This window comes from Clostridium sp. ATCC 25772, assembly GCF_001573875.1.
GTDB classification, from domain to species: Bacteria; Bacillota; Clostridia; order Clostridiales; family Clostridiaceae; genus Clostridium_J; species Clostridium_J senegalense.
In genome coordinates this window covers 1-49,532 of record NZ_LFRG01000028.1, presented here as the reverse complement: position 1 = coordinate 49,532, position 49,532 = coordinate 1, and the positions used below count along the sequence as shown (strand labels likewise).

General features: G+C 27.8%; 39 protein-coding genes, 1 tRNA gene and 1 riboswitch. Of the genes, 38 read left to right on the top strand and 2 right to left on the bottom strand.

The features are described from left to right. Window positions 1-332: 332 nt before the first annotated feature. Entirely contained in the window at window positions 333-1,376 is a 1,044-nt protein-coding gene (locus AZI32_RS11260; RefSeq protein WP_061995931.1) for a M42 family metallopeptidase, read from the bottom strand. 214 nt (window positions 1,377-1,590) lie between these two features. On the opposite strand from AZI32_RS11260, the gene AZI32_RS11255 reads away from it, so the two are divergent. From AZI32_RS11255 to AZI32_RS11080, 34 genes are all read left to right on the top strand, one after another. Then, window positions 1,591-2,961, top strand: a complete 1,371-nt coding sequence (locus AZI32_RS11255; RefSeq protein ID WP_061995930.1) for a VanW family protein — start codon at window positions 1,591-1,593, stop codon at window positions 2,959-2,961. 135 nt (window positions 2,962-3,096) lie between these two features. Then, a complete protein-coding gene (locus AZI32_RS11250; RefSeq protein ID WP_061995929.1) occupies window positions 3,097-3,603 on the top strand; it encodes a hypothetical protein in 507 nt (168 codons plus the stop codon). A gap of 115 nt (window positions 3,604-3,718) precedes the next feature. After that, the gene (locus AZI32_RS11245) at window positions 3,719-4,666 is read left to right on the top strand and encodes a MoxR family ATPase (RefSeq protein ID WP_061995928.1); all 948 of its coding nucleotides are present in this window, start codon (window positions 3,719-3,721) and stop codon (window positions 4,664-4,666) included. Next, complete coding sequence (locus tag AZI32_RS11240) at window positions 4,659-5,843, top strand: DUF58 domain-containing protein (RefSeq protein WP_061995927.1); 1,185 nt, start codon at window positions 4,659-4,661, stop codon at window positions 5,841-5,843. Before AZI32_RS11245 ends, AZI32_RS11240 begins: the two co-directional genes overlap by 8 nt. 35 nt (window positions 5,844-5,878) lie before the next feature. Beyond that, a complete protein-coding gene (locus AZI32_RS11235) occupies window positions 5,879-8,194 on the top strand; it encodes a transglutaminase-like domain-containing protein (protein WP_061995926.1) in 2,316 nt (771 codons plus the stop codon). Between the two features lie 104 nt (window positions 8,195-8,298). Continuing rightward, entirely contained in the window at window positions 8,299-9,126 is an 828-nt protein-coding gene (locus AZI32_RS11230; RefSeq protein WP_061995925.1) for a Cof-type HAD-IIB family hydrolase, read from the top strand. 598 nt (window positions 9,127-9,724) lie between these two features. Beyond that, window positions 9,725-10,192 carry a tRNA (cytidine(34)-2'-O)-methyltransferase gene (locus AZI32_RS11225; RefSeq protein ID WP_061995924.1) on the top strand — a complete coding sequence of 156 codons (468 nt, stop codon included), beginning with the start codon at window positions 9,725-9,727 and terminating at the stop codon, window positions 10,190-10,192. Between the two features lie 13 nt (window positions 10,193-10,205). Then, window positions 10,206-11,057, top strand: a complete 852-nt coding sequence (locus tag AZI32_RS11220) for a DegV family protein (RefSeq protein WP_061995933.1) — start codon at window positions 10,206-10,208, stop codon at window positions 11,055-11,057. Between the two features lie 653 nt (window positions 11,058-11,710). Continuing rightward, window positions 11,711-11,835, top strand: a riboswitch (glycine riboswitch). A 115-nt stretch (window positions 11,836-11,950) separates the two neighbouring features. Further along, window positions 11,951-12,328 (top strand): GrdX family protein, encoded by a 378-nt coding sequence (locus AZI32_RS11215; RefSeq protein WP_157450897.1) that lies wholly within the window; start codon window positions 11,951-11,953, stop codon window positions 12,326-12,328. A gap of 12 nt (window positions 12,329-12,340) precedes the next feature. Next, entirely contained in the window at window positions 12,341-13,267 is a 927-nt protein-coding gene (gene trxB / locus AZI32_RS11210) for a thioredoxin-disulfide reductase (RefSeq protein ID WP_061995923.1), read from the top strand. A gap of 81 nt (window positions 13,268-13,348) precedes the next feature. Then, complete coding sequence (locus AZI32_RS11205) at window positions 13,349-13,690, top strand: thioredoxin family protein (RefSeq protein WP_061995922.1); 342 nt, start codon at window positions 13,349-13,351, stop codon at window positions 13,688-13,690. A gap of 107 nt (window positions 13,691-13,797) precedes the next feature. Beyond that, on the top strand, window positions 13,798-15,084 hold the full coding sequence (locus tag AZI32_RS11200; protein ID WP_061995921.1) for a glycine/sarcosine/betaine reductase component B subunit: 1,287 nt from the start codon (window positions 13,798-13,800) through the stop codon (window positions 15,082-15,084). Window positions 15,085-15,153: 69 nt separating this feature from the next. Then, on the top strand, window positions 15,154-15,621 hold the full coding sequence (grdA, locus tag AZI32_RS11190) for a glycine/sarcosine/betaine reductase complex selenoprotein A (RefSeq protein WP_082761222.1): 468 nt from the start codon (window positions 15,154-15,156) through the stop codon (window positions 15,619-15,621). Between the two features lie 126 nt (window positions 15,622-15,747). Further along, window positions 15,748-17,058, top strand: coding sequence for a glycine reductase complex selenoprotein B (gene grdB / locus AZI32_RS11185; RefSeq protein WP_242865297.1), 1,311 nt, complete (start codon window positions 15,748-15,750; stop codon window positions 17,056-17,058). Window positions 17,059-17,322: 264 nt separating this feature from the next. Beyond that, a complete protein-coding gene (grdC, locus tag AZI32_RS11175) occupies window positions 17,323-18,861 on the top strand; it encodes a glycine/sarcosine/betaine reductase complex component C subunit beta (protein WP_061995917.1) in 1,539 nt (512 codons plus the stop codon). Window positions 18,862-18,920: 59 nt separating this feature from the next. Then, window positions 18,921-20,087 carry a glycine/sarcosine/betaine reductase complex component C subunit alpha gene (gene grdD, locus AZI32_RS11170; RefSeq protein WP_061995916.1) on the top strand — a complete coding sequence of 389 codons (1,167 nt, stop codon included), beginning with the start codon at window positions 18,921-18,923 and terminating at the stop codon, window positions 20,085-20,087. A 622-nt stretch (window positions 20,088-20,709) separates the two neighbouring features. Beyond that, on the top strand, window positions 20,710-21,810 hold the full coding sequence (locus AZI32_RS11165) for a BMP family ABC transporter substrate-binding protein (RefSeq protein ID WP_061995915.1): 1,101 nt from the start codon (window positions 20,710-20,712) through the stop codon (window positions 21,808-21,810). 191 nt (window positions 21,811-22,001) lie between these two features. Further along, window positions 22,002-23,537, top strand: coding sequence for an ABC transporter ATP-binding protein (locus AZI32_RS11160; protein ID WP_061995914.1), 1,536 nt, complete (start codon window positions 22,002-22,004; stop codon window positions 23,535-23,537). Beyond that, a complete protein-coding gene (locus AZI32_RS11155; RefSeq protein ID WP_061995913.1) occupies window positions 23,537-24,613 on the top strand; it encodes an ABC transporter permease in 1,077 nt (358 codons plus the stop codon). Before AZI32_RS11160 ends, AZI32_RS11155 begins: the two co-directional genes overlap by 1 nt. After that, on the top strand, window positions 24,606-25,535 hold the full coding sequence (locus AZI32_RS11150; protein WP_061995912.1) for an ABC transporter permease: 930 nt from the start codon (window positions 24,606-24,608) through the stop codon (window positions 25,533-25,535). The genes AZI32_RS11155 and AZI32_RS11150 overlap by 8 nt, the downstream gene beginning before the upstream one ends. 479 nt (window positions 25,536-26,014) lie before the next feature. Then, window positions 26,015-26,578 (top strand): hypothetical protein, encoded by a 564-nt coding sequence (locus AZI32_RS11145; RefSeq protein WP_061995911.1) that lies wholly within the window; start codon window positions 26,015-26,017, stop codon window positions 26,576-26,578. Between the two features lie 128 nt (window positions 26,579-26,706). Continuing rightward, window positions 26,707-27,114 carry a GNAT family N-acetyltransferase gene (locus AZI32_RS11140; RefSeq protein WP_061995910.1) on the top strand — a complete coding sequence of 136 codons (408 nt, stop codon included), beginning with the start codon at window positions 26,707-26,709 and terminating at the stop codon, window positions 27,112-27,114. Window positions 27,115-27,945: 831 nt separating this feature from the next. Continuing rightward, window positions 27,946-29,301: an RNA polymerase factor sigma-54 gene (gene rpoN / locus AZI32_RS11135; RefSeq protein ID WP_061995909.1), complete on the top strand. Its 1,356-nt coding sequence runs from the start codon at window positions 27,946-27,948 to the stop codon at window positions 29,299-29,301. 126 nt (window positions 29,302-29,427) lie between these two features. Then, window positions 29,428-30,459: a sugar-binding domain-containing protein gene (locus AZI32_RS11130; protein WP_061995908.1), complete on the top strand. Its 1,032-nt coding sequence runs from the start codon at window positions 29,428-29,430 to the stop codon at window positions 30,457-30,459. A 44-nt stretch (window positions 30,460-30,503) separates the two neighbouring features. Beyond that, window positions 30,504-31,511 (top strand): type I glyceraldehyde-3-phosphate dehydrogenase, encoded by a 1,008-nt coding sequence (gap, locus tag AZI32_RS11125; RefSeq protein ID WP_061995907.1) that lies wholly within the window; start codon window positions 30,504-30,506, stop codon window positions 31,509-31,511. A gap of 340 nt (window positions 31,512-31,851) precedes the next feature. Continuing rightward, complete coding sequence (locus tag AZI32_RS11120) at window positions 31,852-33,051, top strand: phosphoglycerate kinase (protein ID WP_061995906.1); 1,200 nt, start codon at window positions 31,852-31,854, stop codon at window positions 33,049-33,051. Window positions 33,052-33,111: 60 nt separating this feature from the next. After that, complete coding sequence (gene tpiA / locus AZI32_RS11115; protein ID WP_061995905.1) at window positions 33,112-33,858, top strand: triose-phosphate isomerase; 747 nt, start codon at window positions 33,112-33,114, stop codon at window positions 33,856-33,858. Between the two features lie 21 nt (window positions 33,859-33,879). Beyond that, complete coding sequence (gene gpmI, locus AZI32_RS11110; RefSeq protein ID WP_061995904.1) at window positions 33,880-35,415, top strand: 2,3-bisphosphoglycerate-independent phosphoglycerate mutase; 1,536 nt, start codon at window positions 33,880-33,882, stop codon at window positions 35,413-35,415. Between the two features lie 70 nt (window positions 35,416-35,485). Then, entirely contained in the window at window positions 35,486-36,781 is a 1,296-nt protein-coding gene (gene eno / locus AZI32_RS11105) for a phosphopyruvate hydratase (RefSeq protein WP_010294244.1), read from the top strand. Window positions 36,782-36,989: 208 nt separating this feature from the next. After that, window positions 36,990-37,217 carry a preprotein translocase subunit SecG gene (gene secG, locus AZI32_RS11100; protein WP_010294243.1) on the top strand — a complete coding sequence of 76 codons (228 nt, stop codon included), beginning with the start codon at window positions 36,990-36,992 and terminating at the stop codon, window positions 37,215-37,217. Window positions 37,218-37,721: 504 nt separating this feature from the next. Further along, window positions 37,722-38,027, top strand: coding sequence for a YerC/YecD family TrpR-related protein (locus AZI32_RS11095; protein ID WP_010294242.1), 306 nt, complete (start codon window positions 37,722-37,724; stop codon window positions 38,025-38,027). A 363-nt stretch (window positions 38,028-38,390) separates the two neighbouring features. Further along, a complete protein-coding gene (gene pcrA, locus AZI32_RS11090) occupies window positions 38,391-40,634 on the top strand; it encodes a DNA helicase PcrA (RefSeq protein ID WP_061995903.1) in 2,244 nt (747 codons plus the stop codon). Between the two features lie 512 nt (window positions 40,635-41,146). Further along, window positions 41,147-43,135, top strand: a complete 1,989-nt coding sequence (ligA, locus tag AZI32_RS11085) for an NAD-dependent DNA ligase LigA (RefSeq protein WP_061995902.1) — start codon at window positions 41,147-41,149, stop codon at window positions 43,133-43,135. Window positions 43,136-43,488: 353 nt separating this feature from the next. Continuing rightward, on the top strand, window positions 43,489-45,042 hold the full coding sequence (locus AZI32_RS11080; RefSeq protein ID WP_061995901.1) for an ABC transporter substrate-binding protein: 1,554 nt from the start codon (window positions 43,489-43,491) through the stop codon (window positions 45,040-45,042). 14 nt (window positions 45,043-45,056) lie between these two features. Here AZI32_RS11080 and AZI32_RS11075 read toward each other — a convergent pair whose 3' ends face one another. After that, window positions 45,057-46,454: a hypothetical protein gene (locus AZI32_RS11075; protein ID WP_061995900.1), complete on the bottom strand. Its 1,398-nt coding sequence runs from the start codon at window positions 46,452-46,454 to the stop codon at window positions 45,057-45,059. Between the two features lie 383 nt (window positions 46,455-46,837). Here AZI32_RS11075 and AZI32_RS11070 point away from each other — a divergent pair, with 383 nt between their 5' ends. From AZI32_RS11070 to AZI32_RS11055, 4 genes are all read left to right on the top strand, one after another. After that, complete coding sequence (locus tag AZI32_RS11070) at window positions 46,838-47,815, top strand: AIR synthase family protein (protein WP_061995899.1); 978 nt, start codon at window positions 46,838-46,840, stop codon at window positions 47,813-47,815. A 79-nt stretch (window positions 47,816-47,894) separates the two neighbouring features. Next, window positions 47,895-48,494, top strand: coding sequence for an RdgB/HAM1 family non-canonical purine NTP pyrophosphatase (rdgB, locus tag AZI32_RS11065; protein WP_061995898.1), 600 nt, complete (start codon window positions 47,895-47,897; stop codon window positions 48,492-48,494). Window positions 48,495-48,622: 128 nt separating this feature from the next. After that, complete coding sequence (locus AZI32_RS11060; protein ID WP_061995897.1) at window positions 48,623-49,093, top strand: metallophosphoesterase; 471 nt, start codon at window positions 48,623-48,625, stop codon at window positions 49,091-49,093. A gap of 358 nt (window positions 49,094-49,451) precedes the next feature. Further along, window positions 49,452-49,527 (top strand) — tRNA-Pro (locus AZI32_RS11055). Window positions 49,528-49,532 lie beyond the last annotated feature (5 nt).

The window sequence follows — 49,532 nt, the reverse complement described above, 5'->3', positions numbered from 1 at the left end:
CCTATTATGTTTGATTAACAACTTCATAATACAAGGAGGTGCATTTTTTTGCAAACTCCGTTTTAAATAATAAACAGGAATGTTCTTAACTAAATATATTTGCACTTATTTTTCTCAACTGATAACAAAAATTTGATGAATAAATTTAAATTCGAGCTTGTTTCCCTAAAAATATCGTATATGTAATTATTTTAAATGCATTATCAATATTAACATAACATAAAGAAAATATAAATAAAATAATTTTACTGTTTAGTATTTTAATAAAAAGGTGTCTTAAAATTACATGTAATTTTAAAACACCTTTTTATTAAAATATATGAATTGTTATTCTATTTAACTTCTTCTTGAACATATTTCAGTATTAGATCTATAGTAGCTAATACTGAATCCATATGAGTTCTTTCATATCCATGAGATGCAAATATTCCAGCCCCAATTAAAGCAGTTTTTATATCATATCCAGCTCTTAATGCAGCAGAGGCATCAGATCCGTAAGATGGATATGTGTCTATTCTGTAGTCTATATTATTATTCTTACAAAGGTCAGTTAATCTTACTCTTAAGTCTAAGTCATATGGACCAGAGGAATCTTTTGCAGCTATACAACATGCAAACTCCGTAGAGTTTTGATCAAGACCAGGGCAACCCATATCAACAGCTACAAATTCTTTTGTATTAGTTGGTATTCCAGCGCAAGCACCATGTCCAAGTTCTTCATAATTACTTATAAACACATTTATAGTATGAGGAAGTTCTATTTTATTTTCAACAATATATCTTAAAGTATATAGTAAAATTCCAACGCTAGCTTTGTCATCTAAATGTCTTGATTTTATAAACCCACTTTCAGTAAATTTAGTTCTTGTATCAAAACAAATAAAATCTCCAACATTAATGCCTAGTTTTTCAACATCTTTTTTAGAAGAAACTTTTTCATCTATAACAACTTCGTAGTTTTCAGCAACTCTTTTAAGTTCTTTAGCATCTCCACCACTTATATGTACAGATGGTTTTATGGTTTGAATTGTTCCCTCAAAAGTTTTACCATAAACAGTTTCTATTGTACAGTTTTCCCCTTCGATAGAATTCATCATAAATCCGCCAAGTTGAGTTAAGGAAAGTGTACCAGTTCCTTTTATACCGCAAACCATTGCACCTAATGTATCAACGTGAGCAGATAATGTTTTTTGATAGTTGTCATCTTTACCTGTTATAGTAGCAACTAATGCTCCTTTATTTGTAACATTATATTTAATACCTAGTTTATCTAATTCAGTAGCAATATAAGGCATGATTTTTTTTGAATAACCAGTTGGACTAGGAATTGTTAATATATTTTGTAAATATTCTTTAATTACATCTGTGTTATGCATAATATCACCTCTTAAAATTAATATAAATATAAAAAATATTGTTAAGAAATTGTAAACGTATTTTCTATTAATTTCAATATTAACATAAAATAATTTGAAAATCTAGTATTTTAAAAATATTGAGAAAATTTGTCTTTAATCTAAAATAATAAAAAGTATTATATAAATAAATTATTAATATAAATATATTAGTAACAGTAAAAGTGGTGCTGTGATGAATATTGTTAAAAAGGGAGAAAGGTTAATGTGGAGTATGTTCGGGAAAAAATATTTATTAATTGGTATAAGTATAATTATTATTACAATAGTTACAATCAACATATATGTAAAAACATTTGAAAAAGTTGTATACCCCAATGTATATGTGGAAGATATATATATTGGAAAATTAAATGAAGAAGATGCAATAAAGAAAATACATATAAATTTTGAGGATAAGATATTAGATAAAAATATAATTATTCAAGTTGGCCAAGAAGAGTTTAAAATAAGTTTTAAGGAATTAGGAATTGAATATGATATAGAAAAAGCTGTAAAGGAAGCAATGAATTATAGCAAGAATTTAAATGTTTTAAAAAAGTTTATAACTTTAATTAAAGGTGATAAAAATTATATTAATATTGATTTAAAGTATAATGAAAAGGCAGTAGATGGTATTATTTATTCAATAGAAAGTGATGTTAATATAAAACCAATAGAAAGTGAAATAAAAATAGATTCTAATGGTAATATACAAATAACTGAAGATGCTACAGGTATTAAATTAGAAAGTGATATATTAAAAAAAGATATTTTAAAAGAAATAGAATCAAAAAAAATAGAAGAAAAATCATATATAGTTGGAAATTTAATTACCTGGTATCCTAAAAAAACTAAAGAAAAGTTAAAAATTATAAATAGAAGTATAACTGAATTTTCAACTGAGTTTATGAATTCAGGATATAGCAGAAAGAAAAATATTAAATTAGCTACTAAAGCTATAAATGGTAAAGTACTTATGCCGAATGAGACATTTAGTTTTAATGATGTAGTTGGACCTAGAACAGCAGGTAAAGGATATGAAAGGGCTAATGTTATATCAGGTAATAGATATATAGAAGATATAGGTGGGGGAGTATGTCAGGTGTCTACAACATTATATAATGCTGTATTAAAATCTGATTTAGAGGTTTTAGAAAGAAGGAATCATAGTTTGCGAGTTAAATATGTTCCATTAGGGCTGGATGCAATGGTAAGTTATGGAGCTTCGGACCTAAAATTTAAAAATACAACAGATTATCCTATATATATTTATGGTGAAGCAAATGAAAATTATGTTGCATTTAAAATATATTCCAATAATAGTTTGGCAAAAAAACATTTTGAAATTGAAACTAATATAGAAGATATAATTAAGCCTAAAAATTTTATTAAATATAATTCTAATATGGCTAAAGGTGAGAGATATGTACAAAAAACAGGTAAGCCAGGTTACAAAGTTAATAGTTATAAAAAAATATATGTAGATGGAAAATTTATAGAGAAAAAACTTATATCTAAAGATATATATAAGCAAGTTGAAAATATAGTTATTGAAGGGAGATAAAAACTTTATGAACTAAAAGTTAAATTTTTATTAAAAAACAATTTCTAAAAACTTATCTATATGTTATAATTTATCATGTTATTTAAAATATTCAAAATTAAATAAATAATTCAATAAAAAAGGGGATAAGTTTTTATGATTATATTAGCAATAGTTACAGCAATACTAATAGCATTAGTTGGTGTACTTATAGTTTGTAAAGTATCTATTGAATTAGATAAGAAAAAGGGGATACAATTTAAAACAAGAGATTTAGATTATATAGATGGCTTTCAAGAAATTGATAAGAATGTTGAAACTACAATGACATTATACTTTAATAATTTCACGTTGGATTTTAAAGGTTTTGAAGATAAAAAAAGTTCAATCAATATTTTAAATATAAGAGATATAAAAATTTATGATGAAAAAGAGGACTTAATATCTGACATAAAATATCATAAAATTAAAAGTACAAAGAAAATTCAATCTAATATGTTAACAAAGAAAAAACAAATAGTTATTAAAGTTTTTGAAGAAGGGAGAGAAATTCATTTAATATTTAGTTCAAGTTTCCCAGAACTAATAAAAGGAACTTTAGAAAAAGCTATAGAACAGGAAAAGGAAGAGTTAAAATCTAAAAATGCGATAGCGTCTAAGTAGGACCGTTTCCTATTATATATATTTATAAGAAATAAGAAAACATCTTATTTCTTATTTTTTTGGAATAAATATGTTAAAATAAAAATAATTAGAAAATTGAAAAAGAGGTGCTTGCATGGATAGATTGGATATTATAGACAAAATATTAACTAATGTAAATAAGGTTATTATAGGTAAAGATAATGAAGTTTTAGATATAATTAAAGGAGTATTAGCAGATGGACATATTTTAATAGAGGATATCCCAGGGGTAGGAAAAACAACATTAATTAAAGCGTTAACTAAATCCTTAGGAATGTCTTATAGTAGAATTCAATTTACTCCTGATTTATTACCATCAGATATAATAGGAGTATCTATATATAATAATAAGATAAATGATTTTGAGTTTAAAAAAGGATTAGTTTTTTCAAATATAATACTAGGAGATGAGATTAATAGAACTACAGCAAAAACACAGTCAGCTTTATTAGAGGCTATGGAAGAAAAACAAGTATCAGAAGGTAATATAACGTATAAATTGGATGAACCATTTATAGTTATGGCTACAGAAAATCCCATAGAATATGAAGGAACGTTTCCACTTCCAGAGGCACAGTTAGATAGGTTTATGATGAAGGTTAAAATAGGCTATCCTATGGAAGATGATGAAATTAATATATTGCAAACATATAGGACAAGTAATCCTTTAGAAAATATAGAAAAGGTAGTTTCAAAAGAAGAAATACTTAGGCTTCAAGAAGAAGTTAAAAATATAAAAATAAAAAAAGAACTTAGTGAGTATATTGTTAAAATAGTATCAGCAACTAGATATAATAAAAATTTAATTTTAGGGGCTAGTGTAAGAGCATCATTAGCATTACAAAGGATTGCACAAGCAACTGCACTTATGAAGGGAAGAAATTTCGTTATACCAGAAGATATAAAGGAAAATGCTAAACTTGTTTTATGTCATAGAATATCACTTACATCTAGTAGCAGAGCTAATAAAATTACTGAGGAAAAAGTTATTGATGATATATTAAAATCAATTCAAGTTCCAAAGGTGATAAGTAATGATTAAAGTTAAAAAGAAGTATCTAATTTTTTTAATAATATCATTTATATTTGCTAAGGTGTTTGGTGGAAATCTACCCTATGGAATTTTTTATACTATAATAGTGATTGGAATATTAGCATTAATATATATACCAATTTCAATAAAAAATATTGATGTTTTATTCAAAATAGATGATGAGAAAAATAGGGAATGGAATAAAAAGGGGTTATTATGTGTTGGAGATAGATTTATAGCTAATTTAGTTGTAGAAAATAATAATTTTTTATCTATACCATATATAAAGATTAACAACTCCATGTTTTCAAAGATTATAAAAAATTATAATGGTGATTTAATATATTTAAAATCTGGAGAGAGATATTGGTTAAAAAAAGAAATGCTTTTTCAAAAGAGAGGAATATATGATTTTGGAACTACTATAATTAAAGTAAATGATTGGTTTAACATAATAATGATAAAAAAAGAAAAAAAACATGTAGAAAATGTTATCATATATCCTAAAATTTATAATATTTCAAATTTTACTGTAGAGTTTAATAATAGATTAGAAAGTTTAAGTAAAAGGATAATTAATGTTAAAGAGAGAGATATAGTTAGAGATGTAAGAGAGTATCGAGTAGGAGACAATGTAAAGAATATACATTGGAAGCTTAGTGCTAAACAAAACAGGTTATATGTAAAAAATTATGAAAAAATGGCAGGGAAAAAGGTAAATATTATAGTTAATATGGAAAAAATTAGGGATTGTCATACATATAATGAAAAAGATGAGGAATTGATGATAGATATAACATCTTCATTAATAAATGATTTTTTAAAAAAAGAGATCAAAAGCAAAATCAATATTAAAAATTTTCAAAATAAATCTTTAAATATATATAACTATGATGATTTTCAAGGGCTATTAGAGTATTTCCTAAGAAATTATAGTAATAGTGAAGGTGAATTTGGTAGATTTGTAGAAAAGAATATAAAAAATGAAATGAATAAATCTTCAAATATAGTAGTAACAATGTGCATAAGTGAAGAATTGAAAAATGTATTAATTAATATGACAAACTTAGGGTATTCTATAACATTGCTGCATTGTAATAAAAATTTATATGAAAATAAATTTATAAAAGAATTAGAAAATTTTAATATAAAATGTTTTAATTTAAAACATATAATAATAAATTAAATAATTTATTTATGGCGTAAAAGTAGGTGTATCATGTGGAAAAATCTAATAGAGAGAAAAAACATAAAGAATATATATATGATATATTTTTAGTTGTAATAAACTTAATTGTTCCTATTGAGCTTATTAGAACTGGATATAGAATAAAAGACTTTGATTATAAATTTGTATTATTGATAATTATTTTCTCAATAATACTATATATTTTTTATTTTGAATTTTATATAAAGAAATTATATAAAATTTTACCAATTTTAGCAGTATTTTTTTTAGGAACAGTTTTTTGTTTAAAAAATTTTCAGTTAGTTACTCAATTTATAGATAAAAATATAATATCAGCTGCAATTAAAATATGGCCTAAAATAATGAAGAATACGGAAACAAATTTTAAAGACTATAAATATATAATAGTAATAATGTTACCCACAATAGTAGTATTACTAATAAGGTTAACTAAAAGGAAGAAAAAAATTATATTGTTTCTAAACTTTATATTTATTATATTGTTTTGGTTTTTATATCAAAAAGAAACATTAAATGTAGTTAAAGTGTATTTATTTATAACTCTTGTATCTGTATTTATTACAAATTATTTGAATACAAAAGAAGATTCTATAAAGGGAAAAGTAAAGATAAGAGATAGTAAAATATTATATTTAGCTTATGGTTGTATGATATGTATCTGTGTTGTAACCCTGGTAGAGATAATACCTAAAAATTATAAAGGTATAAGTGGGAATAACTACAGTAAAATTTTTAAAAATACTTTTAGTGGAAATTTACCAATAGAAATGTCTTTAATTAATGAATATGGTTTGACAAGTTCAGGTTATGATGAAAGAGATAAAAACTTAGGAGGTCCTCTTACAATTAACAAAACTCATGTGTTTGATGTAAAAGCTGATGAGCCCTATTACTTAAAAGGAAGTATAAAGGAAATATATGATGGGAAAAAGTGGACAAGTAAGTATGAGGCAGATAGTTTTATTGAAATAAAAAAAGATCAACAGTATAATCCTATCAAATTTAAAAAGCAGGATTCACTTAATAATTTAAGTCTAAGGAGTATCCGTATAACCCCTAATAAAAACTTAAAAACTACAAGTTTTTTTATGGTAGAAAAAACTAGAAAAATAAGAGGGGCGTTAGATAAAATATATTGCAACGAAATTCCTGTATTTTTAAGTTCTAAAAAAATAAATAATCCATATAATGTTATATTTTATACTAATCCTTTTGAAAAAGAAATTTTTAAAAGTGTAGAAGGATATAGTAATGAGGAATATGAGAATTACAATATATTACCGAGAAAACAATGGTTAGATAAAAGTAGATTAAATTATGTGGATAACAGTGAAAATTCAGAAAATAACTATATAATAAGTAATAAATATGTTGATTATTTATCTATTCCATTTACAGTTCCAAAAGAGGTTTATGATTTAACAAATGAAATAATAGAAGGAAAATACTCTAATTCAGAAAAAGTTTATGCTATAAAAAATTACTTAAATAAAAATTATCCTTATAGTTTGGAGGTATCGAATATTCCTCAAAATGAAGAATTTGTAGATTATTTTTTATTTAAAGAAAAAAAAGGATATTGCACATACTTTGCAACTACAACTACAATTATGTGTAGAATTGCTGGAATACCAGCAAGATATGTAGAAGGTTTTAAAATAGATGAAAAAAGTAAAAATGATAAAGGTGAATATGAGGTAACTAATGGAGAGGCCCATGCATGGTGTGAAATTTTAAGCAATCCAAAAGACTGTACATGGAAAATTGTAGATTCTACTTCAACTCCAACGGAATGGGAGAGAAGCATAGAAAAAGAAAAAAAAGAAATCCAGGTAGATAGTAAAAATAACAATGAGAAAAATGTTGAGAGAGTAGACAAAAACATGAGTACTATTGAAGAGTTAGAAACTGATTCAAATGAATTTTTAAATTTATATGATGAAAAGATGGTAAAAAATATATTTCCTATAATTTCAATATTATTTTATATCCTTATAAAAATTATTAAAAATATTAAATGGAAAAAACATATGTATTCCTGTGACAGTATTATTCCAGTATATAATTTTTATTTATTTAGACTTAGTTCAATTGGAATAAAAAAAGATGATAGTATGGGAGATTTAGAATTTCTAAAATCTTTAAAGGATGATGAACTAAGAGAAAAGATGAATTTTTTAGTAAATGAAAGTTATAAAGAATTTTACGGTGAATTAAAGTATGAAGAAATAAACAAAATAGAGTATATGAGATTTATAGAAAATTATATAAAAAGCAAAGAAAGAAAAAGCCAATACTGGTTAAAAAGATATTTTTCAAAAATCTAGTAAAATATTATTTGTAAAATAGATGCCACCTTAAGTTTTAGTATTAAGGTGGTGTTTATATAATAGAAAGTTTTTATAGTGTATTTAGTAAGGGAGATGATTATATGAAGTATAAATTACTTTGTACAGATATGGATGGTACACTTTTGGATAATGATAAAATGGTAAGCGAAGGTACACTAGATGCTATAAAAAAAGCTCATAATAAGGGAGCAAAAATTGCTATAACTACAGGTAGAATCTTTACATCAGCAAGATATTATGGCCATTTGTTAGGTATAAAAGCACCAATAATAGCATCTAATGGAGCATATATAAGAGAAGGAGACAATGTTATATATAAATGTGTTCTTGGAATTAATAATTGCATGGAAATTTTAAATATATTTAAAAAATATAATTTAGTGCCGCATTTTTATACAGCTAATGGTATTTTTGCAGGGGATACAAAATATACTTCTAGATTTTATGCTAAGTCAAATCAGGTTGTTCCAGATGAATTCAAAATAAATATAAAAAAAGTAAGTCAATGGAAAGATATATTTGATAATTATGAAGAAGAGATTTTAAAAGCAGTTGCAATAGACGATGATTTTGAAAAGTTAAAAAAGGCAAAAGATGAAATAAGAAGTTTGGGAAAATATGAAGTCGTAAGTTCCTTTTCTAATAATTTTGAAGTTATGAACAAAAATGTATCTAAAGGAAGAGCAGTAGAAATGCTTACAAAACATTTTAATATAAGTAAAGACGAAGTTATAGCAATTGGGGATAGCGAAAATGATTTATCTATGATAAGTTATGCTGGGTTAGGTGTTGCTATGAAGAATGGGGAAGATTTAGTTAAAAATGTTGCAAGTTATATAACTGACACTAATGATAATGAAGGTGTTAAAAAGGTTATAGAAAAATTTATATTAGAAGATGTTAACTAAAATATTATAGAGTTTAAAGGATAAATGAATTTAAATGCTAAGTTGTTTTAATATATGGCTATGAAAATGAGAAATTCATAGCCTTTATTTATTTAATTATATAGATCTGTATAATTAATATTATCTGATAGAGGTTAAAGAATTTTATTCAAATATAAGAAGAAATATATACTATAAAAATCTTTTTAAAAAGCGTATAATTTATAGATGTATAGGTAGAAAGTAGTAATTATCTAAATAGATAGGTTATTAAGTTATTATTAGTATATGTATTGTAGAGTTTGTTAAGTGGTAAACTTTACTATAGAATATATTATTTAATATGTTATAATATATTATTATTTTATTAAATGTAGAAAAAACTAGTATAAATATTTTAAAATAAAAGAATAGTTATGTTTTATTAAAGTATTAAAGTTTATTAACAAATAGAGATTTAGCTTGTTTCACCATACAGGTAAGAGGTATAATTTTAATTATACTGTATTTTAGAAATTATATATTTTATTAGAGTTATTAAAGAACAGAACCTAGTATGGAAGTTTATTTTTAAAATTTTATTTTAGTATTATACTAGGTAAATTAGGGAGGAAAAAGTATGAATTTAAATATAGTATTGTTTCAACCTGAAATTCCTCAAAATACAGGAAACATAGGAAGAACTTGTGTACTTACAGATTGTAAATTACATCTTATAAAACCATTAGGATTTAGTTTAGATGAAAAAAGTTTAAAAAGAGCAGGATTAGATTATTGGCCATTATTAGATATAGAAATTCATGAGTCATATGAGGCTTTGAGAGAAAAGTATAATAATGGCAATTTTTATTTTTGCACTACAAAAGCTACTAAGTTTTATACTGATGTACAATTGAAGCAAGGAGATTTTTTAGTTTTTGGAAGAGAATCTAGTGGATTGCCGGATTATATAAGAAATGAAAATAAAGATAACTTAATTAGGGTTCCAATGGTTGAGACAACTACAAGATCTTTAAATTTGTCTAATACTGTGGCAGTTATTGCATATGAAGGATTAAGACAAATTGGATTTAAAGGAATGAAGTAGGAGGGAGTTAATGATGAAAGAAAAAATAAAAATTATAACTGATTCTACTTGTGATATACCAAAGGAAATAGTAGAAAAATATGATGTAGAGGTAATACCTCAAATAATTAATGTAGATGGACAATCCTATTTAGATGGAGTAGAAATAACATTACCTACATTATTAGAAAAAATGGAAGAAAGTAATGAATTTCCTAAAACAGGCCAAATAAATCCACATAGATTTGTAGAAATATATGAAGGGTATTTAAAAGAAGGATATAAAATAGTAGCTATACACATGTCTTCTAAAATGAGTGGAACGTATCAATCAGCATTAGTTGCTAAGGATTTATTAGAAACAGAAGATGTATTTATCATAGACTCACAAGCTGTTTGTGCAGCTCTTGGAGTATTAGTATTAAAGGCAGCTATTTTAAGAGATAAAGGTTTAACGGCTAAAGAAATTTATGATGAAACTTTAAATACTGTAGACAAGGTTAAAAGTATAACATGCTTTCAATCATTAACTAATTTAATCAAAGGTGGAAGATTGTCAAAAACAGCAGGAGCAATAGGGAGCTTTTTAGGTATAAAACTTTTATTGACTATAAAAGACGGCGAGATGACTGTTATGGAAAAGATAAGAGGAAATAAGAAAGTTCAAAGATCTATACTTGAATACCTTGAAAAGTATGATTTAGATGAAGAATACCCTGTTATTGTTATAGAGTCAGACTTTAAAGAGGAGAATGCGTCTATATATGATAGTTCAAAAGAATTTTTAAATAATAAAAATGCTAAAGTATATGAATGTCCACCAGGATGTTCTGTCGGTGTACATTCAGGAAATAATGTATTTGCAATATTTTTTATAGAAAAGTAATATATAAAATAATAAAGAGTATATAAATAATAGAGATTTAGTAATCTCTATTTTTTTCTTTAGATTTATAAGCAAATTTAAAGAAAATAAGTAGACATCATAATGGTTTTTCATGAAGTGTCAATTGTGCATTGTAATTTTCTTTAAATTGTTGCTGTTTTAATTTGAAGTTAAAATTTATATGTAGGAGTTGATAAACTACATATAAAAATAGAGTCAAGCCTGAAAATTTCAAAATTATAGTGTTGCAAAATAATAATAAAAAAATTAAAAAGAAAGATATTTTGACGAAATAAAATTTGCGAGTTTTAAAAATATTTTCATATACTTATATTAGTATATATAATTTGAATATTAGTAAACTTATAGAACAATCTAATTAAGTTAATAATATAATAGTAGTAAATAGATATATAAGAGTTATGTTATAAAAATAACAAGAACTATAAGGAATTTTAGATAAATATAAAGAATAATGTTAAAGAAATAGTGAAAAAAATAGATAAAACTGTAAATTATTTAAAAATTCTAAATTGTTTATAGGTATTTCAAATACAAAACATTCTAAAAATTATAGAAATTTATGTTGTGATAGTATATACTTAACTTGTAAGTTAAATTTCAAACAAATCTAAAAATTCAATAAATTATGGATGATATTTTCGAGAGATGACTTTATATATTTCAAATAATTTATTATAAAGTAGCCGAAGAAGAAAGAATAAATTTTAGCCAAATTTAATTCGAAACTTTCAGGCAAAGGGATCGAAAATGGACATAACTCTGGAAAGCATGGGCACCGAAGGAGTAAAACTCTCAGGTTAAAAGGACAGGGCATAGGCAAGATTATATTTAATTTTGCATATGTCCTTTTATAGTTAGGAGGTAATTAGGTGATAAAGCCATTATATATAGTTACAAACAATCCATTATCTAAAGAAAAATTTGAAAGTAAATTTAAAATAATATATTTAGAAAGAAAAGCGGCTATGGATGTATTAAAAAAAGTCAGGGATGAAATACATCTAGGGCATGAGCTTTTAACTCATCCGTTGATGAGTAGTGTAAAACCTAATGAAACTCCATATAGAACTGTTTGCTTGTCAATAGAAAAAGGGTGTTTGGATATGCAATCACTAGATATAATTGAAGGAGCAATACACACAACAGAAAAATTTTTAAGAGATTTCAAAACTCCAGATTGGAGTGAAAGAATATTACAAGATTTTCAGGTTATAGATTGCGATTTGATACATCACGCAATTGAATAAGGAGGGTAATTCATGGAAAAAAAGATTTATGATACGATTATTATCGGAGGTGGTCCAGCAGGATTAGCAGCATCATTATATGCAGGAAGAGCTAAGATGAGCGCTATGCTTTTAGAAAGAGCTAAATTTGGTGGCCAAGCAGCTACAACTTCTGAAATAGAAAACTACCCAGGATCAATAAAAGATGAAACAGCTCCGCAAATAGAAAGAATGAGACAACAAGCTGAAAACTTTGGAACAGAAATTGTTAAAGATGAAATTGTTAAGGTAGAGTTAGACGGAGAAATTAAAAAATTAGTAGGAAAATTAGGCGAATATGAAGCAAGAACAATAATAATAGCTACAGGTGCTAATCCAAGACTTGCAGGATTTAAAAACGAAGTGGAGTTAAGGGGAAGAGGGGTTTCCTATTGTGCTACATGTGATGCTGATTTCTTTGAAGAATTAGATGTTGCAGTAGTAGGTGGTGGAGACTCAGCATTAGATGAAGCTATATACTTAACAAAATTTGCTGAAAAGGTTACAGTAATTCATAGAAGAGATGAATTTAGAGGAAATAAGTCAGTTCAACAAAGAGTATTTGCAAATGATAAAATAGAAGTTCTTTGGGATTCTGTTGTTGCAGAAGCAGTAGATGATGATGGAATACTTGGTGGATTAAAAATTAGAAACGTTAAAACAAATGATATAAGTGATTTGAATGTTCAAGGATGCTTTGTATTTGTAGGATATGATTCAAATACAAAAGTATTTGAAGGAACCAATTTAGCGTTAAGTGATAGAGGCGAAATCTTAGCAGATGAAGATATGAAAACTAACATAGAAGGCGTTTATGCAGCTGGAGATGTTAGGAAAAAATCATTAAGACAAGTTATAACAGCAGCAGCAGATGGTGCTATAGCAGCAACTCAAGCAGAACACTATATTGCAAATAAATAATTCAGAAAATAAATTTTTTATATAATATTAAATATATTTTAAAAATTTAAATAATTTAATTGAAAGTAGGAGGAACTAAAAATGTTAGAAATCAATAAGGATAACAAAGAATTATTTGAAACAGAAGTTTTAGGAGAAAGTGAAAAACCAGTATTCGTTGACTTCTGGGGTGACAAATGTGAAGTATGTAAACAATTAATGCCATCAGTTCATGAATTAGAAGAAAAGTATGGTGATAAAATTAAATTTACTAGCTTAAATATAACAGGAGCAAGAAGACTTGCTATAGCACAAAAAGTTTTAGGACTTCCAACAATGAAAATATACAAAGCTGGAGAATGTGTAGAAACAATAACTCCAGATAAAATATCTAACATAGCAGATGTAGATAGCTTCATAAAAGCTTACTATGAAACATTATAATCTGAAAAAGGTTAGTTATATTTGGTAGGCAGCTTAGCTGCTTACCTTAATATAAAATAAAAAATGAAAAGTTATATTAACTTTATATATTCTAGGAGGTGAATGTTTTGCGTCTAGAGATTGGAAATATCATTATAAAAGATCTTCAATTTGGACCAGAAACAAAAGTTGAAAAAGGAACTCTTTATGTTAATAAAGAAGAGTTGCTAAAAGAAGTGGGTGGAGATGAAAGAATAGAAAGTATTGACTTCGATATCGCAAGACCAGGTGAAGAGGTTAGAATTATTCCTGTAAAAGACGTAATTGAACCAAGGGTAAAAGTTGAGGGAACTGGTGGAGTATTCCCAGGATTCATCAATAAAGTTGATACAGTTGGTTCAGGAAAAACACATGTTTTAAAAGGTGCAGCAGTTGTTACAACTGGTAAAATCGTTGGATTCCAAGAAGGTATCGTAGATATGTGTGGAGAGGGAGCTAAATATACACCGTTCTCTAAAACTAATAACTTGGTTGTTATTTGCGAACCAAAAGCAGGAGTAAAACAGCATGAACATGAGGAAGCTGTAAGAATGATAGGATTTAAAACAGCTACGTACCTTGGAAAAGCTGGAAAGAATGTTGAACCAGATGAAGTCAAAACATTCGAAACATTGCCATTGTTGGAACAAGTTAAGCAATATCCAGATTTGCCAAAGGTAGTCTATGTATATATGCTTCAAACACAAGGGTTACTACATGATACTTATGTATATGGAGTAGATGCTAAGAAAATAATACCGACATTTATTTATCCAACAGAAGTATTTGATGGTGCGATAGTTAGTGGAAACTGTGTATCTGCTTGTGATAAAAATCCATCATATGTACACATGAATCATCCAATAATAGAAGATTTATATGAAAGACATGGAAAAGACTTTAACTTTATTGGTTGCATAATAACTAACGAAAATGTGTATCTTGCTGACAAAGAAAGATCCTCAAATATGGTTGCTAAGTTAGTAGAATTTGCAGGAGCAGATGCTGCTATAGTTTCTGAAGAAGGATTTGGTAACCCAGATGCAGACTTAGTTATGAACTGTAACAAAATATCAGCTAAAGGAGTAAAAACTGTACTTTTAACTGATGAGTATGCAGGACAAGACGGCTGTTCTCAATCATTAGCTGATTCAACTCCAAAAGGCGATGCTGTAGTAACTGGAGGAAATGCTAATGAAGTAATAATACTTCCACCAATGAAGAGACTTATAGGACATGTTGAAGCAGCAGATATAATTGCTGGAGGACACGTTGGAAGTTTAAGAGAAGATGGGTCAATAGAAGCTGAAATCCAAGTTATAACTGGAGCAACAAGTGAAGTAGGATTCAACTATTTATCAGCTAAAGGATTCTAATTTTAAAATATGAGTTTAAAGAGAGAGATTATAACAAGTTAAGAGTAATTACGAAAGGAAGATGAAATTATGTTAAAAGGAAAAAAGGCTATATGTATAGGAGATAGAGACGGAATACCAGGACCAGCGTTAGAAGCTTGCGTAAAATCAGCAGGTGCAGAAGTAGTTTTTGCATCAACAGAATGCTTTGTCTGAACAGCTGCAGGTGCAATGGATCTGGAGATCCAACAAAGAGTTAAAGATTTGACAGAAAAATTTGGTGCAGAAAATGTAGTAATAATAATCGGTGGAGCAGAAGCAGAAGCGTCAGGACTATCTGCAGAGACAGTTACAGCTGGAGACCCAACTTATGCAGGTCCTTTAGCAGGAATAGACTTAGGATTAGCAGTATTCCATATAGTTGAACCAGAAGTTAAAGATGAATGTGATGCAGGAATATACGATGAGCAATGCGGAATGATGGAAATGGTTTTAGAAGTAGATGAAATCATTGGAGAAGTAAAATCAATAAGAGAAGAATTTAGTAAGTTTATTTAATTATTAGAGTATGTATAGTTAATTAATAAGAAAATAGATAATTTATAAATAAGAAGATAAAAGAAATAGAAATTGATAATCACCCCAAGGAGTACGGTGCTTGGGGGGATTCCCAATGAAGGGGGGATAACCATGATAAAAATAGTTCATTATATAAATCAATTCTACGCTGGAATAGGTGGAGAAGATAAAGCTGACTATAAACCAGAAGTTCGTGAAGGTTTTGTTGGACCAGGAATGGGACTTAATGGTCTATTAAAAAAAGAGGGTGCAGAAATAGTTGCAACCGTAGTATGCGGAGATTCTTATTTTGCAGAAAATACAGAAGAAGCTAAAAAAGAAATATTAGAAATGGTTAAAAAGTATGAACCAGATATGTTTATAGCTGGTCCAGCGTTTAATGCAGGTAGATATGGAGTTGCTTGTGGAGACGTGTCAACAGCAGTTAAGGAAGAATTAAACATACCAGTTTTAACTGCAATGTATGTTGAAAACCCTGGCGCTGATATGTACAAAAAATATGTGCACATAGTATCTACTAGAAATAGTGCAGTAGGTATGAGAGCAGCACTTCCTAAAATGGCTAAATTAGCAATTAAATTAGCTAAAGGTGAAGAAATAGGATCACCAGATGAAGAAGGATATATCGAAAGAGGCGTTAGAAAGAACTACTTTGCAACAGAAAGAGGTTCTAAAAGAGCAGTTGAGATGTTGGTTAAAAAATTAAAAGAGGAGGAATTTGTAACAGAATTCCCAATGCCAAACTTTGATAGAGTTGAGCCAAATCCTCCAATAGTTGATATAACTAAAGCTAAAATTGCTATAGTTACTTCTGGTGGTATAGTTCCGAAAGGAAACCCAGACCATATAGAATCTTCAAGTGCATCTAAAATAGGTAAATATGACATTGAAGGAATTATGGACTTAACAAGTGAAACTCATGAAACAGCACATGGTGGACATGATCCTGTATATGCTAATGATGATCCAGATAGAGTAATACCAGTTGATGTATTAAGAGAGATGGAGAAAGAAGGAAAAATAGGTTCACTGCACAGATATTATTATTCAACAGTGGGAAATGGTACAGCTGTTGCCTCTACTAAAAAATATGGTGAATATACAGCTAAAGAATTAATAGCTGATGGTGTAGACGCAGTTATATTAACTTCTACATGAGGAACTTGTACACGTTGCGGAGCAACGTTAGTTAAAGAAATAGAAAGAGCTGGATTACCAGTAGTGCATATGTGTACTATAACTCCAGTATCTGTAACAGTTGGAGCGAACAGAATTGTTCCAACAATAGCTATACCTCATCCACTTGGAAACCCAGCATTAAGTAAAGAGGATGAATATAACTTAAGAAAACATCTAGTGGAAAAAGCTCTAATAGCACTACAAACTCCAGTAGATGGTCAAAAAGTATTTGAATAATTAAAAAAGAGCAATTAGGGGACAATTGTTCCCTAATTACTTATAAATTCAATCATAGGTAATGCAAAATAAACAAGAAACGTTACTTGTTTATTTTGGATTATCTATAGAAAGGTAATCTTATAAAAATTGAGTTAGACATATATATAGAAAATAATAATAAACAGGTTTGAGAAGTTATTTAATTAAATATGTCTTACTAAATAGTTAGATAAATTTATTGTGAATTTAATTCACATCTTTATAAAGGGAGGTTTTAGAATCATGAATTTTCCAGTATTAAAAAAAGCATCATATATTTTAGTGAACGCTCCAGATATGGTAATACATAATGGAACAACACAAACATCAGAAAGACAAACAAATCCAAACTCAGAATATTTAAAGGTATTAAAAGATCACTTAAGACCTTTTGATGAGGTTGTTGCATATGCACCAAACCAAACTTATATAGGAAATTTAACTCCAGAACAGTTAAGTGAAATGCCAAGACCTTGGTTTGGAAAAAACGTAGAAAATGCTGATAGATTCGGTAAATTCGGGGAAATTATGCCACAAGATGAATTCTGTGGATTAATGAAAATATGCGATGTTTTCGACTTAGTAATATTAGAAGAAAATTTTGCAAATAGTGTAAGGGAAAAATTAGCTAAACACCCATTAATAGCTGACAAAGCAGAAAAAGTTGTTGGTGAAGGCATTGAGAAAATAGAAGGATTAGTTAACAATGTAGGTGCAGAGGGTTTATATGAAAAAGGTAAATTAGTAGGATGTGTAAGAAGAGCACACGAAATGGATCCAAACTTATCAGCACATTACATGTTAGAAAATTTAGCAGTTAAAGCTTCTGGTGTTTTAGCTGGAATGCATCTTGTAAATAATTTAGATATACCAATAAATGAAATAGAATATATTATAGAATGTTCAGAAGAGGCTATTGGTGATATGAACCAAAGAGGTGGAGGAAATATTGCTAAATCAATAGGAGAAGTTGTTGGTTTAACAGGAGCAACAGGAGCAGATATGAGAGGCTTCTGTGCTGGACCGTCTCATTCATTAATTACAGCAGCATCACTTGTTAAAAGTGGAATATATAAAAATGTTTTAGTTATAGCTGGAGGAGCTACAGCTAAACTTGGAATGAATGGTAGAGACCATATTAAGAAAAATATGCCAGTTCTTGAAGACTGCTTAGGTGGATTTGCTGTTTTAGTTTCTCAAAATGATGGAGTAAGCCCAATCTTAAGAACTGATGTAATAGGAAGACACACAATAGGACATGGAGCTTCACCACAAGCAGTATTAGAAGCTTTAGTTTTAGATCCGTTAATATCAAATGGAATAAAAATAACAGAAGTTAATAAGTTTGCACCAGAAATGCAAACTCCAGATATAACAGAACCAGCTGGTGCTGGAGATGTTCCAACACAAAACTATAAAATGATAGGAGCATTAGCTGTTAAAAAAGGACAATTAGAGAGAAAAGAGTTACCAAATTTCGTTAAGGAACATGGATATCCAGGATTTGCACCAACTCAAGGACATATTCCATCAGGGGTACCAATAGTAGGTCATGGAATAGATCATATTAAAAATGGTATTTTAGATAATTTCATGATAATTGGTAAAGGAAGCTTATTCTTAGGAAGAATGACGAACCTATTTGATGGTGTTTCTATATTAGTAGAGAAAAACACTGGAATAGTTGAAGAAAATTCAGGAATAAGCAAAGATGAAGTTAAATCAATGGTTGCAGACGCAATGAAAGATTTTGCAGCATTTTTAGCAAAAGATATGGAATAATAAAATATAGCTGTAGTTCCTCAATTTGAGGGACTACATCTTAGAAAAGGGGTGTAAATATGAGCCAAAACTCAACTAAAGTAATGATAGCTGAAGTATTTAATGATATAGCAAATGGAATCAAGAGTGGACAATTTAAAAAAAGAGTAAGAATCGGTTTAACTATATTAGGCTCAGAGCACGGCGTTGAAGAAATGGTTAGAGCAGCTGAGCTATGTAAAGCTAAATATGGTAATTTTGATATAGTTTTAATAGGATCAAAAGTTGATGCTGACTTTGAGATGGTTGAAGTAGCAACACCAGAAGAAGGTCATAAGAAAATGACTGAAATGCTTGAAAAAGGAGAATTAGATGGTTGTGTTACACAACATTTTGATTTTCCAATAGGGGTTTCTACTATAGGTAAAGTTCAAACTCCAGGCTTAGGAAAAGAAATGATATTAGCAACTACAACAGGAACTACTTCCACAAATAGGGTTGAAGGTATGGTTAAAAATGCTATATCTGGTATAGCAGTTGCAAAAGCTAATGGAATTAAAAATCCTAAAGTAGGTATATTAAATTTAGATGGAGCTAGACAAGTAGAAAGAATATTAAATGAGACTAAGACAGCTGGATATGACTTTGAATTTTCAAAGTCATTAAGAGCTGATGGTGGAGCTGTAATGAGAGGAAATGACTTATTGGCTGGAACTCCAGATGTTATGGTTTGTGACTCTTTAACAGGAAATCTATTAATTAAAGTTTTCTCTTCATTTACAACAGGTGGTAATTATGAAACTGTTGGAGCTGGCTATGGTCCTGGTGTAGGGGAAAATTATGATAAACTTGTGAACATAGTATCAAGAGCTTCAGGTGCACCACTTATAGCAGAAGCTCTAAGATATTGTGCAACTTGTGCAGAAAATAAAGTTTTAGATATAGCTAGAGACGAGTTTAAAAGTGCAAATGAAGCAGGACTTCAAGAATTCATAGATAAGACTGCTAAAAAGGCAAATAAAACTGAAAGTGCAGAAGAAAATGTGAAAATGCCGCCTAAAAAGGTTGTTACATTTTCAATTGCAGGAATAGATATTTTAGAGTTAGAAAATGCATGTAAAACTTTATGGAAAGAAAATATTTATTCAGAAAGTGGAATGGGATGTACAGGTCCTATAGTATTAGTAGCTGAGGAAGATTCTGAAAAGGCTATGGAAATTTTAAGAAAATCCGAATATTTAGGATAATGTTTTGTGAAGATAATTAGGTTATCATATCAATGAAAAACCAGTAATTAAATGGATAAATGATATTAATAAGCTATAAATAATGAAATTTATAGCTTATTTTATTCCAGACTAGAAAATATGAAATTATATGGAAAAAAATATTAAATTTGTTTGAACAGATTCTTGTAGAAATATGTATTAAAATTAAGCTTAATTAAATAAAAACTTAAATTATTCAGAAAAATTAAATGTATATTAAAAAAGTATAAAAAAAGTTTGAACAATAAATTAATTTTAACCTAATTTAAAAAAAACTTGTATAATTGAAAAAAATATAGTATATTACATATGTACTTTCAGTGTAGTACATACTATTTAGGGTATATACTATATATAAAAAAAACATAAAAAGCACTATAAAAGACTAATGAAAACATTAAACATACTGTTAAATATGCTATAAATACATTTATAGTGTATATTTGTAGAGTAAATTTAAAAAATTAAAAAAGTAGTTGAATAAATATATAGTTTTTAATTATAATAATTAGGGGAAGATTATATATAGTAAAAATATTAAGTTAATTAAAAGAATTTTTACTTTTTATATAATTAAGTGTAATCTTAGGAGGTTAGTTTTATGAAAGCAAAAAAATTGGTAGCAATACTAATGTCAGCAATGTTAACAGCTTCAGTTCTAGTTGGATGTGGATCATCTGCTGGTAACGGAGAGGAAAAAGATAATGCTGGAACAGAATCAAAAATTATGATTGGACTTGCTACAGACGAGGGTGGTTTAAATGACAAGTCTTTCAACCAATCAGCTGATACTGGGGTAAAAAAAGCTCAAGAAGAATTTGGTTTAGATTATAAACCAATAGAATCTCAAAAGAAAGAAGATTATGAGCCAAACCTACAAGCATTAGTAGATGAGGGAAGTGCTTTAACTTTCGCAGTAGGTTTCCAATTATCAGAAGCTATGAAAAACATAGCAAAAGCAAATCCAGATAGTCATTTTGCTATCATAGATGAGAATGTTGAAGGTGTAGATAACGTACAATCAATAACATTCAAAGAGGAAGAAGGTTCTTTCTTAATGGGAGTTATTGCAGGTAAAATGACAAAAACAAATAAAATTGGATTTATCGGTGGAAAAGATTTCCCAACAATAAATAAATTTGAAAGTGGTTTCGTAGCTGGTGTTAAAGCTGTTAATCCAAATGCTGTTGTAGGATTAGAAAGTCCAGATGGAGAAAACCCAGGACCAAACGTAAAATATGCAGATTCATTTACTGATACAAATAAAGGATATGAGCTTGCAAAATCATTATATGATTCAGGCTGTGATGTTATATACCATGCTTCAGGAGCAACAGGAACAGGAATGTTTAAAGCAGCTAAAGAATTAAAAGACAAAGGCAAAGAAGTTTGGGGTATAGGTGTTGATATGGACCAAACAATAACTCTTCCAGAGTATGCTGATGTAATCCTATCTTCAATGATAAAAAAAGTTGAATTAGCAACTTATGAAGCTAGTAAGGATGCTAAAGATGGAAAATTTGAAGGTGGACATAAAGTTTTAGGAATTAAAGAAGGCGGAATAGATATTGCTGAAACAACAAGCAAAAATACACCACAAGATGTTGTAGAATTAGCAGAACAATATAAAGAAAAAATATCTAAAGGTGAAGTTGTAGTGCCAGCAGACAGAAAAGGCGCTAAGGAATTTAAGGCTGAGTAGCTTATAATACACAATGAAAGCTAGGTGTCTAGTTACATCTAGCTTTTCTTAGTAAAATACCTTTTAAATAGTTAAATTATATTATGTGGGATGATATTAAAAAATAAAGTTATATTAGATAAATTATAATAAAGTTAGAGGTTTGGGTTTACTAATAAAGAGGGAAGTTATTAGTATAAGGAGGAAATAGAATGAACAAGGTAATAGAAATGAAAGGTATAACTAAAATTTTCCCTGGAACTATTGCCAATGATAATGTGGATTTTGAGCTTTTAAAAAGCGAAACTCATGTTTTACTTGGAGAAAATGGTGCAGGTAAAACTACACTTATGAATATCTTATATGGATTATACCAACCTGAAAAAGGTGAGATATATGTAAAGGGAAGTTTACAAAAAATAACTAGTCCAAATGATGCTATAAAATTAGGTGTAGGAATGGTTCACCAACACTTTATGCTTGTTGAAAATTTTACAGTGGCAGAAAATATAGTTTTAGGTACAGAACCTAAAAAGGGAATAAAGTTAGATATGAACTCTGCAGTGAAAAGTGTTGAAGAAATATCAAATAAATATGGATTTGCCATAGATCCAAATGCAGTGATAGAAGATATTTCTGTTGGTCAGCAACAAAAGGTTGAAATTTTAAAAGCACTTTATAGAGGTGCTGAAATATTAATATTAGATGAGCCTACAGCGGTATTAACACCACAAGAAATTGAAGAGTTAGGTAATATTATAGAAAACTTAAAAAAAGAGGGGAAATCAGTAATATTAATCACTCATAAGTTAAAAGAAGTTATGAGCATGAGTGATAGGGTTACTATTATAAGAAGAGGTAAAGTAACAGGAACAGTTTTAACTAAGGAAACAAACATAGATCAACTTGCAGAATTAATGGTTGGAAGAAAAGTTAACTTAGTTGTAGAAAAAGATGAGTGTAATAAAAAAGATAAAATTTTAAATATAGAAGAACTATCTGCTATAGATCAAAGAGGCGTTGAGGTAATAAAAAATATAAATCTTGATGTTTATGGTGGGGAAATATTAGGTATAGCAGGTGTTGATGGTAATGGACAAACAGAACTGTTAGAAGTAATAACAGGACTTAGAAAACCTAAAGATGGAAAAATATCCGTAAAAGGAAAAGATATATATGGTAAAACACCAAGAGACGTTGAGGAAGCAGGGGTTGCGCATATTCCAGAAGACAGACATAAAAGAGGATTAGTCCTTAAATACTCATTGTTTGAAAACTCAATTCTTGGTATTCATAAGAAAAAACCATTTTCTAATGGAATAGTGATGAATTATAAGGCTATTAAAGAACACTGTGATAAGTTAATAGAAGAATTTGATGTTAGAACACCTAATAATTCTGTTAATGCTTCTTCATTATCAGGAGGAAATCAGCAAAAGCTAATAGCTGCAAGAGAAATATATAAAGATCCAGAGCTACTAATAGCAGCTCAACCTACAAGAGGAATAGATGTTGGGGCAATTGAGTATATACATAAAAGATTAGTTGGAGAAAGAGACAAAGGAAAAGCGGTTTTATTAGTTTCTTTAGAATTAGACGAAATTTTAGCTCTATCAGATAGAATAGCAGTTATGTATGATGGAAAAGTTGTTGCTGTGCTAGATAGAAAAGATGCCGATGAACAAAAGCTAGGTATATTGATGGCTGGAGGAACAATAGATGGCATTAGGAAAGGAGCTGAAAAGTAATGTTACAGAAACTAAAAAAGGTTTTAAAACCTATAATATTCCCATTTTTAGCAATATTTCTTTCTTTATTTGTTTCGGTATTCTTTGTTATGTGGGCAAAGGGATATTCTATAACACAGTATTTTACAGCAGTTAGTGATTTAATGGGAACAATTTGGAAAGGTAGCTTTGGTACAAAGAGAAATATGATGAACACTATTGCAGAGATGAGCCCACTTATATTTGCAGGGGTTGCCAATGCAGTAGCATTTAGAACAGGACTGTTTAATATAGGGGTAGCTGGACAGTTTGCAATGGGAATGATTTCAGCTGGAATAATAGGAACAATTCCAGGACTAAATCCAGTAGTTCATGTTATATTAATTTGTCTTGGTGGTATTTTAGCAGGAACGATATGGGGTGGAATTCCAGGATTCTTAAAAGCAAGATTTGGAACTAGCGAAGTTATAAATACTATAATGCTTAACTATATATCAATGTTCTTTGCAAATTATATTATTCTTAAAACTAGGTTTGGTGTTCCAGGAAAAGCTAGAACTCCAATAATAGAAAAAAGTGCACAGCTTACAAGATTTATGCCAAGTGCACCAGCTAATATAAGTATATTTATAGCAATTGCAGTAGCTATATTTATATTTTGGTTATTATGGAAAACAACTGTTGGATATGAAATAAGAGCAGTAGGTATTAATCCACATGCTGCAGAGTATGGTGGAATAAGTGTTGCTAAAAATGCAATACTTGCAATGGTTATATCAGGTGCTATAGCAGGGCTTGGTGGAGCTTTACACGTAGCAGGTGTAAACCACATGGTTCAAGATTTTATGGCAGTTCCAAACTATGGATTTGATGGAATAGCAGTAGCACTTTTAGCTAAAAATAATCCAATAGGATGTATAGCATCAGCAGTATTATTTGCAGCACTTAATACAAGTGCAAGAGCACTTCAATTAAATGGAATACCAAAAGAAATTGTATTCCTAATACAAGCAATAATAATTATATTTGTAGCAACAGATTATATTATGAAATACTTTGAAGAGAAAAAGAAGAAAGGGGCGATAATAAATGGATAATGTTAATATAATTTCATTAATAACATCTACTTTAAGAATTGCAACGCCTCTAATATTTGCAGCGCTTGGCGGAATGTTTTCGGAAAGAGCTGGAGTAGTAAACATAGGACTTGAAGGTATGATGACTATGGGGGCATTCTTTGCTGTATATGTTACACATATAACAGGAAGCCCTATTATGGGTATTTTCGGTGGAGTGTTGGCAGGTGGATTACTTGCATTGATACATGCAGTTTTAAGTATAAATTTAAGAGCAGATCAAGTTATATCAGGTACGGCTATAAACTTATTTGCAACAGCACTTTCTAGTTTCTTAATTATGAAGCTTTTTGGAAAAGGTGGTCAAACAGACTTAGTAAAAGGGCTGCCATTCCATGTTCCAAAAGCAATTGCTAATTTGCCAATCATAGGAACCCTTTTAAATGGGATTAACTGGTTTGTTATATTAGCTATAATTTTAGTGTTTGTATCATACTTTGTAATGTATAAAACAGCATTTGGGTTAAGAGTAAGAGCTGTAGGTGAACATCCAAAGGCAGCAGATACATTAGGAATAAATGTTTATAAAACAAGATATATTTGTGTTGTAATATCAGGAATGTTAGCAGGACTTGGTGGAGCTGCACTGTCATTAGGTATTACACCAATGTTTAAAGAAAACATGGTTGCAGGAAGAGGATTTATAGCACTTGCAGCTATGATATTTGGTAACTGGAAGCCATTTGGAATCTTAGGAGCATGTTTATTATTTGGTTTTGGAGAAGCATTCCAAATAACAGCTCAAGGTTTTTCATGGTCATTACCAACAGAGTTCTATTCTGCGATACCATATATACTAACAATGTTAGCGTTAGCAGGATTTGTTGGTAAAACTCAAGGACCAGCAGCATCAGGAGAACCTTACGAAAAAGGATCAAGATAGACAAAAATGGTATTAGACTAAAATCTAATACCATTTTATTTATGTAAAAATATAAAAAATAAAATTTGAATTTTATATAGAATCCCCTATAAAGTTATTGTTTTTGTATAAACTAAGTAAAGAAATTGTTAAAAAGGTCATAAAGTATTAAAAATATATTACAAAATAAAAAAAGTATAGTATAATTATAGTGCTAATATTTTAAAAATTTAGAATATTCCTATGAAGTAATATGTATATTAATATATAGTATTACCAAATTATTTATTTTAATTTGAATAAGAAAATGCTACAATGATGAATTTTCTTTAATCTAATAGGATGCTTTGAAAATTTATATAAAATAGAAAAATTAGGAACATAGTGAAAAATATTAAAATCAAATAATAAGATGCTTTTCAGATTTATAATATAATATGAAAGGCTACAAAATGGCCAATTAATAATGTGGAACGGATAAAATGTTAGGGGGTTGCTTTGTGAATAGGATAAAAAGTATTTCAGGTCCAAATAAGGAGGAGGTCTGGGAATGGGTAAGTGACAAAATTAATGGAAAAATAACTGTTTCTGCAAACAAAGGTAGAAAGATAGAGGCTAAATATAAAAAATGGCCTATTGTGATGGAATACTATACAATGATGGCAGGAAACATACCTATAAGTTACACTAGAGTCAGAGCTACTTTTACTAATATAGATGGTTTCAAATTTAAAATTACAAATAGAAATAGTTTAAATACTATCGGTGAAGATTTAGATATGAAAAAATTTACCGAATTAGATAAAGATTTAATAGAACGATTTATAATAATGACAAATAATGTTCAAGGTATTAAACCTATATTAGAAAATAAATATATAATGGATACATTATCAAGTTATAATAAATTTGTCCTAGAAATTAAGGAATTAGATGATTGTGGGAAAAACTTAGGTAATTATTCTAATGAGATTGTGTTTAGAACCTCAGGAATTATTAAAAATGGAGAGCAATTGAAACAATTATATAATACTGTTTGTAAAACATTAGACAATTTAGCATAAGCAATCATAAAAATAAATTACAGTAATAAATTGGAGACGAAAAGAATATTAATATAATGTTCTTTTCGTTTTTTTATGTGTAAAAATTGAATTGAAATTTATATAAATAGTATGGTAGGAGGAAAATTATGAAAATAGTAGTTATTAAGGAATTTGATAATACAAGTGAGCGAATTGAAGAAATAAAAAATGAAGTTGAAAAAAAATCGTTGTTGAATAAGGAAGATAGCAAAATATCAGATAAAGATTTTATATTTACAACTGAAGAACATGATTTGGAGGATAGTAAAGAGATAATAGGAACTATGATTTTAAAAAAGGTAGATGATAAAGTTTATAAAATAAATAAAATTAACCTATTAGAAGATAGAAGAAATTTAGGATTAGGAGGTGCTATGGTTAAATATGCATTAGAAGTGGTTAAGAAAAATTGTGGAAAATCTATAATTGTAGATAATGATGAAAAGTTAAAAGGTTTTTACACTAAATTAGGTTTTACAAAGGATAAAGATAATAAATTGATAATGAATATATAGGATTTAAAATTTAGCTCAACTTTTTAATTTTAGAGTTTAAAGCCAATTAAAATTTTGTTCAAGTAGAAAGTTTATATGAGACTAGATGCTCTGTTTTAATATAATAATGAAGTCGGTTAAGATGTAGTGAATTCTACTTTGAAACCGGCTTTATTTCATATACAACATTGTTTAAAACAATAGAGAATTTATGAAATATTAAAACAAATATGATATAATTGAGTTAGTATTGTTATATAAATATAATGAAATTAAAAATAATTTTATAAATAGGAAAATTTAATATAAAGAATAACTAAATTTAAATAAATCACAAAGAGTTGCTAATAAAGAAGTTATTCAAATTATATAATTAAGGTTAGTCTAATAAGATGCTAATCTTATTTAATTTATTAAAGTAAATTTTGGATTAATATAGGGTTCCAAGTGACTTTTAAAATTATCCATTCCAAAACTTGGATACCCCAAATAGTGAGACATGCTCTGAATCACTTGGAATTCAACACTATATTTTGTATAAAAATATTTTAAAGCTATTGAATAAATTTAAATTTGAGCTTGTTTCCCTATATAATAGCAAAACAATAAAAACAAACGTAACATTCAGAAAATTTAATTTAAAGTTTATATAGGGTTTCAAGTTGACTTTTAAAATTACTTGTTTCAAAACTTGGATACCCAAAATAGTGAGACATGCTCCGAAATATTTAAAATTCAACACTATATTTTGTATAAAGATATTTTAAAGTTATTGAATAAATTTAAATGTGAGCTTGTTTCCCTATATCTCTATAATACTTAGTAAAATTATTTGATAAGGATTGTGATGAAATGAATTTAGGTTTTGATTTGAAGCTTTCTATGGAACAGAAGCTAGTTATGACTATGGAAATGCAACTTTCTATAAAACTTTTACAAATGTCCACCTATGATTTAATGACATACATAAATAAAGAGTTAGAAGAAAATATAGCTTTAGAATCTAAAGATGATAATAAATTAGAAGCAATAGACTTGAAAAAATTAATAAATTTTTTAGATGATAATAAAAGAGGGAAGGATTACGATTACTATAAGGAAAAGGACGAAGAAATATCTCCATTAAATTTTGTTGTAGAAAAGGAATCTTTAAAAGATTATTTAAAAAAGCAGCTTATAGATTTTAAAATGGACAAGGTAATGTTTAAAGTTTGTTTATATATAATAGAATCCTTAAATCATAAAGGATATTTTGAAGAAGATATAGAAGAAACAGCAAATAGAAACAAATGTTCAATACAAGACGTGAATAAAGCGTTAGGTATAATACAAAGCCTAGAACCAGAAGGAATCGGAGCTAGAAATTTGAAGGAATGTTTAAAAATTCAGCTAGACAAAAAGAAGATTAAAGATGAATGCATATATATAATAATTGATAATCATCTACAAGACATATCTAAAGGAAAATTGTTAAATATAGCTAAGGAGTTGAAAATAGACGGTGAAAAAGTACAGTATTATATTGATGTAATACGAACTCTAGAACCTAAACCATCCAGGGGATTTTTTACTGGAGATGAAACCAATTATATAATCCCCGATGCAGTTATAAAAAGAATAGATGATGAATTTATAGTAATTATGAATGATTCTATGTTGCCTAAATTAAATATTAACAATACCTATAAAGAAGTGCTTAATAATTGTGATGAGAAAGAAACTGTTGATTATGTAAAAGAAAAAGTGAATAAAGCAATTTTTTTAATGAAAAGTATAGAAAGTAGAAGAAATACATTACAACTTGTTATAGAAGATATAATAAATATTCAAAAGAAATATTTTTTATATGGAACATCGCATTTAAAGCCTATGACAATAAAAGTTATAGCAGATAATTTAGAGTTTCATGAATCAACTGTTAGCAGGGCTATAAAAGACAAGTATATTGCATTGCCAACTGGAAAAGTTATAAGAATAAAAGATTTATTTACAAATAGCATATCTACAGATGGAGAAGATATATCAACTTATAATATTAAGAAAAAAATTGAAGAGATAATAGAAAATGAAGATAAAAAAAAGCCTCTTTCCGATTCTAAGATATGTGAAATCTTAAATGATGATGGTATAAATATATCAAGAAGAACTATAGCTAAATATAGAGAAGAATTAGGAATATTAAGTTCATCAAGACGAAAAAGATTATAATTTTAAAATTAAAATAAACTTAACAAAAAAAGCTATTCACAAGAATAGCTTTTTAGTATATAATAATGAATAAAGAGGGACAAAAAACCACCTATGGACAAAAAGTGTCCCAAAGGAGTGCTAATTATGCAAGAACTATTAAAAATACAGGTAAAATTAGTGCCAGAAATTCTAGATGTTCTGGAAATGAGATATAATATCTTAACTAACATATATTATAGTCAGCCAATAGGAAGAAGACTTTTAGCTACTAACCTCAAATTAAGCGAAAGAGTTGTAAGAAGTGAAATAAACTTTTTAAAAGATCAGAAACTTATAGAAATAAGTAATCCAGGAATGACTATAACAAGTGAAGGTGAAGAAATTCTTCAAGGATTAAAAAATTTTATAAGAGAAATGAAAGAATTTAAATCTTTAGAAGAAGGTATAAAAAGTAAATTAAATTTAAAAGATATTATTATTGTTGCTGGAGATATAGATGAAGATAGTTCAGTTTTAAATGAATTAGGAAAGATTACAGTTAATTATATAAAAAAGATATTACAAGATAATATAATAATTTCCCTGACAGGTGGAAATACTGTTAAAGAAGTAGTGGATAACTTCCCTAATGTCCAAGGCTTCGAAAATATATTAGTATTACCAGCAAGAGGTGGTATAGGAAAAGACATAGAATGTCACTCAAATACACTAGCAGGGAGACTGGCATCAAAATTAAACGGTAATTATGAAATACTTCATATACCGGATAATTTAAGCAGTAATACTTATAAAGCTCTTTTAAATGAAGAGGGCATAAAAGAAATTTTTAATAATATTGCAAAATCTAATATAGTTATTCATGGTATAGGTAATGCAAATGAAATGTCTAAAAGAAGAGAATTGAAAAAAGCCGCAATGGAAAAAATACAGCATTTAGATGCTGTAGGTGAGGCTTATGGACATTATTTTAATTATGAAGGAAAAATAGTTCATTCAATGGAAACTATAGGAATACAAAAAAATCAAGTTCCATCAATAGAATATATGATTGCAGTAGCAGCTGGTAAAGCGAAAGCAAAAGCTATAATTGCAGTAGCAAGGGGTACTGAAAATGAGGTACTAGTTACTGATGAAGCTACAGCAAGAGAAATTTACGATGTATTAATTAAAGAGTAAATTAGAATTTCATTATAACAAATTATCTTAGGAGGTAAGATATTATGATTAAAGTTGGTATAAATGGATTTGGAAGAATAGGAAGAAATTTTTTTAAGGCATTAATTAACAAATATAATGATGATTTAGAAGTTGTAGCAATCAATGATTTAACAGATGCAGACACATTAGCTCATTTATTGAAATACGATTCACTATATGGACAATTTGAAGGCACAGTAGAAAATACTGAAAATGAAATTGTTGTTAATGGTAAATCTATAAAAATATTTGCAGAGAGAGATCCACACAATATTCCTTGGGGAGTATTAGGTGTAGATATTGTAATAGAAGCAAGTGGGAAATTTACAGATGGAAATAAGGCAAAGGCACATATTGAAGCAGGAGCAAAGAAAGTTTTAATTTCAGCACCAGCTAAAAATGAAGATATAACAATAGTATTAGGCGTGAATGAAAGTGATTATGATTCAAATAATCATAATATAATTTCAAATGCATCTTGTACAACTAACTGTTTAGCACCATTTGCTAAGATTTTAGATAGAGAGTTTGGAATAGTAAAAGGTCTTATGACTACTATTCATTCATATACAAACGATCAAAAAATATTAGATGCTCCTCATAGTGATTTAAGAAGAGCAAGAGCAGCAGCGGAAGCTATGATTCCAACAACAACAGGAGCTGCAAAGGCAGTATCTTTGGTATTACCTCAATTAAAAGGAAAACTAAATGGTATGGCTGTAAGAGTCCCTACTCCAACAGTATCAATTACGGACTTAGTGTGTGAAATATCAAAAAATGCCACTGTTGAAGAAATAAATGATGCATTTAGAAAGGCAGCTGAGGGAGAGTTAAAAGGAATACTTGGATATAGTGAAGAACCATTAGTATCAATTGACTATAGAGGGGATGAAAGATCTTCAATAGTTGATGGATTATCTACTATGTTAATATCAGACAACATGGTTAAGGTTGTTTCATGGTATGATAATGAATGGGGATATTCAAATAGATTAGCAGATTTAACAAAATATGTTGCTGAAAGACTATAATTAGACCTATAATATTATCCATATTTTATAATAAAAATCTAGTTCTTAAGCAAAATAGAACTAGATTTTATTTTTATCAGTTAAAATCAGAAAAGTTAAAAAATTAATTTAAAATTATTTTATAAAGAAGAAAAAGGTAAAAAGTATACATTATTTAGCTAAAAATTAAAAATAATGTATCACAAATACGAAAAAAGTGTTAAAATTATTAATGAAAAGATAAAATTATATAAAAAAGTCTTTTAAGTAATTTAATAAAAATAAAAAATTAATTTATATATAATATTTAAACAGTATTTGATAGGTGCTGAAAAGTATATTTATTGAAAGGGGTTTTAACGTGATATTCAATAAGAAAACTATAGAAGACATAAATATAAAGGGCAAAAAAATATTAGTAAGATGTGATTTTAATGTACCTTTATCAGAAGGAAAAATAACAGATGAAAATAGATTATTAGGTGCGTTGCCAACAATAAATTATTTAATAGAAAAAGGTGGAAAAGTTATCCTTTGTTCTCATTTAGGAAAACCAAAAGGCGAAGCAAAGCCGGAATTATCATTAAAGCCAGTAGCAGATAGATTGTCAGAACTTTTAAACAAGGATGTAAAATTTTTAAAAGATGATAATGTTATATCAGAAAGTGTTAAAAAGGAAATTGAACAATTAAAAGATAGTGAAATTGCCTTATTAGAGAATACTAGATTCAGAAAAGAAGAAACTAAAAATGATGAAATTTTCTCAAAAGAGTTAGCTTCAGTTTGTGATATATTTGTAAATGATGCTTTTGGAACTGCTCATAGAGCGCATTGTTCTACTGTAGGGGTAACTAACTTTGTTAAGGATTCTGTTTGTGGATATTTAATACAAAAAGAACTTAAATTCTTAGGTGATGCAGTTGAACAGCCTGTTAGACCATTTACAGCTATATTAGGTGGAGCTAAAGTTTCTGATAAGATAAATGTAATAAATAATTTATTAGAAAAAGTTGATAATTTAATCATTGGTGGCGGTATGGCATACACATTTTTAAAAGCTAATGGGTATGAAGTTGGAAATTCATTAGTGGAAGAAGATAAATTAGATTATGCCAAAGATATGATGAAAAAAGCAGAAGAAAAAAATGTTAAATTTTTGATTCCTGTAGATCATGTTATAGCTAATGAATTTTCTAAAGATGCAAAGGCAATAATAACAGAGGAAAAAAATATAGAAAAAGGTTATATGGGACTTGATATAGGACCTAAAACTGTGGAATTATATAAAAAGGCGATATTAGAGTCTAAAACTATAGTGTGGAATGGACCAATGGGAGTTTTTGAATTTAAAAATTTTGAAAATGGAACTAAAACTATAGCTAAGGCTTTAGCTGAAAATAAAGAAGCAACTACTATAATTGGTGGTGGAGATAGTGCGGCAGCAGTAAATATGTTTCAGTTAGGGGAGAAAATGACACATATATCTACTGGAGGTGGAGCTTCTTTAGAATTTTTAGAAGGAATAGCACTTCCTGGTATAGTAGCTTTAAATGACAAATAGTTGATAATTTTGATATAGTATATTTAAAAGAATTTATAACTAATTTTATGGAGGAAAGTTATGAGAAAAGCAATAATTGCAGGAAACTGGAAAATGCATAATACTATAAAAGAAGCTTTAGAGTTAGTAAATGGATTAAAACCTTTAGTTAAAGATGCAAAATGTGATGTAGTGGTTTGTCCAAGTTTTATAGCATTATCATCAGTGGTAGAGGCTGTTAAAGGGACTAATATAAAAGTTGGGGCTCAAAATATGCATTTTGAAGAAAAAGGAGCATTTACAGGAGAGGTATCTCCAGGTATGCTTGAAGAGCTAGGTGTGGAATATGTTATTATCGGGCATAGTGAAAGAAGACAGTATTTTAATGAAAGTGATGAGACTGTTAATAAAAAGCTAAAAGCTGCATTTAATCATAACATATTACCAATACTTTGTGTAGGTGAAAGTTTAGAACAAAGAGAAGGTAACATAACAGAAAAAATATTAGAAAATCAAGTAACTAAGGCTTTAGATGGATTATCAAAAGAGCAAGTAGGAAAAATGATAATTGCTTATGAACCAATATGGGCAATAGGTACAGGAAAAACAGCTACAGCTGACGAGGCTAATGATACAATCGGATTTATAAGAAGTGTAGTTGAAAAACTTTATGATAATAATATAAGTAATAGTATAAGAATACAATATGGTGGTTCAGTAAAACCTTCAACAATAAAAGAACAAATGTCAAAAGAACACATTGATGGCGGATTAATAGGTGGAGCAAGTTTAAAAGCAAAAGATTTTAGTGATATTGTAAACTATTAAATTTTAGCAAAGGGTGATAGAATGTCTAAAAAACCAATGATGCTCATGATATTAGATGGATTTGGTTTAAGTGATAATTTAGATGGCAATGCAGTAAAAATTTCTAAAAATCCAAACTATGAAAATATAAAAGCCAATTATCCAATGACAAAAGTAAAAGCTTCAGGTTTAAGTGTAGGGCTTCCGGAAGGACAAATGGGAAATTCAGAAGTTGGCCATTTAAATATAGGTGCAGGTAGAGTTGTATATCAAGAGCTAACAAGGATAAATAAAAGTATAGACGATGGAGAGTTTTTTACAAATAATGAATTTTTAAAATGTATAAAAAGTGCAAAAGATAATAGTTCATCAATGCATATTATGGGGCTTTTATCAGATGGTGGAGTTCATTCACATATAAATCATTTAAAGGCTCTAATAAGTTTATGTAAAAAAAATCAATTAGAAAAAGTTTATATACATTGTTTTTTGGATGGAAGAGATGTTCCTCCATCTTCATCATGTAATTATATTAAAGAATTAGAAGAATACTTAAAAGAAGAGAATATTGGAAAGATTGCTACGGTAAGTGGAAGATACTATGCAATGGATAGAGATAATCGTTGGGAACGTATTCAACTTGCTTATAATGCTATAGTTAAAGGTGAGGGTGAAAAATCACATAGTGCAGTAGAAGCAGTAGAAAAATCTTATCATGATAATAAAACAGATGAATTTGTAATTCCTACAGTTATAGTAAATGGAGAAAATGAAGCTGTTGGAAAAATACAAAATAATGATTCAGTAATATTCTTTAATTTTAGACCAGACAGAGCAAGAGAAATAACAAGGGCAATAAATGATAAAGTTTTTGAAAAATTTGATAGAGAAACTTTGAGTTTAAATTTTGTTACCATGACTCAATATGATAATACTTTAGAAAATGTAAACATAGCATTTAAACCTCAACAATATAAAAATACTTTAGGGGAATATGTAGCATCTAAAGGACTAAAACAACTTAGAATTGCAGAAACAGAGAAATATGCACATGTTACTTTTTTCTTTAATGGAGGAGTAGAACAGCCTAACAATAATGAAGATAGGGCATTAATACCTTCACCTAAAGTTGCAACATATGATTTGAAACCAGAAATGAGTGCAAAAGAGGTAACAAATGAAGTATTAAGTAGATTAGATACAAAACAATATGACCTTATAATATTAAATTATGCTAATCCAGATATGGTAGGGCATACTGGTGTATTGGATGCAGCAGTTAAGGCAATAGAGACTGTAGATGAATGCCTTGAAAAAGTTGTTGATAAGGTTTTAGAGCTAAATGGAACTGTATTTATAACAGCAGACCATGGAAATGCAGAGCAGATGATAGATTTTTCTACTGGAAAGCCAATGACGTCTCATACAACAAATGAAGTTCCATTTATATGTGTATCAGGTAATAAAATAAAATTAAAAGATGGTGGAATATTAGCAGATATTGCGCCAACAATGCTAGATGCTATGGGAATTGAAAAACCAAAAGAAATGACAGGGAATTCCCTGATAGAACATTAATTTAGTATATAAAAATAAAAATTTATTAATAAAAAATTAACTTTATGATATTTTTAGGAGGATTATATTTATGAAACAATATGTTGAAATTATTGATGTTTATGCAAGACAAATATTAGATTCAAGAGCATTTCCAACAGTAGAGGTAGAAGTAACATTAGATGATGGTACAGTAGGAAGAGCAGCAGTTCCATCTGGTGCATCAACAGGTATGTTTGAGGCAGTTGAATTAAGAGATGGGGATAAAGCTGTTTATAATGGAAAAGGTGTTTTAAAAGCTGTAGATAATGTAAATGAAATTATAGCAGAAGAATTAGTGGGAATGAATGTATTTGATCAAGTAGCTATTGATAAATTAATGATAGAACTTGATGGAACTAAAAATAAAGGAAAACTAGGTGCAAATGCAATGCTTGGAGTTTCTCTTGCTTGTGCTAAAGCAGCAGCAGAATCATTAGGTCTTGGATTATATCAATATATAGGTGGAGTTAATGCTAAAGTTTTACCAGTTCCAATGATGAACATATTAAATGGTGGAAAACATGCAGATAATAACGTTGATTTACAAGAGTTTATGATAATGCCAGTTGGTGCAAAATCATTTAGCGAAGCATTAAGAATGTGTGCAGAAGTATATCATACTTTAAAATCAATACTAAAAGAAAAAGGATTAGGAACAGGTGTTGGTGATGAAGGTGGATTTGCACCAAACCTAGCTTCAAATGAAGAAGCTATAAAAGTTATAATGGAAGCAATAGAAAAAGCAGGATATAAAGCAGGAGAAGAAATTTTCTTAGCGCTAGACCCAGCATCATCTGAATTCTTTGAAGATGGAAAATATAATTTATCAGGTGAAGGTAGAATATTGACTCCAGAAGAAATGGCTGATTACTATGTAGAGCTTGCAAATAAATACCCAATAATCTCAATTGAAGATGGTATGGCAGAAGAAGATTGGGAAGGATGGAAACACTTAACAGATAAAATTGGCGATAAGGTGCAATTAGTTGGAGACGATTTATTTGTTACAAATACAGAAAGATTAGCTATGGGATTTGAAAAGGAAGTAGCTAACTCAATTCTTATAAAATTAAATCAAATAGGAACATTAACAGAAACTATAAATGCTATAGAAATGGCTTCAAGAAAAGGATACACAGCAGTAGTATCTCATAGAAGTGGAGAAACTGAAGATACAACAATAGCTGATTTAGTTGTTGCAATGAATGCAGGACAAATAAAAACAGGTGCGCCTGCAAGAAGTGAAAGAGTTGCAAAATATAACCAATTGCTAAGAATTGAAGAAGAATTGGGAGATATGGCTGAATATAGAGGAATGAATTCTTTCTATAACATAAAAAGATAGTGATTAAATCTATATTAGAATAATTTAAAAAGGATATCTCAATTGAAAATTTATAGAGAGATATCCTTTTAATGTACTTAAGTTTATACAATTAAGTACATTAGGTTGTTTTAAAATAAATATTATATAAATATCGTAATTGTAACTATAATAATAATATGTTAATATTAATATATTAATGCTTTATGGTATAGGGAGGTGTGTGTGTATGAAAACTGCACTAACTGTAATACAAATATTGTCAGCTGTTTTACTAATGATAGTTATATTATTACAGCCAAGTAAAGGTAACGGATTACAAGGATTAGTTACTGGTAGTTCAGATACATTCTATTCTAAAAACAAAACAAAAACTAAAGAATCATTTTTAATAAAACTTACAGTATTTTTTGCAATAGTATTTGTAGGTTCGGTAATATTAATAAATGCTTTGTAAGATTAAAGTGGCTAGTCTACTTTAATCTTTTTTTGTATAGAAATATGTGTTCAAATTAAATATGAATAGACATATATAATAAATTTAGTTAGAAGTATAGGGAAACAAGCTCCAATTTTAATTTATTCAATAACCTTAAAATATTTTTATACAAGATTCAGTGTTGAGTTGCAAGTGATTCAGAGCATGTCTCACTATTTGGGGTATCCAAGTTTGGGAATGAATAATTTTAAAAGTAAACTTGGAACCCTATAGTATAGTGTAAGTTTAATTTCAAAAATGTTACACAAATTATATATAGATAGTAATTTGTGATAGTAGCTTTTAAAACTGTACAACAATAAAATATTTAAAGGTTCTTATCTTTACGGGAGCATGTAATATATGATATAATTTATTCAAATAGAGCAAATTTTGAGAAAAGTTTTAAGATTTTTAATTTATGCTTTTAACATTTAAAAACTCATTTAAGATACTGACGTTAATGAACTAAGGGGGATACTTATGGGGGAATACAAATCAAGATTAGAAAATAAGGATATGGATTTTTTAATAGAATGCATACAATCTTTAAAAACGAAAGAAGAGTATTATAGATTTTTTGAAGACGTTTGTACAGTTTATGAAATAAAAGCAATACAGCAAAGATTGCAAGTTGCTAGGATGTTAATGGAACGAAGAACATATTTAGATATAGCGAGTACAACAGGGGCTAGTACTGCTACGATAAGTAGAGTAAATAGATCTTTGAATTATGGCAATCAAGGTTATAAAGTTGTATTTGATAGAGTCAATTGGAAAAATAGATAAGATATAAATAGAAAATACTTTATTTGAATTTGGTAATAAAGATAGCTGAATTCAAATAAAGTATTTTATTTTTAATATAATTGTGAATTGAAGGTAAAATAACAATAGGATTATTAAATTTTCTTATATATTATTAATTTGTGGTATAATAGTAGGACATTATTACATGGAAATTATAGGATTGAATATAACAATTAATTTATTATTTATTTTTAATTAATAAAAATTATAGTTTAAAGCTTAAAATATATAATTAAGTTTATTTGTTTAAAAAGTGTTAAATTAGCAAATTATTTAAAATATAATATATGATTTAACAAACGTTTAATAAACTTAGAAGAACGTTAGATTAGGAGTGGTAAAATGGATTTAAAAAGTTTACTTAATAAAGAACAATATGAAGCAGCATCTACTGTTGACGGTCCAGTTTTAATATTAGCAGGGGCTGGTTCAGGAAAAACAAGGGTTTTAACTTATAGAATTGCACATATGATAGAAGATTTAAATATATATCCTTCACAAATATTAGCTATAACATTTACAAATAAAGCTGCAGGTGAAATGAAAGAAAGAATTGCTAGACTAGTTGGAGATGTAGCTGAAAGAATGTGGATATCAACATTTCACTCTAGTTGCGTAAGAATTTTAAGAAGAGAAATAGATAAACTAGGATATAATAAAAATTTTACTATTTATGATAGCTATGATTCTAAAACATTAGTTAAGCAATGTATCAAGGAATTAAACATAAATGATAAAGATATAACTGATGGAGAAATAATAGGAAAAATATCTAATGCAAAGAATGATTTGATAACTGCAGATAAATTTAAGAGTGAAAATCAAAGCGACTTTAGAAAAAACAAGATAGCAGATGCCTATCTTTTATATCAAAAGAAACTTAAAGCTAACAATGCATTAGATTTTGATGATTTAATATTTATAACTGTAAAACTTTTAAAAGAAAATCAAGAAGTAAGAGAATTTTACCAAAGAAAATTTAGATACATAATGGTAGATGAGTATCAAGATACAAATAGAGCTCAATATGAATTAGTAAAATTATTAGTTGGAGAAGAAGAGAATATTTGTGTGGTTGGTGATGATGACCAATGTATATATCAATGGAGAGGCGCAGATATTAGAAATATATTAGATTTTGAAAAAGACTATCCTAAGACTAAAATAGTAAAACTAGAACAAAATTATCGTTCAAAGGGAAATATATTAACTGCTGCTAATATGGTAATAAAAAATAATGCACAGAGAAAAGATAAAGTACTAAGAACTGAAAGTGAGCCAGGGGAAAAAATAAAATTATATAGGGCTTTTAGTGATATAGATGAAGGAAATTTCGTAGCCAGTGAAATAAAAAGATTAATGAGAGAGGAAAATAAAACATATAAAGATTTTGCTGTTTTATATAGAATGAACTCTCAATCACGTATTTTGGAGGAAGCTTTTAGAAAGCAAGATATACCATATAAAATTGTTGGTGGGTTAAAATTCTATGATAGAAAAGAAATTAAAGATATAATGGCATATTTAAAGCTTATAAACAACCCATTAGATGACGTAAGCTTAAGAAGAATTATAAATGAACCTAAAAGAAGTATAGGTGATGCTACAGTAGCAAAGGTTCAAGAAGTTGCAAATATGGCAGAAGATTGTTTGTATAATACGTTATTAGATGTAGAGATGATACCAGGACTTACAACAAAAGCAATAAATTCTATAAATAGATTTACAGGTATCGTAAATTCATTGATGACAAGAACAGATGATATGCCAATATCAAAGATAATTTTATCAGTTATAGAAGAAACAGGATATATGGATATGCTGAAGAAATCAAAAGCTCCAGAAGATGAAACAAGAATTGAGAACTTGAAGGAATTAGTATCTGATGCTGTTGATTTTGAAAAAACTAATGAGGATAAATCATTATCTGCATTTTTAGAAAAAGTAACGCTTGTATCTGATATAGATAATTTAGAGGAGAAAGAAGAAACAACTGTTATGATGACGGTACACAGTGCTAAGGGTTTAGAATTTCCTGTAGTATTTTTAGTTGGTATGGAAAATGGGATATTCCCAGGAATGTCATCATTAAACAGTTTCCACGAGATGGAAGAGTCTAGAAGATTATGCTATGTAGCAATAACTCGTGCAAAAGAAAAACTTTATGTAAGTTCAGCTGAAAGTCGTATGGTTTTTGGTAGAACAGTAAGTTATGAAGTTTCAGATTTTGTAGCGGAAATTCCTCAAAATTTAAAGGAAATAGTTGGAGGCGCGAAGGCAAGGGGAGTTAATACATTTAAGAGTCAAGCAAGAAATGGAATGTATAACAATCCTCATTCTTTGAGAAATAATCAAAATTCTATGTTTAAAAATTCATCAACAGGTAGTTTTTCAAAAGAAAATGAAAAAAGTTTTGCAAATATAGGTGAGATTTCTCAAGGAAGAAAAATAAAACATAAAGTTTTTGGGCTAGGTACAGTTATAGCGGTTTCTGGTAATGGTGAAGAAAGATTAGCTACAATAGCGTTTGATAATCAAGGTGTTAAAAAACTTATGATATCTAAAGCGCCAATAGAGCTTTTATAGATTAGGTAATTTAGTGAAAAGTATTTTATATAGATTTTAAAAATTGCTCACATTGACTTAGGGTTAAAATAAAACATATTTAATTACATAATATACCTAATGTATTATAGATGGGATTTATTGTTTTATGCACCTAATTGCAATGATGAGCAATTTTAGCTGAAAAATATAGGATTTTAAAATAATTTTTTAACTTATACCCTTATCAAGTGAAAAATTTTCACAAATTTTACACTATCACCTTAGAAGCAATTTATAATTGAGAGTAAAAATGTACAATTATGGAGATGTTTAATCTAAAATTGAAACTATTTATTATAGAACTTAAGTTGCAAAGCAAATTTAAAAAACATGATGATGTTTCAAATTTCATTGTCAACTGTCAATTTTTTAAAACTGTTGATGCTTTCATTTGAAATTAGAGTCTTGATATATAAGTTAAATATAGAGCTTGTATCCCTATATAGGTAAATATAAAATTAAAAATATGTGTACTTAAAGGAGCGGTTAACTTGGAGAAAAAAGAAAGAATGTTAGAGCTTATTGAATTGTTAAATAAATACGCTTATAACTATTATGTTTTGGATAATCCGTCTGTATCTGATAAAGAATATGATAAATTATATGATGAGTTAGTCAAATTAGAAAAGGAATTAGGTTATATAATACCTTATTCACCAACTCAAAGAGTTGGAGATATTATACTTCCAGAATTTAAGAAATATACTCATAAAGCCAGATTATGGAGCTTAGATAAAGCTCAAACCATACAAGAGATAAAAGATTTTCATAATAGAAATTTAAAGGCTATTAAAGAATATAATTTAAATCATGATGAAAAACTTCCAGAATTAAGTTATGTAGTAACAAAAAAATTTGATGGTCTTTCAATAAATCTTACATATGATGAGAATGGAATTTTAAAAGTTGCAGCATCAAGAGGAACCGGTGAAATCGGTGAGGATATAACAAGTCAGGTTAAAACTATAAAGTCTGTTCCATTAAAAATAGATGATAATTCAATTATGGAAGTACATGGAGAGGCTATAATGACAAAGGAAGCATTTGAAAAATATAATGCTACATCAGAAATACCATTAAAAAATTTAAGAAATGGAGCGGCAGGTGCATTAAGAAATTTAAATGTAAAAGAAACTGCTAGGAGAAACTTATCAGCATTTTTTTATGATGTAGGATATAACGAAGGTGAAAATTTTCAAACATATATAGAAATGCTACAATTTCTTATAGAAAAAGGTTTTCCAGTTGATGCATATTTTAAAGTATGTAAAAGTATAGAAGAAATTGAAGATGAAATAAATTATGTAGAACAAATAAGAAGTGAGCTAAATTATGATATAGATGGTGCAGTTATAGCTATAAATGATATGAAAACAAGAGAGCTATTAGGGTATACAGTTAAATTTCCTAAATGGGCTATTGCATATAAATTTGAAGCAGAGGAAACATCAACAGTATTATTAGATGTTGAGTGGAATATTGGTAGAAGTGGAAGAGTTACACCAACTGCTATTTTACAACCAGTAGAACTTGGTGGCGTAACTGTGAAAAGAGCAACTTTGAATAATATTGATGATATAAATAGAAAAAGTGTAAGAATTGGTTGTGAAGTTTTTGTTCGTAGATCAAATGATGTTATACCAGAAATTATGGGTGTAGTAGAACAATCCTTAGAAAACTCAAGACCTATAGAAGTACCAATTGTTTGTCCGAGTTGTGGTAGCAAATTAGTACAGGATGGAGTTCATTATTTTTGTGATAACACTCTTTCATGTAAACCTCAAATGGTTAAAAGCATAGTTCATTATGCAAGTAGAGAAGCTATGAATATTGAAGGGTTTAGTGAAAAAACTGCAGAGGCTCTTTTTGAAAAGTTAAATATAAAATCTATACCATACTTATATAAAATAGAAAAAGAACAACTTTTAACTTTAGAAAAATTTGGTGAAAAAAAATCTCAAAATCTTATAAATGCAATAAAAAAAAGCAAAGTTTGTGATTTGCCATCATTTATATATGCTCTTGGTATTCCAAATGTAGGTAAGAAAACCGCTAAAGATTTAGCAAAAGAATATAAAAATATAGATAATTTGGTAAATGCAACATTTGAATCTTTAGTAGCTATACCTGAGATAGGAGATATAGTTGCAAAAAGTATAATAGACTTTTTTAATTCAAATGAAGTAAAGAAGAATGTAGAAGAATTATTAAATTTGGGAGTAAAACCTAATTATCAAGAAGTTTCTATAACTGAAAATGTTTTTGAAGGAAAGACTGTAGTAGTAACTGGATCTTTAGAATATTATTCTAGAAGTGAAATAAAGGATAAATTAGAATCTTTAGGAGCGAAAGTTTCTAGTTCTGTAAGCAAAAAAACAGATTATGTTTTAGTAGGAAAAGAACCAGGGTCAAAATTTACTAAAGCACAAGAGTTAGGGATAAAAATTTTAAGTGAAGAAGAATTTAAATCAATGATATAAAGAATTAAAATAATTATTTAAATGATTTCTGTATTTTGCAGAAATCATTTTTTATATTAAATCAGTAAATTATTATATAGATATTGTATTTGACGAAGAATTATTATTTACAGCGTTTATAATAATTAGAAATGATAATCAAATTAAAAGTATAGTTGTCATTAAAAAATATGTTAAATAAATGAGTTGAAATTTTTATAACAAAGATATTATGTTGTTTAAACAATTATAAAAATGGAAAGAATTTATTGTATGTATTCGATTTAAAACTTGGCTTATTAATATGAATGTTAGCAATAGATAATATGGAACTGTTAAAAAAGATACATAGTTATAATAAGGGAGGAAAAAATGTGAAAAAGATAATTTTATTAGCATTAACAATATTAATTTTGTTATTTTCTTTTTCAATAGAGGGTAATGATGAAAATAGTAAGTCTAATCAAAAAAATAAATATGTAATATACAATATGGAACAAAGACCTAAAAATCTTATTATGACTGATAATAAAAATGTACGAGAAAAAGATTTAATTGTATCTTTATTTGAAGGACTTGTATCTTTAAATGATAAGGGTGAAATAGTACCAGCTTTATGTAAAGAATATAATGTAAGTGAGGACGGAATACAATATACTTTTAATTTAAGAGAAAACATAAGATATAGTAATGGGGAAAAGATAACTGCAAATGATTTTGTTCAGTTTTTTGAGGAATTCTTATGTGATGAAAAAAATATATATAGAGAAGATTTAAATTGTATATTTGGAGTAAAACAATTTATAAATGATACAGAGAATTTCTCTAATGTAGCTATAAAGGCAATAGATGAAAAAACACTAGCTATAAGATTGAATAATCCTTGTGAAAATTTTATATATATGTTATCAAAACCGGTGATGTCTCTTAGAAAGTATACTGCATTAAAAAATGAAAATACCATAACAAAAGACACATTATTTACAGGACCATTTATAATACAAGATATAGCAGAGGATAATGAAATTGTAATATCAAAAAATGAAAATTATTATAAAAATAATTTAGTTACAAATGAGAAAATTATTATTTCTTTTATTAATGATAAAGAAAAAGCATTAGCTTATTTTGAGGAAAAGGAAAGTAAATTAGACATAATGATTGATCCACCTATAAATGAATTATCAAGACTTGAAGAAAAAAACTTTTTACAAGGATTTGATGGAGATTCTTCTGTGTATATAAACTTTAATTTAAATAAGGATTTAATAACTACAGATTTAAATTTTAGAAGAGCAATAAATGAAAGTATGTCAAAAGAATTTTTTATCCAACAAATATGTAAGGAATTTGGAAATGTTGCATCTTGTTATGGAGCTGATCAATGTGGTAAGTTTTCTTCTTATGGAAATAATAATCTTGCATTAAGATATTTAAAAAATAGTAAATATAAGGATGAAGTTATTACTTTTTTATATAAGAATAATCCTATAGAAAAAAGAATAGCAGAAGATTTGTCAAAAGACATTAAAGATGATTTAGATATTGATATAAAATTAAAAGCTTATAATAATGATGAGGAACTAACCAAAAATAATAAGTTTCATATGATATTAGAACTAGATAACAACAGAGATAAAGATAAATATTTTTTGAATTTGTCAAGTGAAAAATATAAAGAGTTTTATGGATTTGCAAATGAAAAATATGATAAATCGGTACAGCAATTATTAGGAGAAAAATACAATAAAGATAAAATTGAAATATATGAGCAATGTGAAGATCTTCTAAGAGAAGAATTACCTATTATACCAATATACAATTTAAATACTGTGTTATGTAAAAAAAACAATATAGAAAATATTTATATTAATAAACACGGTAATATAGTTCTTTGTAATTTAAAAAAATTAAATTTAAAAGAGTAGAAAGATCCTAAACATCAGGATCTTTCTACTCTTTTACTAAATAATATAACATAAAAAATCAACATGTTTTTATAGGCATCGAAAGTTAACTTATTAGGTTTTAATGAATTTTTTCGTGTATTATAAGTTACATATTTCGAAAAAATTGGTGCCAAACCGTTTGTTTCAGCTGATTGGAGTGAAGACATTCTAAAATACTCTTCCTGTAATAAATCTTCGGAGTTAGAAGAAAAATTTTTATATCTCTCAATATCATCTAAACTAGGACAATCAGGCCAACTTAATACTAAATCCCATCCAATAACTTGGTTTCTATAAACATTATTTACCTTAGAATTGTCACTTTCTTCTCCATCAGATTTTTTCATATCATTATGCAGCATCATTGCATAAAGATATAAAATAATTTCATCACAATAAATTTTATTTTCCTTTTCTTCAATATCTTTTAGAAATAAGCCTTTATTAGAATCGTATAGACTTTCTAAGACAGAGTATGCTTTTTCACTAGCTTGTTTAAATTTTTTAATTTTAGTTTCTTTATAAATAAACATACAATTTATATATAAAAGAGCAGTTGTATCTAAATTATCTTTTAAAGCAGTTGGTGGAATATATTTTAAATTTTCAAGCATCAAATCAGCAAAATCTAGAAGTAAATATTTAGCTTCGTCTATATGTGAATACTTATAAAAGGTAATAAAAGCAAAACAAACTTTTATTAATTCATCTTGAGGTATGTTATATACCTCTTCTTTAAAATCTAAAAACATATTTAATATGTCTAAAGAAAAATTTTTATATTGATTATTGTAATTAAATTTATCATATGTTGAAAATTTATAGTATGCTGACATAAAAAGTGCTTGAGTTGAAAATTTAAATTTAGTATTTTTATCATAAAGATTATATTGCCCAGCAATAGCTTCAGTTGTATCAACTTTATCTACAAAAACTCCTTCATTATTTCTGCAATACAAAGCGTAGAATTCTAATTGTTCAGATGCTAAATCTAGATATTGATTTTTCAAAGCATACTTATTTTCATCTATATCCAAAAATTCATTATAATAATCTGCAAGTTCTAATATAGATAAAGTCATAAGAGCATTAGCAGCAATATTTATCTCTTTTTTAAATTTTTTTTCATTCCATTTAAGCTGAGAATCTGTAGTTAAAAGTTTTCCATTAGCCTTTCTATAAAGGCTAAGTAGTGGAGAATTTGCATCGTTTATGATATCATCAGTTGTGGGTAAGATTTTATTTTTAGACCTTAAATTAGGTGAAATAACCCCACAGCCTGAACTAAATACTATGTTAAAAATAGAGTGTTTTGATAAATGGAAAAGTTGACTTTTTATGTTTTCATTATCTAGTATATTAATTCTTAGAAAAGGACCTATATATCTCAACGTAACACCACCATAATATTGATTATATTTAATAATATGATTGTAAATTAGAAAATGTGCTTAAATCTGAAATAAATGTTATTTAATTAATAATTTTATTGGAAATTAAATTTTAATACATAATAATAAATCTATTTTAATATATAATATGTTTTTATAAAGAGGATTATGAACCAATTATAACTATAGGGAAACAAGCTCCAATTTAAATTTATTCAATAACTTTAAAATATTTTCACACGAGATACAGTGTTGAATTTTAAGTGATTCAGAGCATGTCTCACTATTCTAGATATCCAAATTTTGGAATGGATAATTTTAAAAGTCAACTTGGAACCCTATAGAAGTGTAATGGGATTAGTGGAAAAAAAGGAGATGTACTTATGAAGGTTGGAAAGCTTAATTGGGATGATTTAAAAGAAATTATAGATAATAATAAAAGTGTTAAAAGAAAAGACGTTAGAATAAGTAATGGTATAGGAGAAGATTGTGCCGTTATAAATTATGGTGATTATGAATGTGTGGTTTCAACAGATCCGGTAACAGGTGCAGATGAAAATATAGGTAGGATAGCAGTTAATATAAATTGCAATGATATAGCATCTTGTGGAGTAGAACCAGTAGGTATACTTGTAACAATATTGGTACCACCTACGGCTACATTAGAAGATATAAAAAAAATTATGATGGAAATAGATGAAGAGACTAAGAAATTAAATGTAGAAATTTTAGGTGGACATACAGAAGTAACAGAAGCTGTAAATAAAATAGTGGTTTCTTGCACCGCTTTAGGAAAAGGAAAAGCTTTATCTGCCATATCAACAAGGGGTGCTAAAACAGGTGATGATATTGTAGTTACAAAAAGATTGTGTATAGAGGGAACTAGTATACTAGTTAATGATTATGAACAGCGTTGTAGAAAAGTACTTACAGATGAAGAAATTAAGCTTGCAAGAGAGTATGTAAATGATATAAGTGTTGTAAAAGAAGGAATAATAGCAGGTAATTATAAAGTTAATGCAATGCATGACATTACAGAAGGTGGACTATTAGGTGCACTTTGGGAAATGGCAGAAGGCAGCAATTTAGGGTTCGAAATATATAAAGAAAAAATACCTGTAAGTGAAATAACAATGAAATTATGTAATGAGTTTAAAATAGATCCCTTAAGATTTATATCCTCTGGAAGTATGGTTATAATTACAAAAAACGGAGATGAACTTGTTAGAAAACTAAAAGATGAAAATATAGAGGGTGCAGTAATAGGAAAAATAACAGAGGCTAAAGGAGTGCTAATAGAGAATAATTGTAAGATAGAAGTTAGACCTCCAAAAAGAGATGAACTTTTTAATATTAATTAAAATATAGTTAAAAAAGATAAAAGTTTATATTAATGATAAATATATAAATAAAAAGTTAACAATATAAAAGGAGAATGACATGAAAAAGATAATAGTGGCAAGCAATAATAATCATAAAATAGAAGAAATAAAGGAAATGTTGAAAGATTTTTCGTATGAAATACTAGGTCTAAAAGAAGCGGGAATAGAAATAGACATTGAAGAGAATGGAAAAACTTTTATGGAAAATTCATACATAAAAGCTAAAGCTATATATGATTTATGCAAAGGAAAATATATGGTTTTAGCAGATGATTCTGGATTAGCAGTAGATGCTTTAAAGGGTGCTCCAGGAATATACTCAGCTAGATATAGTGGAGAACATGGGAATAGTATAGAAAATAATAAAAAACTTATAAGAGAATTACAAGGTGTTCCTTTTAAAAAAAGGGAGGCTGCATTTCTTTGTGCTATGGTATTAATCGTTAATGACAATACTGTAGTAAAAGTAGAAGGTAAAGTTAATGGTAAGATAACTGAAGAATATAGAGAAATAGAAGGTGCATTTGGATACGATCCATTGTTTTATGTTGAAGAATTAGAAAAAACATTTGGCGAAGTGTCTAGTGAGGTTAAAAATGCAATGAGTCATAGAGGAAGAGCGTTAGAACAATTAAAGAAAGAATTAAATAAAATATAAAAAATATTGCTTTGAAGAAATATAAGTTGAAATTTGGTACTTTAAATAAATATATCTCACTAATAAATTTTTATTGGTGAGATATATTTTTAAAATAAGTTTTTATTAGAGAAAGGGTAATATAGAAAATGTTAGTTGGGATTCTTAGTGATACTCATAGAAATAAAGCAAATATGGATAAAGCAACAGAAAAAATTAAAAAGTGTGATCTTGTTTTCCATTTAGGAGATAATTATGAGGATATTGATTATATAAAAAGAATTTATAAAGGGAAAATAATAGGGGTTTGTGGTAACTGTGATACAACGAAAAAATTATCTAAAGAAGCTGTATATAAACTAAAAGGACATACAATATTTTTAACTCATGGTGATTGTTATAGAGTTAAATTAAATACTTTTAATCTAAAATATAGGGCAATGGAGATCGGTGCTAATATTGTTTTATATGGACATAGCCACATGTCATTTATAGAAAAAGATGGAGGTATATTATTCATAAATCCAGGGAGTGTAGGTGAACCTATAGATAGAAATCCATCTATAGCTATAATGGAAATTAATGAGAATAATATAGAGTGCAAAATTATAAGGATTTAAGTATAAACATATGATAAAAGGGGAATTATATTAATATTTAAAAAAATATTAAATCTAATATTTATAGTATTCTTTAAATTAACTAAATAATGAATATAGGATAAAAATGATTATTTTTATAAAAATATATTAATATTAATAAAAGGTAAAAAAAATATATTACAATACTATAAAAAAATAATGAAATGCATATTTTTTTATAGTATTGTAAGGTAGTGTTTTCAATAGTTGGTAATATTTCTGCAAAAAAAATAAACTTTTTCAACAAAAAGTGTTGACTTATTTTGCAAGATAATGTAGAATAACTATTGTCGTTAGGAGATAAAACAAGTTCTTAACGATGAGCAAGTAAGTATATCGGGGTGTGGCGCAGATGGGAGCGCGCGTGGTTTGGGACCATGAGGTCGCAGGTTCAATCCCTGTCACCCCGACCACTTTT

Bases quoted from the DNA above. Each gene is read 5' to 3' on its own strand.
- eno (WP_010294244.1), top strand. From the start codon at position 35,486: ATGAAACAATATGTTGAAATTATTGATGTTTATGCAAGACAAATATTA.
- AZI32_RS11165 (WP_061995915.1), top strand. From the start codon at position 20,710: ATGAAAGCAAAAAAATTGGTAGCAATACTAATGTCAGCAATGTTAACA.
- AZI32_RS11150 (WP_061995912.1), top strand. From the start codon at position 24,606: ATGGATAATGTTAATATAATTTCATTAATAACATCTACTTTAAGAATT.
- tpiA (WP_061995905.1), top strand. From the start codon at position 33,112: ATGAGAAAAGCAATAATTGCAGGAAACTGGAAAATGCATAATACTATA.
- AZI32_RS11230 (WP_061995925.1), top strand. From the start codon at position 8,299: ATGAAGTATAAATTACTTTGTACAGATATGGATGGTACACTTTTGGAT.
- AZI32_RS11205 (WP_061995922.1), top strand. From the start codon at position 13,349: ATGTTAGAAATCAATAAGGATAACAAAGAATTATTTGAAACAGAAGTT.
- AZI32_RS11225 (WP_061995924.1), top strand. From the start codon at position 9,725: ATGAATTTAAATATAGTATTGTTTCAACCTGAAATTCCTCAAAATACA.
- trxB (WP_061995923.1), top strand. From the start codon at position 12,341: ATGGAAAAAAAGATTTATGATACGATTATTATCGGAGGTGGTCCAGCA.
- AZI32_RS11245 (WP_061995928.1), top strand. From the start codon at position 3,719: ATGGATAGATTGGATATTATAGACAAAATATTAACTAATGTAAATAAG.
- grdD (WP_061995916.1), top strand. From the start codon at position 18,921: ATGAGCCAAAACTCAACTAAAGTAATGATAGCTGAAGTATTTAATGAT.
- secG (WP_010294243.1), top strand. From the start codon at position 36,990: ATGAAAACTGCACTAACTGTAATACAAATATTGTCAGCTGTTTTACTA.
- rdgB (WP_061995898.1), top strand. From the start codon at position 47,895: ATGAAAAAGATAATAGTGGCAAGCAATAATAATCATAAAATAGAAGAA.
- AZI32_RS11260 (WP_061995931.1), bottom strand. From the start codon at position 1,376: ATGCATAACACAGATGTAATTAAAGAATATTTACAAAATATATTAACA.
- AZI32_RS11160 (WP_061995914.1), top strand. From the start codon at position 22,002: ATGAACAAGGTAATAGAAATGAAAGGTATAACTAAAATTTTCCCTGGA.
- pcrA (WP_061995903.1), top strand. From the start codon at position 38,391: ATGGATTTAAAAAGTTTACTTAATAAAGAACAATATGAAGCAGCATCT.
- AZI32_RS11240 (WP_061995927.1), top strand. From the start codon at position 4,659: ATGATTAAAGTTAAAAAGAAGTATCTAATTTTTTTAATAATATCATTT.
- gpmI (WP_061995904.1), top strand. From the start codon at position 33,880: ATGTCTAAAAAACCAATGATGCTCATGATATTAGATGGATTTGGTTTA.
- AZI32_RS11140 (WP_061995910.1), top strand. From the start codon at position 26,707: ATGAAAATAGTAGTTATTAAGGAATTTGATAATACAAGTGAGCGAATT.
- AZI32_RS11155 (WP_061995913.1), top strand. From the start codon at position 23,537: ATGTTACAGAAACTAAAAAAGGTTTTAAAACCTATAATATTCCCATTT.
- AZI32_RS11095 (WP_010294242.1), top strand. From the start codon at position 37,722: ATGGGGGAATACAAATCAAGATTAGAAAATAAGGATATGGATTTTTTA.
- AZI32_RS11255 (WP_061995930.1), top strand. From the start codon at position 1,591: ATGAATATTGTTAAAAAGGGAGAAAGGTTAATGTGGAGTATGTTCGGG.
- grdC (WP_061995917.1), top strand. From the start codon at position 17,323: ATGAATTTTCCAGTATTAAAAAAAGCATCATATATTTTAGTGAACGCT.
- AZI32_RS11220 (WP_061995933.1), top strand. From the start codon at position 10,206: ATGAAAGAAAAAATAAAAATTATAACTGATTCTACTTGTGATATACCA.
- AZI32_RS11060 (WP_061995897.1), top strand. From the start codon at position 48,623: ATGTTAGTTGGGATTCTTAGTGATACTCATAGAAATAAAGCAAATATG.
- AZI32_RS11250 (WP_061995929.1), top strand. From the start codon at position 3,097: ATGATTATATTAGCAATAGTTACAGCAATACTAATAGCATTAGTTGGT.
- gap (WP_061995907.1), top strand. From the start codon at position 30,504: ATGATTAAAGTTGGTATAAATGGATTTGGAAGAATAGGAAGAAATTTT.
- rpoN (WP_061995909.1), top strand. From the start codon at position 27,946: ATGAATTTAGGTTTTGATTTGAAGCTTTCTATGGAACAGAAGCTAGTT.
- AZI32_RS11130 (WP_061995908.1), top strand. From the start codon at position 29,428: ATGCAAGAACTATTAAAAATACAGGTAAAATTAGTGCCAGAAATTCTA.
- AZI32_RS11070 (WP_061995899.1), top strand. From the start codon at position 46,838: ATGAAGGTTGGAAAGCTTAATTGGGATGATTTAAAAGAAATTATAGAT.